This is a genomic window from Shimwellia pseudoproteus, assembly GCF_016415625.1.
Taxonomy (GTDB): Bacteria; Pseudomonadota; Gammaproteobacteria; order Enterobacterales; family Enterobacteriaceae; genus Shimwellia; species Shimwellia pseudoproteus.
In genome coordinates, this window is the sequence record NZ_WBXP01000003.1 from 1 (window position 1) to 57,671 (window position 57,671).

Genomic DNA, 57,671 nt, shown 5'->3' on the forward strand with positions numbered 1-57,671 from the left:
TGATTCGATGTGTTTGCGGGAAAAAAATCGGCCCAGATCCGCGAAATTTTAATCAGCGAGTCAGCTTGGGAAGAAATGACCTGCTTATTCGCACCTTCCATAGCAACGCCCCGGGGATCTCCTCCGGTGCGGCTGTCACTATGATAGCGTCAAATGGCGCCCGCGCCTTCCAGCCTTGCCAGCCATCACCGTGACGAGTTGAAACATTATGTAAATCCAGTTGTTTCAACCGACGGCGAGCGTGCCACTGCAGGCTTTTAATCCGCTCGACCGAGCAAACATGGTGCACCAAATGGGCGAGGATGGCGGTCTGGTACCCGGAACCGGTGCCAATCTCCAGCACCCGGGACTCCGGTGTCAGCCCGAGCAGCTCAGTCATCCGGGCCACCATATACGGCTGGGAGATAGTCTGGCCAGAGCCGATGGGCAGGGCGGTATTCTCCCAGGCTTTGTGTTCAAACGCTTCATCGACAAACTTTTCGCGCGGCACCTGGGCAATGGCCGCCAGCACCCGCTCATCGCGAATCCCCTGCGCACAGAGTTGGTTAATCAGCGTCTGTACACGGTTGGTTACCATTGGTCATTCACTCCTGACCGTTCAAGCCATTGGGTCAATACACTCTGGGCGCCGTAAGCGGTTAAATCCACCTGCAGCGGCGTAATCGACACATAGCCGTCATCGATAGCCGCAAAGTCAGTATCCGGGCCCGCGTCACACTTATCACCGGGCGGTCCTATCCACCACACGGTATTACCGCGCGGGTCCTGCTGAGGAATGGCCTGCTCCGCCGGATGGCGGGTGCCGCAACGGGTGATTTTAATTCCGCGGATCTCCCCAAGGGGTAAATCCGGGACGTTGATATTCAGGATCTTACCGGTGCGCAGGGGCTCACGCCCCAGACCGCGCAGAATATGGCAGGTAATGGCCGCCGCCGTATCGTAATAGCGATGGCCATTGAGTGATACCGCCAGGGCAGGAAAGCCGAGATGGCGCCCTTCCATGGCGGCGGCAACGGTCCCGGAGTAGATAACGTCATCCCCGAGGTTGGCCCCGGCATTAATACCGGATACCACAATATCTGGCCGGGGGCGCATCAGCGCATTCACCCCGAGATAAACACAATCGGTCGGGGTGCCCATTTGTACCGCGATATCCCCGTTGGGGAAGGCGAAAGTGCGCAGAGAAGATTCCAGTGTCAGTGAATTAGAAGCGCCACTCCGGTTACGATCCGGCGCGACAATTTGCACCTCGGCAAATTCCCGTAAGGCTTCCGCCAGCACCTGGATACCAGGCGCATGGACACCATCATCATTACTCAGCAATATCCGCATAATCACCCTGAATCGTTATTAGTTCCCTTACCACACTGGTGGCAAAGCTTCCGGCAGGGAGCCAGAAGCGTAGCTGGACGGTGACATCATCCCACCATTCCCACGTCAGATCCCGCGGGAACAACAGCATGGCGCGCCGGGCGGCTTCTACGCGCTCACGCACCAGCAGGTCCAGCAGTGCGGGCTCCTCGCCCATTATCTGCTGTTCAAACTGTAATGCATCCCGTTGTACACCAGGTTCACCGCTCCCGGCCAGTGCGGCGGTGATTAACAGTTCTCTGCTGTCCACCCGCCCCTGAAGGATTGGCCGTTCATCGGCGGTTGCCACAAACCAGCTCCCGCGACCCGCTAATTGTAGCGCATCCCCGTCAAGGACCTGATTGAAATCCGCTTTTTTCAGGCGCGCGCTGACGATGTGATTAAACAACGCACTGCGGGCCGCAGACAAGGCAAAACTGCGTTTATTACGATCGCGCAGCGGACGATTGTCTGCCGCCCAGCGCCGGGCCGCGCTCAGGTTGCTGCCCCCCAGCCCAAAACGCTGGAGGCCAAAGTAATTTGGCACCCCGTCGCGCAGGATAGCATTTAACCGCTGTGTCACCGCGTCGCGGTCAGACACTTCACGCAATACCAGGGTAAAGTCATTGCCGCGCAGCGCCCCGGTGCGCAATTTCCGGCGATGGCGGGCATATTCCAGCACCTCGCAGCCTTCAAGGGTGAAGCCGCTTAAATCAGGGTTTTCTTTGCCCGGCAGGCGGACACACAGCCACTGCTCCGTCACCGCGTGTTTGTCTTTCTGCCCGGCAAAGCTCACTTCCCGGGCATGAACCTTCAGAAATTTTGCCAGCGCATCCGCCACAAAGCGGGTGTTGCACCCTTCTTTACGGATGCGCACCAGCAGATGCTCGCCCTCACCGTCCGGGCCGAAGCCTAAATCTTCGATCACCACAAAATCTTCCGGGCTGGATTTAATCAGCCCCGTGGCCTGTGGCTTACCGTGCAGCCAGGTTGTGTTATGTACATCAATCATGCGTTTGCCTTGAGGATCAGCGCCACCGCTTCCACTGCAATCCCTTCCCCCCGGCCGGTAAACCCGAGCTTTTCAGTGGTGGTGGCTTTCACATTGACATCATCCATATGGCAGCCTAAATCTTCGGCGATAAATACCCGCATCTGCGGAATATGGGGGGCCATTTTCGGCGCCTGGGCAATAATCGTGACGTCCACATTCCCCAGCCGGTAGCCTTTGGCCTGAATACGGCGCCAGGCCTCGCGCAGCAGTTCGCGGCTGTCCGCGCCTTTAAATGCCGGATCGGTATCCGGGAAAAGTTTACCAATGTCCCCCAGGGCCGCGGCCCCCAGCAGCGCATCGGTTAAGGCATGGAGAACCACGTCGCCATCGGAGTGGGCCAGCAGCCCCTGAGTATAAGGAATGCGCACGCCACCCAGTACAATGGGGCCTTCGCCACCAAAGGCGTGTACGTCAAAACCGTGTCCAATCCGCATCTGCTGTTTCCTTTTATCGGCGTAGAGAGAGATAAAATGCCGCCAGATCCAAATCTTCTGGTCGGGTCACTTTAATATTATCGGCCCGGCCGCTCACCAGTTGCGGATGATACCCGCAATATTCCAGGGCGGAAGCCTCGTCGGTAATGGTGGCCCCTTCAGCCAGCGCGCGCTGTAAGCACGCCTGCAAGAGCGCCAGCGGAAATAACTGCGGTGTCAGCGCATGCCACAGCGATTCGCGATCCACCGTATGGGCGATGCAGTCGTTACCCGGCTCACCGCGTTTCATGGTATCGCGTACCGGTGCCGCCAGGATACCCCCGGTGCGGCTGGTGCGGGTCAGATCCAGCAGACGCGTTAAGTCGTCGGGGTGTAAACACGGACGGGCAGCGTCATGCACCAGCGCCCACTCAGCATCACCTGCGGCCAGCAGGCCCGCCATCACGGACTCTGCCCGCTGGCTACCGCCAGTCACTATCTGGACGCGGGGATCCGCGGCAAGGGGCAGTTGCCCAAACCAGTTATCGTCGGCGCTGATAGCAATGATAATACGACGGATAGCCGGGTGCGCAGTCAGGCACCCGATAGTGTGTTCGAGGATGGTTTTATCCCCGATAGTCAGATACTGCTTAGGACATTCCGTTTGCATCCGGCTGCCAATACCGGCAGCCGGCACCACGGCAACCACATCCGGGAGGGAAGAAGCCATGTTTTAAACCTGAAGATTATTTAGCGATTATTTTGCGCTGAATTATTGGCGGCGCGCCGTGAAGCATCCGGTACCAGGCGGTAGAATGTCTCCCCCGGTTTGGTCATGCTCAGTTCATTGCGGGCACGCTCTTCAATCGCTTCCTGGCCACCATTCAGATCGTCAATTTCCGCAAACAGCTGGTCATTGCGCGCTTTAAGTTTGGTGTTGGTTGCCTGCTGAGTCGCCACGTCCTGGTTTACGCGGGTATAATCGTGGACGCCATTTTTGCCGAACCACAATGAATACTGTAGCCAGACCAGCAACGCTAACAGCAACAGTGTCAGTTTGCCCATCTCGCCCCCTGCAACAAGATACTTCCCACTAACCACATCTCTGAGAAACCCCGGAACACGCTTATTCGAAAAAGTGCCGCAGAATGTAACACAGAATACGCCATCATGCGCACCTCATCCTGTCCGCTCATGCTTGTAAATAGTCTCTTACGGATTGTAATAGCTCTGCCCGTTATCCCAACAGCCACAAAAACAGGAGTCCGAACATGACGGCGACGGTCAACAGTGTCGCGATACAGCTATACAGCATACGTTGTGCCAGCAGAGAATGCATAGCGACACCGACCACGACCGCCACCGGCATCAGGGCGAGAAAAAAGGGCCAGGTGTAGAGGAAAAAAAACAGTGTATTGGAACCATAGACAGAGAACGGCAGCGCCAGGGCCAGCAGCCATGCGATAAAACCGACGATACCGCCGGGTAATGACCAGGTGGTATCGCCGTCTGCCGGGGGCTCGGTGGCCCGCGATAAATAAAGGTTACTGCTGTTGCGCATAACTATCCCGTGACGTGGCATCCCCGGAGGGAGATCCCCGGTACTGTCTCAGGATTTGATGATATCTTCATGGCGCAGCAGGTCTAACAATTGGGCGACTAAATTTGTTACTAATTGTTCGCCATCCAGATGAATTTCCGGGTTAACCGGTGCTTCATATACCCCATCAATACCGGTGAAATTGCGCAGTTCACCGGCCCGGGCTTTCTTATACAGCCCTTTCGGGTCCCGGTTTTCACAGATGCTGAGCGGTGTATCCACAAATACTTCAATAAACCGCCCCGCCGCCAGCCGCTCGCGGACCATCTGGCGCTCCGCCCGGTGAGGAGAGATAAACGCACTCAGCACCACCAGCCCGGCATCCACCATCAGGCGGGCCACTTCCCCCACCCGCCGGATATTCTCACGCCGGTCATCATCGCTAAACCCGAGGTCGCTACACAGCCCGTGGCGTACGTTGTCACCGTCCAGCAAGTAGGTGCTGACCCCAAGCCGGTGCAGGGCGCATTCCAGCGCCCCGGCCACGGTGGATTTGCCGGAGCCAGACAGCCCGGTAAACCACACCACCGCCCCCCGGTGACCGTGTAATTGCTCACGCTGTTCACCGGTAACCACATGCTGATGCCAGACGATATTGTCGTCGTGGGCCGCCATTAGCGCCCCTCCAGGTCACGCAAATCTTTTGCGTCCCAGTGGGGGAAGTGGCGGCGGATCAGGGCATTCAGCTCCCGTTCAAAGCTGCTGAACTCACCCGCCTGCTCGGTTTCCCCGGCGAGGGTTTCCGCCACCATGCCCGCGCCAACGGTGACATTGGTCAGACGGTCAATAAAGATAAGCCCTCCGGTCACCGGGTTATCCTGGTAGGGATCGATAACCAGCGGCTCGTCAAAGGTCAGCTCCACCAGGCCAATGCCGTTAAGCGGCAGGGTGTCCGTCTGGCGCTGGGCCAGGGTGTTGATATCCACCTGATAGCGAATAGCATCCACCCGGGCCCGGGTCTTTTTACCGGCAATTTTGATATCGTAGCTCTGCCCCGGAACCAGGGCCTGCTCCGCCATCCACACCAGGTTCACCGCCGCGCGCTGTGCCGCCGGGAGCACCGTCTCTGCCGCTACCAGCAGATCGCCACGGCTGATGTCAATTTCATCTGCCAGCACCAGGGTAACGGCTTCCCCTGCCCCGGCCTGCGCGAGATCGCCATCGAAGGTAACAATCCGCGCCAGGGTGGACTCCACCCCGGACGGCAGTACTTTGAGGCGCTGGCCCACGTTCAGCTGGCCTGAGGCAATGGTCCCGGCATAGCCCCGGAAATCCAGGTTCGGGCGGTTCACATACTGCACCGGGAAGCGCATCGGCTGCTGTTCAATGGCGTGGTTAATATCGACAGTTTCCAGCAGCTCCAGCAGTGTCGGGCCGCTGTACCAGGGCATATTGGTGCTCGGGTTGGCGACGTTATCCCCGTCCAGGGCCGACAGCGGCACAAAGCGGATATCCAGATTGCCGGTCAGTTGCCCGGCGAACGTCAGGTACTCTTGTTTGATAGCCTCAAAACGATCCTGGCTGAAGTCCACCAGATCCATTTTGTTGATAGCGACCACCAGATGCGTTATCCCCAACAGGGTGGAAATAAAACTGTGGCGCCGGGTTTGATCCAGCACCCCTTTACGGGCATCGATCAACAGGATCGCCAGATCACAAGTCGAGGCACCGGTGGCCATATTACGGGTGTACTGCTCGTGCCCCGGGGTGTCGGCGATAATAAATTTGCGTTTCTCGGTAGAGAAATAGCGGTACGCCACATCAATGGTTATCCCCTGCTCACGCTCCGCCTGTAAGCCATCAACCAGCAGGGCCAGATCCAGCTTGTCGCCCTGGGTGCCGTGGCGCTTGCTGTCGGTGTGCAGTGAGGAGAGCTGATCTTCATAGATCTGGCGTGTATCGTGCAGCAGGCGGCCAATCAGGGTGCTTTTGCCGTCATCGACGCTGCCGCAGGTCAGGAAGCGCAGCAGGCTTTTATGCTGCTGGGCGTGTAAATAGGCTTCTACGCCGCCCTGCTGGGCAATCTGTTGTGCAATTACATTATTCATCTGGCGGCTCCTTAGAAATAACCCTGGCGTTTCTTCAGCTCCATTGAGCCTGCCTGATCCCGGTCGATCATGCGCCCCTGGCGCTCACTGGTGGTGGACACCAGCATCTCTTCAATAATTTCCGGCAGCGTCCGGGCGTCAGACTCTACGGCCCCGGTGAGCGGCCAGCACCCCAGGGTGCGAAAGCGCACCATGCGCCGTTTGATCACTTCACCCGGTTGCAGATCGATACGATCGTCATCAATCATCATCAACATGCCATCGCGCTCCAGTACTGGGCGCTCTGCGGCCAGATACAGCGGCACAATCTCGATATTTTCCAGATAGATATATTGCCAGATATCCAGCTCGGTCCAGTTAGACAGCGGGAAGACGCGGATGCTTTCCCCTTTGTTCACCTGCCCGTTGTAGTTATGCCACAGTTCCGGGCGCTGGTTTTTCGGGTCCCAGCGATGAAAACGATCGCGGAAGGAGTAGATCCGCTCTTTGGCGCGGGATTTTTCTTCGTCACGGCGGGCGCCACCGAACGCCGCATCGAAGCCGTATTTATTCAGCGCCTGTTTCAGCCCTTCGGTCTTCATGATGTCGGTATGCTTCGCGCTGCCGTGGACAAACGGGTTGATCCCCATCGCCACCCCTTCCGGGTTGCGGTGCACCAGCAGCTCGCAGCCGTAGTTTTTCGCCGTACGGTCACGGAACTGGTACATCTCCTGAAATTTCCAGCCGGTATCAACGTGCAGCAGCGGGAAAGGCAACGTGCCCGGGAAAAACGCCTTACGCGCCAGATGGAGCATCACCGAGGAGTCTTTACCAATGGAATAAAGCATCACCGGGTTAGAAAATTCTGCGGCCACTTCGCGAATAATATGGATGCTTTCAGCCTCCAGTTGCCGCAGATGCGTGAGTCGTTTTTGGTCCATAACCGTTCCTTTGCGCCTTTATCGCCCGGATGTTGGGCGGGTACTGACAGGCAAGTTGTTAAAGCGAATGGTCCGACTATAAAGGGAGGTCTTATTCGATATGAAATTACCAATTGGAATGACTAGTTCCACAAAGGAATAACAATGTGGCAAAGCAACGATCTTATTGTGCTTAACACGCTATTTTCCTTGCATTTAGGAATGAAGGAATTGCACGCCAGGTGGTACAGTCAGATACTGCGACCGATAAAATTTACCCCGATTGAGTACCCAACTAAAGGATGCTTATTATGCTGCCCGCATTACGTCGCCTGGTATATCGCCTGGTGATTGGTGCCGCCTGCCTTTCCCCCTTACTTGCTCAGGCATCCGCTCCCGGTACGCTGGCGAGCGAACAAACCCGCTATATCGCGACCCAGTTTCCTGGCCGTATGGCCGGTAGCCCGGCAGAAATGCTCTCCGCCGAGTACCTGCGCCAGAAGTTTGCTGCCTGGGGTTACCAAAGCGATGTGCGGACCTTTAAAGGCCGTTATATTTACACTGCCCGCAGCGGTACCACCAGCTGGCATAACTATACCGGCAGCATGGTACTGGCCGCCCATGAAGGCAAAATGCCCCAGCAGATTATTGTGATGGCGCATCTGGATACCTACGCCCCGCAGAGTGATAAAGACACCAACGCCAATCTGGGCGGGCTGACGCTCCAGGGGGTGGACGATAATGCCGCCGGGGTGGGGGTAATGATGGAGCTGGCCGAGCGCCTGAAAGACATTAAGACCCAGTACAGCATCCGGTTTATCGCCACCAGCGCCGCCGATATCGGCCAGCGCGGGGCGGAAAATATTGTCGCGCGCATGAGCGAGGCCGAGCGCAAAAATACCCTGCTGGTGATTAACCTTAATCATCTGATTATTGGTCATAAGCTGTGGTTTAACAGCGGGCTATCCACACCGGCACCGATCCGCAAATTAACCCGGGATAAAGCGCTGTCCCTTGCTAAAACCCACGGTATTGCGGCGGGGACCAATCCAGGCCATAACCCGCAGTACCCGAAAGGCACCGGCTGCTGTAATGATGCCGCGGTATTTGATAACGCCGGTATCCCGGTACTGTCTGTGGAATCTCTGGACTGGGAACGCGGGCTGCAAGACAGCAATGGCACCGGCTATCCTGTCAGTGCGGTACTCCCTAAGGGCAGCAACGCCCACAGTACCAGCATCGACAACCAGCAATACCTCGATAGCCACCTGCCCGGGCGTATTGAAACACGCAGCCGGGATACCGTACGTATCCTGCTGCCGCTGCTCGAAAATCTGGCCAAAGCCCATCACTGACCACAAAAAAGCCCCACCGCAGGTTATCTGCCGGTGGGGCCAGTGATTCCGCGCCAGCGGCGGGGCTTACTGCTCGTGCAAACCACACTCGCGCTTGAGGCCGAAAAACCGCGTCTCTTCCTCGGCCATCCCCGGTTCCCACTTGCGGGTGGTATGGGTATCCCCCACTGACAGGTAGCCTTCATCCCATAGCGGGTGGTATTTCAGGCCGTGTTGCGTCAGGTACTGGTACACCGTGCGGTTATCCCAGTCGATAATCGGCAGCACTTTAAACACCCCGCGCTGGATAGCCAGCACCGGCAGGTCGGCCCGGCTGCCGGATTGCTCGCGGCGCAGGCCCGCAAACCAGGTGTGGGCGTTAAGTTCGCCCAGCGCGCGGTTCATGGGTTCAACCTTGTTGATCTGGTTGTACTGGGTAATGCCGTCAACCCCCTGCTCCCACAGCTTGCCGTAGCGCGCTTCCTGCCAGGCGGGGCTGTGCTCCGCCCGGTAGATCTTGAGATTGAGTTGCAGTTTATCAGCCAGCTCATCAATAAAACGGTAGGTTTCCGGGAACAGATAGCCGGTATCGGTGAGGATCACCGGAATATCCGGGCGCACCTGGCTCACCAGATGCAGCGACACCGCAGCCTGAATACCAAAGCTCGACGACAGTACAAATTCGCCGGGCAGGTTATCCAGCGCCCAGGCAACCCGCTGCTCTGCGCTCAGGGACTCCAGCCGGGCATTGGTTTGTGCCAGCGCCTGCTGCTGCTGCTCTTTAGACTGAGCATTCAGGGCATTAAGATCGAATAACGACATGGTTACCTCATTTGCGTTGCCCAGTGCCGCCAGGCGGCACTGGGCTGAATCGGTGAGCCGAAGGTTTATTCCCAGAAATCCCGGGCCGGATCGAGCACCGGGCGCACAATACCGCTGCGCACGGTAAAATCACCGAAGCCTTCGTCGTCCTGGCGTTCAACGGCCCAGCGGCCCACCAGTTCATCGATAACAGTCAGGATTTCGGCCTCGGTAATATTCTCCCGGTACATCCGCGGAATGCGGGTACCAATACGGTTACCGCCAACGTGCAGGTTATAGCGGCCGGGGGCTTTACCCACCAGCCCCAGCTCTGCCAGCAGGGCGCGGCCGCAGCCGTTCGGGCAGCCGGTTACCCGCAGGACAATATGTTCATGGCCGACACCGTGGTTCTCCATGATTGCCTCAACCTTATCCACAAACTGCGGCAGGAAGCGTTCTGCCTCCGCCATGGCCAGTGGGCAGGTGGGGAAGGCCACGCAGGCCATGGAGTTTTCCCGCTGGGGTGTCGCGGCGGCCATCAGACCGTGCTCCCGGGCCAGAGATTCAATCTGCGCTTTCTGGCTTTCCGGTACCCCGGCGACAATCAGGTTCTGGTTCGCGGTCAGCCGGAAATCACCCTGATGTATTTTGGCAATTTCCAGCAGGCCGGTTTTCAGCGGGCGCCCCGGATAGTCCAGGATACGGCCATTCTCAATAAACAGCGTCAGATGCCATTTATCATCAATCCCTTTTACCCAGCCAATACGGTCGCCGCGCCCGGTAAATTCGTAGGGGCGGATCGGGGCAAAGGTGATCCCCGCCCGGCGTTCCACTTCCGCCTTAAACACCTCCACCCCCACCCGCTCAAGGGTGTATTTGGTTTTGGCATTTTTACGATCAGTACGGTTACCCCAGTCCCGTTGGGTGGTGACCACCGCTTCGGCCACCGCCAGGGTGTGCTCCAGCGGAATATAGCCAAACTCGCTGGCGGTGCGGGCGTAGGTTTTTTTGTTGCCGTGGTCGATAGACAACCCACCGCCCACCAGCAGGTTAAAGCCCACCAGCTTGCCGTTTTCGGCAATGGCGATAAAGTTCATGTCGTTAGCGTGCAGATCCACATCGTTCTGCGGCGGTACCACCACCGTGGTCTTAAACTTACGCGGCAGATAGGTCGGCCCGAGGATCGGCTCTTCGTCCGTGGTGGCGACTTTTTTCTGATCCAGCCAGATCTCCGCATAGGCCCGGGTACGGGGCAGCAGATGCTCAGAAAGTTTCTTCGCCCATTCATAGGCTTCCGCATGGAGCCGTGACTCTACCGGGTTTGACGTACAGAGCACGTTACGGTTGACATCATTGGCGGTCGCCAGTGAATCCAGCCCAACCTCGTGCAGCCCCTGATGGGCAGATTTAAGATCTTTTTTGAGAATGCCGTGGTACTGAAAGGTCTGGCGGTTAGTCAGACGGATACTGCCATACAGGGTATGTTCACCGGCGAATTTATCAATCTGCTGCCACTGTTTAGTGGTCATCACGCCCCCCGGCAGGCGGCAGCGCAGCATCATGGCGTGGCGCGGCTCCAGCTTTTGCTCTGCCCGCTCGGCGCGGATGTCGCGGTCATCCTGCTGGTACATGCCGTGGAAACGGATCAGCAGGAAGTTATCCCCGCGAAAGCCGCCGGTCAGCCCGTCGTTTAAATCTTCGGCGATGGTGCCGCGCAGGAAATTGCTTTCCGCTTTCAGGCGCTCGGCGTCAGCCAGCTTACCTTCCACCACCAGAGGTCCTGGGTGTTTTTCGCTCATTAGTAGACATCTCGCTGATATCGGCGCTCAACGCGCAGCTCACTTAAAAATTCATCCGCCGCCTCAGCGTCCATCGCGCCCTGGTCGGCAATCACATCCAGTAAAGCCTGCTCAACGTCTTTCGCCATGCGACTGGCGTCTCCGCAGACATAAATATGGGCGCCGTCATTGATCCAGCGCCACAGCTCAGCCCCCTGCTCGCGCAGTTTGTCCTGTACATAGATTTTTTGTTGTTGATCCCGGGACCAGGCCAAATCGATACGGCTTAATGCGCCCTCTTTAACATAGCGCTGCCATTCCACCTGGTAGAGAAAATCCTCGGCAAAGTGCGGGTTGCCGAAGAACAGCCAGTTTTTCCCTTCTGCCCCTTCGGCGGCCCGCTGCTGCATAAACGCGCGGAACGGCGCAATCCCGGTTCCTGGGCCAATCATTATCACCGGGGTTTGCGGGTTGGACGGTAAACGGAAATTGTCATTGTGCTCAATAAACACCCGCACTTCGCCGTCTTCTTCCAGGCGATCCGCCAGATATCCCGAGGCCCCGCCAGTACGGGCACGCCCTTCGATGTCATAGCGCACCACCCCGACGGTAATATGGACTTCGCTCTCCACTTCCGCCTGGGAAGAGGCGATGGAGTACAGCCGCGGGGTCAGCGGGCGCAGCAGGCCAACCAGCGCCTGGGCATCCAGCTGTGCCGGGGCAAAACGCACCATGTCCACCAGCGGTGTCGCGGCGGCATACTGCTGTAGCTTCGCTTTGTCTCCCACCAGCTCCAGCAGCGCGGCATTTCGCGTCAGCGTGGCGTAGTTTTCCACGATATTGGGGGTGTTCACCGTCAGCTCAACATGCCATTGCAGCGCTTCACTTAGCGGCAGGCTTTGGCCGTTCAGGTCGACCGGCTCATCCCCTTTTAGCCAGGCCAGCTCAACCAGCTCCTGCACCAGGGCCGGGTCATTCTGGTACCACACGCCAAGCGCATCCCCGGGCTGGTAGTGCAGGCCGGACTCTCCGAGATCAATTTCCAGATGGCGCACGTCTTTTTGTGAATTACGCCCGGTGATTTTCTGGTTCACCGCCAGGGTCGCCGTCAGCGGTGACGCTTTGGTGTAAACCACCCCGGTACCGGCGCTGGCGGCGCTACCTGCTGCCGGTGCCGCAACCGGGGCGCGGCTGCCGGCCCGGGCTTTAAGCACTTCGGTAACCCGGGCGCGCCATTGCTCTGCGGCGGCCTGGAAATCCACATCCGCATCCACGCGATCCAGCAGGCGCTCGCCGCCCAGCTCCGCCAGCTTACTGTCGAAGTCTTTCCCGGACTGGCAGAAAAACGCATAGGAGGTATCGCCAAGGCCCAGCACCGCAAAAGCCGTGCCGTTGAGTTTAGGAGCCTTTTTGGAGAACAGATATTTGTGCAGCGCGACAGCTTCTTCCGGCGGCTCACCTTCCCCCTGGGTGGAGGTCACAACCAGCAGAAACGCCTCCTGGGCGATTTGTTTGAATTTATAATCCGCCGCGTTGACCAGGTTCACCACCAGCCCGGCCTGCTGTAAATCATCGCGCAGGGACTCGGACACCCGCCGGGCATTGCCGGTCTGGGAGGCGGAAATCACGGTAATGACCGGGGCCTCGACACTGGCGCTACTGGCAATGACCGGCGCAACGGCGCCAGCCTGCGGGCTGGCGATACCCCAGAAATAACCGGAGACCCAGGCCAGCTGTAAAGGTGAGAGATCGGCGGTTGCGCCTTGCAGCCGCGCCAGCTGTTCCGCACTCAGCGGTTGCAGCGATAATGGGGGAGCCTGTGTTGTCATGCGTTGTTGTGTTCCAGTAGCGAATCAATGCAATAAAAAAATAAAACTGAAAGTAAGGTTAACGGCGGGGATAATAACAATTAAAGAAGGGATAGAAATATTAAATAACCAAATGAACTAACCGCTTTTAACTATTGTTGTTATCTGAAAAACAGGTAAATCAACATAATGATTCTAAAAAGAAAATCCATATAACACTGGCTATTTCCCCGGGCCGGCGCTGCAATTTGCGGTAATTTACCCACGGGGTAATTTTCACCACGGCCACGGGCGGCTGCCGCCGGTAAATAGCGCCACACCCTAAACCCCGGAGCATATTGTTCACTGGCAGCACAGATGCCGGGTGCAAAAAAGCGCCATATCCTGTACTATGCGTCGGTTTTTTTTGTATGACTGAGAACCGTAAAATGGCAACAACCCTGTTTAAAGATTTCACCTTTGAAGCCGCTCACCGCCTGCCACACGTGCCGGAAGGCCATAAATGCGGTCGCCTTCATGGCCACTCTTTTATGGTTCGTCTTGAGATAACCGGCGAGGTAGACGCGCATACCGGCTGGGTAGTGGATTTTGCCGAGCTGAAAGCGGCATTCAAACCCACCCTGGATATGCTCGATCACTACTATCTGAACGATATCCCCGGCCTGGAAAACCCCACCAGCGAAGTATTGGCGAAATGGATCTGGGATCGTCTGAAACCCACCATGCCGTTGCTGAGCGCGGTGATGGTGAAAGAGACCTGCACCGCCGGCTGCGTCTATAAAGGCGAATAATCGCAAGAGGGTGCCCACCACCCTCTTGCTGCATTACCGGTTTTCCGTATCCTGTTTAGCCACCGATACCTTCCCGGAACCCGACAATGCACGCGTTCACCTCCCCCACAGCACACTGCCAGATCCGCTGGATGGATCTCCCCGGCAACGGTATACCGCTGGTGATGATCCACGGCCTCGGCTGCGCCGCCTCTTATGAATACCCGCCACTCGCCAGACTGAGCCCGTTACAGGGCCGCCGTATGATCCTGGTGGATTTGCCGGGCTATGGCTACAGCGATAAACCGGACGATTTTCCCTATACCACCACGGCCCAGGCGCAGGTAGTGACCGAACTGCTCACCCATCTACACCCCGGGCGCGTTGTGCTGTATGGCCACAGTATGGGGGGCAGCATCAGTATTGAAGTTGCCACGACCCTGGGGGAGCGGCTCGCCGGGCTGGTGGTGTCTGAGCCTAACTTCTACCCCGGCGGCGGTTTTTTCAGTAAACGGATTGCCGCCTTCAGCGAGCAGCAATATATCACCACCGTCCACCGGCGTATGATCCGCGACGAGCATAGCCCCTGGGCCGGTTGTATGGCGGCAGCGTCTCCGCGGGCGGTGTGGCGCAGTGCGCAGGGGCTGGTGAACAGCCAGGTTGACTGGCTGGCGCACTATTGCCGGCTCCCGGTGCCGACGCGATTGCTGTTTGGTGAGCATTCATTGCCGGACGCCGGTTTTGACACCTTACAGCGGCGCGGTAACGCGGTGCAGGTATTGCCCGGCTGTGGGCATTCAATGTCCTGGGAGGCCCCCGCCGCGCTGGCGCAGGCGCTGGGTGAGTTTTGCCAGCAGGTGGAGCGCCCCGTCACATAGTGCGCTCCCGGGAGTATGGCTCAGGCGATATTGAGGTATTTGTGTGTCTGCATAGACAGCCGCCAGTTACGGGCGATGCAGGTCTCAATGCACAGCCGGGTGGCGTCGTCTTTCTGGCTGATGGGCTGCAGGGCAATAATACGCTTTTTATCATCCGTCAGAATATCCAGCAGCTCATCCAGCGCTTCAATATCCCGCACCCGGCCCACCGGATGTTTTATCTCGTCGGCACGGTGCAGGGCCTGGGTCAGCACATCGTAGCCGCCGCGCATATTGACCTTCGGCGATACGGTTACCCAGGTCCCCGGCGTGCAGCGCACTTCGTGGGTACCGCTGGTTTCAATCTGGCAGCTAAAACCGTGCTGCTCCAGCAGCGCCGTGAGCGGGGTCAGATCGTGGATGCAGGGCTCACCGCCGGTGATCACCACGTGGCGGGCCGTCCAGCCCTGGCGGCCAATGATCGCCAGCAGATCTTCTTCGCTGGCATTGCCCCATTTGTCGCTTTCCCGGGTCTTTGCCAGGATACTGAACAGCGACACTTCCCGATCTTCAAGCTTGTCCCAGGTGTGCTTAGTGTCACACCACGCGCAGCCCACCGGGCATCCCTGTAAGCGAATAAAAATGGCCGGCACGCCGGTAAAATACCCCTCGCCTTGCAGGGTCTGGAACATCTCGTTTATCGGGTACTGCATAGTCTGCTCACGTAAGTTAAAAATGAATTATCGCAGATCTTGCCCACAAGATCATGCTCCGGGCTGAATCGCGCCACCGGGCTGTGAATAGGATCGGTCTGCGGTGACAAAATAAGCGCCGCTGAGCGGACAGCAATAAAAAAACCCGCCGCAGCGGGTTTTTTAGCAATCAGTTAAAACAGCCGTAAAAAATTACTGGCCTTTAACTTCTTTCAGACCGTTGAACGGTGCCGGGGTGCCCTGTGCAGCCAGCGCTTCTTCGATACGAATCAGCTGGTTGTATTTAGCAACACGGTCAGAACGGCTCATAGAACCGGTTTTGATCTGGCCCGCTGCAGTACCTACCGCCAGGTCAGCGATGGTCGCATCTTCGGTTTCGCCAGAACGGTGAGAGATGATAGCAGTGTAGCCAGCGTCTTTCGCCATTTTGATCGCAGCCAGCGTTTCGGTCAGAGAACCGATCTGGTTGAATTTGATCAGGATGGAGTTAACGATGCCTTTTTCGATACCTTCTTTCAGGATCTTGGTGTTGGTTACGAACAGGTCGTCACCAACCAGCTGGATTTTGTCGCCCAGAACTTTGGTCTGGTATGCGAAGCCCGCCCAGTCAGATTCGTCCAGACCGTCTTCGATAGACACGATCGGATACTGGTTGGTCAGGTTTTCCAGGAAGTGAGTGAATTCTTCAGCGGTAAAGGCTTTGTTGCCTTCGCCGGCCAGAACGTATTTACCGTCTTTGTAGAATTCAGATGCTGCACAGTCCATTGCCAGGGTAACGTCTTTACCCAGCTCGTAGCCTGCGGCTTTAACGGCTTCAGCAATAACGGCCAGCGCTTCAGCGTTGGAACCCAGGTTCGGCGCGTAGCCGCCTTCGTCACCAACAGCCGTGTTCATGCCTTTAGCTTTCAGCACTTTCGCCAGGTTGTGGAACACTTCAGAACCGATACGTACCGCTTCTTTCAGGGTTTTCGCGCCAACCGGCTGAATCATGAATTCCTGGATATCAACGTTGTTGTCAGCGTGTTCGCCACCATTGATGATGTTCATCATCGGCAGAGGCATAGAGTATTTGCCCGGGGTGCCGTTCAGTTCAGCGATATGAGCGTAAAGCGGCAGGCCTTTAGAGGCAGCGGCAGCTTTAGCAGCAGCCAGAGACACCGCCAGGATGGCGTTAGCGCCAAACTTGGATTTGTTCTCGGTACCGTCCAGGTCGATCATGATTTTATCGATGTTAGCCTGGTCTTTAGCGTCTTTGCCGATTACAGCGTCAGCGATCGGGCCGTTAACCGCAGCAACCGCTTTCAGTACGCCTTTGCCCATGAAACGGGATTTGTCGCCATCGCGCAGTTCCAGCGCTTCGCGGGAACCAGTAGAAGCACCTGACGGGGCTGCTGCCATACCAACAAAACCACCTTCCAGATGTACTTCGGCTTCAACAGTCGGGTTACCACGAGAATCGATGATTTCACGACCGATGACTTTAACGATTTTGGACATTAGGTTTTCCTCAAATCACTAGTTAAACTAAAAACTTCCTGACAAACAACGCCCCATGAGGGCGTTGCAGTTCTGACTTTTTTACTTCGCCTGGCGCTTCTGGTACTCACTGGCGGCTTTCACAAAGCCAGCAAACAGCGGGTGCCCATCACGCGGCGTTGACGTAAATTCCGGGTGGAACTGGCAAGCAACAAACCACGGGTGGTTCGGCACTTCGATTATCTCGACCAGTTGATCATCACCGGAACGGCCAGCAATACGCAGGCCAGCAGCTTCAATCGGTTTTAGCAGCATGTTGTTAACTTCATAACGGTGGCGGTGACGTTCAGTAATCACCGGCGCGTTGTACAGCTTGCGAACCAGGCTGTCGTCAGACAGCTGACACTGCTGAGCACCCAGACGCATTGTGCCACCGAGATCGCTCTTCTCAGAACGCACCTCAACATTGCCTTCTTCGTCACGCCATTCGGTAATCAGGGCCACGACCGGGTACTTACAGTCTGGCACAAATTCCGTAGAGTTCGCGTTTTCCATCCCGACGACATTGCGGGCAAACTCAATCAGCGCAACCTGCATACCCAGGCAAATACCCAGATACGGAATATTGTTTTCACGGGCATAGCGCGCAGTGGCAATCTTGCCTTCCACGCCACGGTAACCGAAGCCGCCCGGGATCAGGATGGCATCCAGACCCTTGAGGATTTCAACGCCGCGGGTTTCAACATCCTGCGAATCAATCAGCTTGATGTTGACCGTAACGCGGTTTTTCAGGCCACCGTGTTTCAGCGCTTCGATAACGGACTTATAGGCATCCGGCAATTCGATATACTTGCCGACCATACCGATAGTCACTTCCCCTGCCGGGTTTGCTTCTTCGTAGATAACCTGTTCCCATTCGGACAGGTCTGCTTCCGGGCAGTCGATGCTGAATCGTTTACAAATATAATCGTCCAGGCCCTGTGATTTCAACAGTGCCGGAATTTTATAAATGGAATCGACATCTTTCATGGAGATAACGGCCTTCTCCGGCACGTTACAGAACAGCGCGATCTTGGCGCGTTCGTTAGCCGGAACCGCGCGATCTGAACGGCAAATCAGGATATCTGGCTGAATACCGATGGACAGTAATTCTTTAACCGAGTGCTGCGTTGGTTTGGTTTTCACTTCACCGGAAGCGGCCAGATACGGCACCAGGGTCAGGTGCATGAACATGGTGTGTTCACGGCCCACTTCTACGGCCAGCTGGCGAATCGCTTCAAGGAACGGCAGTGATTCGATATCACCGACGGTACCGCCGATTTCAACCAGCACCACGTCGTGGCCTTCGGCACCGGCGATAACGCGTTCTTTAATCGCGTTAGTGATGTGAGGAATAACCTGTACCGTTGCGCCCAGATAGTCACCGCGGCGTTCTTTACGCAGAACGTCGGAATAAATACGGCCGGTAGTAAAGTTGTTACGACGGGTCATCCGGGTGCGGATGAAGCGTTCGTAGTGACCCAAGTCCAGGTCAGTTTCAGCGCCGTCTTCAGTAACGAACACTTCCCCATGTTGAATAGGGCTCATGGTGCCTGGATCGACGTTAATATACGGATCCAGTTTCATCATAGTTACGTTGAGGCCACGGGCTTCGAGAATAGCTGCGAGGGAGGCTGCGGCAATGCCTTTACCCAGAGAGGAAACGACCCCGCCGGTCACAAAAATATAGTTCGTTGTCATGCTGAACCTGAGAAGTTAGGTTTAAAAGACGATGGAATAACCAGGACGGGAAAGTAGTATACCCGAACAGGGTCGGGGCCACAAACTTTCCTTCGCGCGCTGCCATCAATCAGGGGGTATAAAACCAGGATAAATCCTGCGCTGCGGATTAATAACCACAATAAGATCATCATGATGATTCTTACCGCTTAACCCGCTTAATGCGGTTTCCCCACCCGAAGTCCACCAGACATTCATCTTGTGACCGGTACATCCCCGGCCTCAGGATGGAGAAAATAGCGGTTCGGCAGGAAATGTTTTTGACGCAAATCAACCACTTGTTAATTAGAAATGTGCCACAAAACCCACTTATCCAAAAATTTGTTTAAATATCATATTCCTGGCGTTTCACCTGCTGCCAGGCATCTTCCATCTGTTCGAGGGTCGCCCCAGGCATGGTCAGCCCCTGGCTGATGATGATTTGCTCGACCTGGCGGAAACGGCGCTCAAACTTCAGGTTGGCTTTTTGCAACGCCGTTTCCGCTTTGGTGCCCAGGTGGCGCGCCAGATTGACCGTGGCAAACAGCAGATCCCCCACTTCTTCCTCCAGTTTTGCCGGGTCCACCACCGCTTGCTGCGCCTCATGCATCACTTCATCAATCTCTTCATGGACTTTATCCAGCACCGGCCCCAGCGCGTCCCAGTCGAACCCGACCGCCGCCACCCGCTTCTGGATTTTATGGGCGCGCATCAGTGCAGGGAGCGCCTGGGGAATATCGTCCACCGCCGAATACTGGGCTTTCTCCGCCCGCTCGCTGGTTTTGATTTTTTCCCAGCGGGAGGCTACCTGTTCGCTGTTTTTCGCCTCAATTTCGCCAAAAACATGCGGGTGACGGCGCTCCAGTTTGTCGCTGATGGCCGCGCAGATATCACTGAAATTGAACCGCCCTTCTTCCTCGGCCATCCGGGCATAAAACACCACCTGGAACAGCAAATCCCCCAGCTCGCCGCGCAGATCGTCAAAATCCTCCCGGGCAATGGCGTCCAGCACTTCGTAGGTTTCTTCCAGGGTATAGGGCGCAATGGAGCTAAAAGTCTGCGCGGTGTCCCACGGGCAGCCGGTTTGCGGATCGCGCAGGCGGCGCATAATGCCAAGCAGGCGGTCAATCTGGTTCATCACTCTCTCAATACATCTCAGGGAAGGGAAATACCGGGCCGCCGGGGAAAGCCCCGGCGGACACCGGCTTAGCCGTGCAGACGGCGGGCGTCAATAATATCGGGGACCTGGTTCAGCTTCGCCAGTACCCGGCCCAGCACCTGCAGGTTATAGATTTCGATATTCATATCAATGGTCGCCAGCTGCTGTTTGGTATCGCTGCGGCTGGTCACCCCCAGAACGTTAACTTTCTCATTCGCCAGAATGGTGGTGATGTCGCGCAGCAGGCCGCTGCGATCGTTGGCGGTAACCCGTACCACCAGGGAGTACCCGGCGGAATACGTCTCCCCCCATACCGCATCGACAATACGCTCCGGCGCCACGTTGCGCAGCTCAGCGAGCTGATCGCAGTCCGCCCGGTGAATCGAAATCCCCCGGCCCTGGGTGATGAAGCCAATAATTTCATCCCCCGGGATCGGCTGGCAGCAGCGGGCAATATGGTGCATCAGGTTACCCACCCCTTCGACCACCACCCGGCCATTATCTTTACTGCGGTTCTGGACCGGCGGGGTGTAGGCTTTTTGCTTAAGCTGCTGTAACGCCTGGGCATCCTGTTCGGCAGCGCTGGGTTTGTTAAAGCGCGCCTGCAGGAAGTTCACCATCTGGTTGATACGAATATCGCCCCCGCCGATGGCGGCCAGCAGCTCGTCAACCTCGTTAAAGTTGTAGCGGGGCAGCAGGGATTTTTCAGCATCTTTCAGGCTGATCCCCAAATGCGCCAGCTCGTCATCGAGGATCTGGCGGCCGGCAAGGATGTTCTTATCCCGATCCTGTTTACGGAACCAGGCGTGGATTTTAGAGCGCCCGCGGCTGGTGGTGACGTACCCCAGGTTCGGGTTCAGCCAGTCCCGGCTCGGGTTCGGTTGCTTCTGGGTAATAATCTCTATCTGATCGCCCATCTGCAGTTGGTAGGTGAAGGGCACAATGCGGCCGCCGATTTTGGCGCCAATGCAGCGGTGCCCCACATCGCTGTGGATGTGGTAAGCAAAGTCCAGCGGCGTGGGGCCCGCCGGTAAATCCACCACGTCACCTTTCGGGGTAAAGACATACACCCGATCGTCAAACACCTGGCTGCGCACTTCGTCGAGCATTTCGCCGGAGTCCGCCATCTCTTCCTGCCAGGCAATCAGTTTACGCAGCCAGGCAATCCGGTCTTCGTAGCCGGTACGCGGCCCGGCAACGGTGCCCTCTTTGTATTTCCAGTGGGCGGCGACCCCCAGCTCGGCATCTTCGTGCATCTGTTTGGTGCGGATCTGGATCTCAACGGTTTTGCCCCCCGGCCCCAGCACCACCGTATGGATGGACTGGTAGCCGTTGGGTTTCGGGTTGGCGACGTAATCGTCGAACTCATCCGGCAGATGGCGGAAATGGGTATGGACAATCCCCAGCGCTGCGTAGCAGTCCTGCAAGCGCTCGGCGACAATACGCACCGCGCGCACGTCGAACAGCTCATCGAACGCCAGATGCTTTTTCTGCATCTTACGCCAGATGCTATAGATGTGTTTTGGCCGCCCGTAAACCTCGGCCTTGACGCCCTCTTCCTTAATGGACTGGCGCAATACCCCCACGAAATCGTTGATATAGTGTTCGCGGTCAATACGCCGCTCGTGGAGCAGTTTGGCAATGCGCTTATATTCAGTGGGGTGCAGGTAACGGAAGCAGTAATCTTCCAGTTCCCATTTTAACTGGCCGATCCCCAGCCGGTTGGCCAGCGGCGCATAGATATTGGTACATTCTTTGGCGGCCAGCACCCGTTCGTCTTCGCTGGCGTCTTTCACTTCCCGTAAATGGGCAATCCGTTCCGCCAGCTTGATAACCACGCAGCGGAAGTCATCCACCATCGCCAGCAGCATGCGCCGGACATTATCAACCTGCTCAGAAGAGACCGCATCCGCCCGGTGGGTTGCTTTAAGCTGGCGGATGGCCGCCATGTCGCGTACCCCGTGGATCAGCTGAACCACGGATTTGCCGACACTCTCTTGCAGCACCTCTTCACTCACTACCTGGGCGTCCACCAGCGGGAACAGCAGCGCCGCCCGCAGGGTGTCGAGGTCCATACTCAGGGTGGAGAGGATTTCGACCATTTCCACGCCGCGCCACAGTAGCAGCCCCGCATCACTGTGCCCGGCTACCTGCTTCTGACAATAGCGCCAGGTCTCGGCCAGAATGTCGCACGACTGCTGGTTGGCAATATGTAAACTCGTGACCCATTTCTCCAGGTCAAACTCACCAGCCGTATTAAGATGTGCACTTCTTACCGCAACCATTGTCCTCTCCCTCCCCGGACCTGACGCCAGCCACCCAGGCCAGCATAGCCAAAAAATTTAACGCCGCTCAAACAGTGCCATTGATTCCAGATGCCCGGTGTGCGGGAACATATCCAGCATCGCCAGTTGTGTTATGTGGAAGCCCGCCGCCAGCAATGGTTCACTGTCCCTTGCCAGCGTACTCGGATTACACGAGACATAAACCACCTTCTCAGGGGCCAGCCTGATGATATGCTGCATCACCCCAGCGGCACCCGCCCGGGCCGGGTCCAGCAATATCTTACTGAACCCCTGCGCCGCCCAGGGCTGTCTGGTCACATCTTCTTCCAGATTAGCACAAAAGAATGTTACATTTTTCAATGCATTAGACGCAGCATTGTGTTTGCCTTTCGCGACCAGCGCCGCCACACCTTCCACCCCAACCACGCTGGCAGCGCGGCGGGCCAGCGGCAGGGTAAAGTTGCCCATCCCGCAAAACAGATCCAGCACCCGATCCTCCGGCTGGATATCCAGCCAGCTTATGGCCTGCGCCACCATCTGCTGGTTAACGTCACGGTTTACCTGGATAAAGTCCCGCGGGCTAAACGATAAGCGTAGACCGTCTGAGGCATACCATGGCGACTCACCGCACACCTGTTCCAGTATCTCACTGTCCGGCGCCAGAAACAGTGCCAGCCGGTGGGAATGCGAAAACTGTTCCAGTTTTTGGCTATCTTCTGCCGGTAGCGGGGCCAAATGGCGTAAAACCATCAGCGGGCCGTTGTCCGCCAGCACCAGCTCTACGTGCCCGAGCTTACGGGCAGATTGCAGCCCCGCCAGACAGTGATAAAGCGGCACCAGTAATGCCTCAAGATCGGGCACCAAAACCGGGCACTGGCGGATATCCACCAGATCGTTGCTGCCGGACTGGCGAAAACCCATTTGTAACGCCGGGCCACGGGGGGCCCAGTTCAGCCCCAGCCGCGCCCGACGCCGGTATCCCCACGCCGGGCCGCTGATTATCTTGCCCACCTCGTGTTTCATCAGCCGGGACAGCGCCTGCGCTTTGCTGCTCTGCTGTAGCGCCACCGAAGCGTGCTGCTGCTGGCATCCTCCACAGACCCCATAGTGGGGGCAACGGGGGCTCACCCGGGCCGGGCTGTCGTTTAGGCGGCGTTTAACCTTAGCATGGGAAAAATGGCGTTTTTCATCGTGCAGCGTCGCCTCTACCTGTTCGCCAGGCAGCGCGCCGGGAATAAAAACCGTCTTACCGTTGTGTCTGGCAACGCCCTGGCCAAAAGGATCCAGCCCGTCGACCGTCACAGTTATGATCTGACGCGTCGTCACACGTCGTTTTGCAGAGTAGAATTGCGCCATTACAGATAATGTTCTCAACTTTCGATTCACTGATTGTCCCATACCTGGAACCTCATGACCAACTACAGCCTTCGGGCACGCATGATGATTTTGATTTTGGCACCGACGGTATTGATCGGCCTGCTGTTGAGTTTATTCTTCGTTATCCATCGCTATAACGATTTACAGCGTCAATTAGAAGATGCCGGTGCCAATATTATTGAGCCGCTGGCCGTCTCCAGTGAATATGGGATGAACTTCCATAATCGTGAATCCATTCGCCAATTAGTCAGTGTATTACACCGCCGCCATTCCGATATTGTGCGGGCTATTTCAGTCTATGACGAAAATAACCGGCTGTTTGTCACCTCTAATTCCCAGCAAGATCCCAGACGCCTGCAATTACCGCCGGGGGAGCCGATTCCGCCGGATCTGGAGGTGCACCGCAATGGCGATATGCTGATCATGCGCACCCCGATTATTTCGGAGTATTATTCGCCGGATGAGTCCGAAGTGGCAGACGCCAAAGCCGAAGGCAACACCCTCGGATATGTGGCCCTTGAGCTGGATTTGCAATCGGTACATCTGCAACAGTACCGGGAAATATTTACCGCCGGCCTGCTGTTGCTGCTGTGTGTCGGTATTTCAATGATTTTCTCCTGGCGGCTGATGCGCGATGTCACCAGCCCTATCCGCAATATGGTGAACACGGTAGACCGCATCCGCCGGGGGCAGCTGGATAGCCGGGTAGAAGGCTTTATGCTCGGGGAGCTGGATATGCTGAAAAACGGCATTAACTCCATGGCCATGTCCCTGACCGCCTACCACGAAGAGATGCAGCACAATGTTGACCAGGCCACGTCGGATTTACGCGAAACCCTGGAGCAAATGGAGATCCAGAACGTTGAGCTGGATCTGGCCAAAAAGCGCGCCCAGGAAGCGGCGCGCATCAAGTCAGAATTTCTCGCCAACATGTCCCATGAGCTGCGCACCCCGCTCAACGGGGTGATTGGCTTTACCCGTCTGACCTTAAAAACCACCTTAACGTCCACCCAGCGGGACCATCTTCACACCATTGAGCGTTCCGCCAATAACCTGCTGACCATTATTAACGACGTGCTGGACTTCTCGAAACTGGAAGCCGGGAAATTAATGCTCGAAAGCATTCCTTTCCTGCTGCGTAATACCATGGACGAAGTGATATCGCTGCTGGCGCACTCCGCCCATGATAAAGGGCTCGAGCTGACCCTGAATATTAAAAATGATGTCCCGGACAATGTCATTGGCGACCCGCTGCGCCTCCAGCAAATTATTACCAATCTGGTGGGCAACGCGATTAAGTTTACCGAAAGCGGCAATATCGACGTGCTGGTTGAGAAGCGCTCAATAGGCAATAACAAAGTCCAGTTAGAGATGCGCATCAGCGATACCGGCATCGGCATTCCGGAGCGCGATCAATCCCGGTTGTTCCAGGCATTCCGCCAGGCGGATACCAGTATTTCGCGCCGCCACGGCGGCACCGGCCTGGGGCTGGTGATTACCCAGCGGCTGGTCAACGAGATGGGCGGTGACATCACCTTCCACAGCCAGCCAAACCGGGGATCCACCTTCTGGTTCCACATCAATCTTGATTTAAACGCCAATGTGGTGGTGGACGGCCACGCCATGGACGCCCTGATCGGCAAGCGTCTGGCCTATGTGGAAGCCAACGAGGCCGCCGCTCAGGCAACCATGGACATGCTCTCTGCCACGCCGCTGCAACTGATTTACAGCGCCACTTTCACTGCCCTGCCGGAAGAGCGCTATGACATTTTACTGATTGGTATTCCGGTCACCTTCCGGGCCCCGCTTAATATGCAAAACGAACGGCTGGCAAAAGCCGCCGGGATGAGCGATTGCCTGATCCTCGCCTTGCCCTGCCAGGGCCAGGTGGAAGCAGAGAATCTGATGAAGTGCGGCGCCAACGCCTGTATCAGCAAGCCCATCACTACCACCCGGCTGATGCCGTTGCTGCAGGAGCATTGCAGCACCCATCCCCCGGAGTCCGGGGCTACCGGCGCCACCAGTAATGCCAAGCTACCGATCACCGTCATGGCGGTGGACGATAACCCCGCCAACCTGAAGCTTATCGGCGCCCTGCTGGAAGATGTCGTCCAGCACGTGGTGCTGTGCAGTAGTGGCCGCCAGGCGGTGGATTGCGCCAGCCAGATGAAGCTGGATGTGATCCTGATGGATATTCAGATGCCGGACATGGACGGTATCCGTGCCTGCGAACTGATCCGCCAGCTCCCGCACCAGCAGCAAACCCCGGTGGTGGCGGTTACCGCCCACGCCATGGCGGGCCAGAAGGAGAAACTGATCCACGCGGGCATGAATGACTACCTGGCCAAGCCGATTGAAGAGGATAAGCTGCACAGCTTATTACGCCGCCACCAGCCGGAGATCAGCGTAACGGCGCCTTTACCACCCGGCGACACGCCGCCTGCCATGCTCCCGGCCATACCGGGGCTACCGGCGCCGGCAATCCGGGATGTGACCCTCGACTGGGCGCTGGCCCTACAACAGGCCGCCAATAAAACCGACCTGGCCCGGGATATGCTGCATATGCTGCTGGATTTTATCCCGGAGGTACGTAACACCGTGGAAGAACAACTGGTGGGGGAACAGCCACAAGGGCTGGTGGATATCATTCACAAACTGCACGGCAGCTGCAGTTATAGCGGTGTTCCGCGGCTCAAGAATCTGTGTAAACTGCTGGAACAGCAGCTGCGCCGCGGTACGGTGGCCGAGGATCTGGAGCCGGAGCTGCTGGAGTTACTGGATGAAATGGATAACGTCACCCGGGAGGCCCATAAAATTCTTGGCTAATCCCGGGGACACATTTACGCCACGCCTTCACACCACATAAGCAAAACGCCCCTTTTCAGGGGCGTGTTATCCGGGCCATTTTATGGCTTACGGCGATTCGGGGTCGTTATTGCGCCGGTTGGCCAGCTGCATACCCACCTGCAACCCGGCAGCAATATTGCGCGCCGCCATACGGACATTATCCGCCGCCTGATTCAGGGCCTCATCAAGAGTGCAAATGCGATACAGCACGCTGAATACCGCCGCGATACCGTGCTCATATACCACCCCCACATCCGCGGTCATGCTCCCGGCAATGCCAATCACCGGCACCTGATGTCGCCGGGCAACCTGCGCCACCCCGCAAGGCACCTTACCGTGGATAGTCTGGCTGTCCATACGCCCCTCCCCGGTAATCACCAGATCCGCGTCGCGCACCTGGTCATCAAGATGCAGCGCATCTGTCACAATCTCAATGCCCGGGCGTAACCCGGCGCCACAAAAGGCAAACAGCGCCGCCCCCATACCGCCCGCCGCGCCGCCCCCGGCCAGTTGCCGTACATCGCAGCCGATATCCCGGGCGATAATCCCGGCAAAATGGGCTAAGCCGGCATCAAGCCGGGCCACCATGGCGGCATCCGCCCCTTTCTGGGGCCCGAAGACTGCCGACGCCCCCTCCGGCCCCACCAGGGGATTTGATACGTCACAGGCCACATCAATCTGGCACTGGCGTAGCCGGGCATCCATCTGGCGGGTATCAATGCGGTCCAGGCTGGCTAACGCCCCGCCACCGGCAGCAATCTGCTGCCCGCTGGCATCCAGTAACCGGGCCCCCAGGGCCTGGAGCATACCGGCCCCGCCATCGTTGGTGGCGCTACCGCCAATACCAATAATAATATGCGTCACCCCCTGGTCGAGGGCATGGCGTATCAGCTCGCCGGTCCCCCACGAGGTGGTCAGCAGCGGGTTACGGCGGGCGGGGGGCACCAGCTCCAGACCACTGGCGGCGGCCATCTCAATAATCGCCCGCCGATCGTCCCCACACAGGCCATAAAACGCGGCTACCGTCTCCCCCAGCGGGCCAGTGACGTCCACCCCGATGCGGCGCCCACCAGTGGCCGCCACCATCGCCTCCACGGTGCCTTCCCCACCGTCCGCCATCGGTAGCTTGATATACTGCGCCGCCGGAAATATCGCCCGGAAGCCCTGCTCGATACAGCTCGCCACCTCCAGCGCGCTCAGGCTCTCTTTATACGAATCTGGTGCGATTACTATCTTCATAGGTGATCCAGTGCCAGGTTGATACTGCGCATCCATTAACGCACCATACAAGGGCGCTTGTTATCGAACGTCCATCCCGGGATCAGGTACTGCATGGCCATCGCATCATCCCGGGCGCCAAGGCCGTGTTTCTGGTAAAGCGCATTGGCCTGCATTAGCCTATCCATATCCAGCTCTACCCCCAGCCCTGGCGCCTCCGGTACCTGAACCATCCCGCCTTTAATTTGTAGCGGTGCTTTGGTCAGTTGCTGGTTACCCTCCTGCCAGATCCAGTGGGTATCTATGGCGGTAATATTGCCCGGCGCGGCAGCGGCCACATGGGTAAACATCGCCAGCGAGATATCAAAGTGGTTATTGGAGTGAGAGCCCCATGTCAGGCCAAACTCATGGCACATCTGCGCCACCCTCACCGACCCTTGCATGGTCCAGAAGTGCGGGTCCGCCAGGGGAATATCCACGGACTGTAACGCCAGGGTATGGCCCATCTGGCGCCAGTCAGTGGCTATCATATTGGTGGCGGTGGGCAGGCCGGTGGCCCGGCGAAATTCCGCCATCACTTCACGGCCAGAATATCCCTGCTCCGCACCGCAGGGATCTTCCGCATAGGCCAGTACTCCTTTGAGTTGTTTGCCAATGCGGATCGCCTCATCCAGGGACCAGGCGCCATTCGGATCCAGCGTTATCCGGGCATCGGGGAACGCCTGCGCCAGCGCGGTAACGGCCTGGGCTTCTTGCTCGCAGCTCAGCACACCGCCCTTAAGTTTAAAATCGTTGAAGCCGTATTTCTCATAGGCCGCCGTGGCGAGGCGGACCACCGCTTGCGGGGTCATGGCGGCCTCATGGCGCAGGCGGTACCAGTCGCAGGCGTCATCGGGCTGGCTCTGGTAGGGCAGCGGCGTTTGCGTGCGATCGCCAATAAAGAACAGGTAGCCGAGCATTTCCACTGCGCTGCGCTGCTGCCCCTCCCCGAGTAACGACGCGACATTAACCCCTAAATGCTGGCCCAGCAGATCGAGCATCGCGGCCTCAATACCGGTAACCACATGAATGGTGGTGCGCAGATCAAAGGTTTGCAGCCCGCGCCCGCTGCTGTCGCGATCCGCAAAGCGACCGCGCACCAGATTGAGCAGGTTTTTATATTCACCGAGGGTTTTCCCCACCACCAGCGGGATGGCATCTTCCAGGGTCTGGCGGATCTTCTCACCGCCGGGAATTTCGCCGACCCCGGTATGCCCGGCATTGTCTTTAATAATGACGATATTGCGGGTAAAAAACGGCGCGTGAGCGCCGCTAAGGTTCATCAGCATACTGTCATGACCCGCCACCGGGATCACCTGCATAGCCGTCACGACGGGGGTAGCATTAAACGCGTTCATCCTGTTGTCCTTATTTACTCAACATGAAAATGGCGCCCCGGGGCCGGGCAGTTATGCGCACGCTGAACGCCGTGGCGACCATGATGTGTTACTTAATGAATGAAGTATAAGAAGGGCCAGGGCCGGGTTCACCGTGCATGCGCACAATATTGATATTATCAATTGGCTCTATTTAGGTCATACGACCAAAACAGTGGCGGGTCACTCACGAATCAGTCGAAATTTGTGATGTGAATAGGGCCAGCGGCGGTGCGCTGGCAACATTCAGGCCCGCCTGAACGACGGGCCGTGACGGGGATAGCGGTACGTTATTTAAGCAATGTGCCCCAGTGCTCAACCCAGGGGTTGGCAACGGTTTCGGGTTCCGGGTGTTCACCGGCATCGATGGTCAGCACCTCCCCGACGCGCTGGGCGCCCTGCTCCTGAAGCAGCGCATCAAACTGTTTCCCTCCGCCGCAAAACTGCGGGTAGCTACTGTCCCCGAGGGCAACCAGGCCGTAATGCAGCTCCGGCTGATATCCCAGTTTATCTTTTATGGCCTGAAACAGCGGGACAATGCTGTCCGGCAAATCCCCCTGGCCTGTGGTCGACGTGACCACCAGCGCATAGTGCTGCCGGTAATGCTGCCAGTCAGCCAATTCAGGATCTTCAAAAACCACCGCCTGATGTCCCTGCTCACTGAGTATGGCCTGGGCCTCTTCTGCCACCAACAGCGCATTCCCATACACAGTACCGACAAAAATACCCACCTCTGCCATCTTATTCACTCCGTGTCGTCGCCTGAAAATCATCCTGAGGCTTCGGGTCGTTAAACTCAACCCTTTCAATATCAGGGAGAAGCCCACACCACCCGAATTGTGATATCGCCTGCATCCAGACGCTATCCAGCCCGGCGGTGATGGTCAGCGGCTCCCCGGTGTAAGGGTGGGTCATGGATAACTGGCTGGCGTGCAGCATCAGGCGCTGGCAGCCAAAATGTTCTGCCGCCGCGCGGTTCTGGCGCAAATCGCCATGTTTACTGTCGCCGATAATCGGGTGGCGCAGGTGGGACATATGGCGGCGCAACTGGTGTTTACGCCCGGTTTCCGGGGAGAGTTCCACCAGGCTGTAGCGCACACTGTCATAGCGCCCGACCGCCACCGGCTGTTGCGTGGTTGCCAGCCCCCGATAGTGGCTTACGGCCTGCTGGGCTTCACGGGGCTCCCGGGAGAATTTATCCGCAATTTTGTCCAGCTCTTCGACCAGCGGATAATCGAGGGTGGCCTCGTCCTCCAGCCAGCCGCGCACAATGGCGTGGTAGCGTTTTTTTATCTGCCGGGCCTCAAATTGCTGCGCCAGCCGCCGTCCGGCATCGCTGGACAAGCCCATCAGCAGCACGCCGGACGTGGGGCGATCGATACGATGGGCGGTAAACACATGCTGGCCAATCTGGTCCCGCACGGTCTGCATCACCACCACTTTTTCGTCCCGGTCCAGCCAACTGCGGTGCACCAGCCAGCCAGATGGCTTATTCACCGCTACCAGCCACTCATCTTGATAAATAATCTCCAGCATCAGGCGTCTTCACCAGCAAACAGCGCATCCAGCGCCAGCAACTGGGCAAGGATGGCGTCCCGGCCTGGGTGGGGGGCGGCCACGGCCATCTCAAAATAGGGGGCAACGGCGAAGGTGTCCGGCAACGGCTGGCGGGCTTCACACAGGGCGACCATGCGCGGAATTAATACCCACTGTAACCACTGCGCCGGTTCCATAGTGTCCATGAAAAACGGCTGGGTACTGGTAAATACCCTTGCGTGGGGGGGCTGCTCCTGCCACTGCTGGTGGTCACGCAGGACCTGTTCCAGACGCACCAGTTGCTGGTGCACGGCGGTATGACGACTCATGCTAACCTCAATAATCAGGCATTCGGGGGGCGACAGGATACCACGGAAAAAAACCATAAAAAAAAGGAGCACTGTTTTCACAGTGCTCCCGATTCGTTTCGCAGCAATCCAGCTACTTTTGGTGCTCCCTGCTCATCCTTGACAACTTTTCCTTTGGTCTATCCTGACCTACATTCCTTTGTCGCGGCGTCCTGCATCCATCATCCTGATGGTGTTCCTTACGTCATCCTGACGTGTCATCCTTTGGTCTGTCCTGACCCACCTTCCGTCCCGTCCGGCTCTCTTTCTCCATCCTGGAGGTGTCCCTTACGCGTTCCTGCGTGATCCTTGCTTCTTCCTGAAGCCTTTCCCTGAAGCACCCTCCGGGTGTGTCCTGCTGGTGTTGAGCCATCATCCTGATGTTCTCTTCACCGTGCGACCTCCTGTCGACGGACATAGAATCGCGCAAAACCCACCGGCTTACAACCACGCCACGGGTGGATTATAGCAGTGGCGTACACCCAATATCGCCAGCGATATCCATTTAATGCGTTGTTATATAAGAAAAAGTGCTGTTAGCAGCGGTCTGAGGACTACGCAACTTTCGTCGGTTTTCCTACATGGCTTGTAAGAGATGTCTCACACGCGGGTAAGCCATATGCCATTATGCGGTCACGGGATCAAGCTGCTGGAGAAAGTCACTCAGCCCCCGGGCGAGGGTTGTACGGTGTGGGGTGCCGAGTTTTTCAAGAACCACTTCACCTGTCAAGTTACACAGCGAAATTATTGTGAGCTCATCATCGGTGGTCGCCAAAAATACCGTGGGGGATATTTTCAGCCGCCGCTGCATCACCAGATGGCCAATAATATTTTCCTGGGCACGCTGAAAGTCGCACTCGCTCCATGCCTGCAACAGGGTCAGAGGGTTGCCCTCCCGCCGGGCGGCCATATCGCCAGCGTACTGGGAACACCAGAACTGATGCGCATCAGGCTGGAGGGTTATCTCCAGCGCCCGTTCTACCGCAGATAAGTCTGTAGCAGGCTCACAGGGAACCGGGTGCCACTCAACCTGGTGGTCATCGCTGGTCACGATGCAGGGCGACGGCAGCCCAATCAGATCGCTGCTGACCGGGCCGTGGCCAGATTGCTGCTGCCAGCCCTGGCAATAACGCTGGGTAAACGCCATCAGGGCAGAACGCGTATCACTCACTTTCTCTCACTCCACTACTCAGGATAAACTAGCGGATTATTGTACCCGCTTTATTCTGGTGACACATGTCCTCTTATGAAAACCATCAGGCCCTGAGCAACCTGACCCTCGGGAAAAAGACTGCTTACAAAGATAACTACGATGCCAGCCTGTTGCAGCCTGTTCCGCGCAGCCTCAACCGGGACCCGCTGGGCCTGCATGCCGATGCGTTACCGTTTCACGGCCGCGATATCTGGACCCTGTATGAGCTTTCCTGGCTGAATGACAATGGCCTGCCCCAGGTGGCGCTGGGCCACGTGGCGCTGGATGCCAACAGCCTGAATCTGGTGGAATCAAAAAGTTTTAAGCTGTACCTCAACAGCTTTAACCAGACCCGCTTCCCCCACCGCGACGCGGTGAGAGAAACGCTACAGCGTGATTTGCAGCACTGCGCCCAGGGCGAGGTCAGTGTTGTGCTCTGCCCGCTGGAAGCGATTGAAGGCCAGCCCATCGCCACCTTTGCCGGTGAATGCATTGACGATCAGCCACAGCTGGTTATTGATAATTACACCTTCAGCGCCGATTACCTCCACGGGGCCGTCGGTGAGCAACAGGTAGAAGAGACCCTGGTCAGCCATCTGCTGAAATCGAACTGCCTGATCACCCACCAGCCGGACTGGGGATCAGTACAGATTCACTACCGGGGCGGCAAAATCGATCGCGAGAAGCTGCTGCGCTATCTGGTCTCCTTCCGCCACCACAATGAGTTTCATGAACAGTGTGTGGAGCGTATTTTTAACGATATTCAGCGCTTTTGCCAGCCGGAGGCCCTCAGCGTCTATGCCCGCTATACCCGGCGCGGCGGCCTGGATATTAACCCGTGGCGCAGCAACGAAGTATTTACCCCGGCAACCGGCCGCCTGGTCCGCCAGTAACGGGAAATAGCCCGCATTAACAAAGATTATTCATCTCGGCAGGTTGTGAAACAGAAGACCCCAGGGCTATTGTAATCAGGGGAGCGGCGATTTCGCTTCATAAGGAGTTAACTTGATTACACATATTAGCCCGCTAGGCTCAATGGATATGCTGTCGCAGCTGGAAGTGGACATGCTTAAACGCACGGCCAGCAGCGATTTGTACCAACTGTTTCGCAACTGCTCACTGGCCGTTCTTAACTCCGGTAGTCAAACCGATAACAGTAAGGAACTGCTCTCTCGTTTTGAAAACTTCGACATTAACGTCCTGCGCCGGGAGCGTGGCGTTAAGCTGGAGCTGATCAATCCGCCAGAAGACGCCTTTGTGGATGGCAGAATTATTCGCTCACTGCAGGCTAACCTGTTTGCCGTATTGCGCGACATCCTGTTTGTTAACGGTCAGCTGTCGGTAGCTGAACGCTTTCAGCATCTTAATCCGGAAAATTCAGCCCATATCACCAACCTGGTGTTTTCTATTCTGCGCAACGCCCGCGCCCTGCACGTGGGCGAAGCACCCAACATGGTGGTCTGCTGGGGCGGCCACGCCATCAATGAAAAAGAGTACCTGTATGCCCGCAGTGTCGGTAATCAGCTGGGGCTGCGCGAACTTAACATCTGCACCGGCTGCGGCCCGGGTGTGATGGAAGCCCCCATGAAAGGCGCCGCGGTGGGCCACGCCCAGCAGCGTTACAAAGAAGGCCGCTTTATTGGCCTGACCGAGCCGTCAATCATCGCGGCAGAGCCCCCTAACCCACTGGTCAACGAACTGATTATCATGCCGGACATTGAAAAACGCCTTGAGGCGTTTGTCCGCATTGCCCACGGGATTATTATCTTTCCTGGCGGGGTGGGCACCGCAGAAGAGTTACTCTATCTGCTCGGTATTCTGATGACGCCCCATAACCACGATCAGCTATTACCGCTGATTTTGACCGGCCCGAAAGAGAGCGCGGACTACTTCCGGGTACTGGATGACTTTATCGTCAGCACCCTGGGCGAAAAAGCCCGCCGCCACTACAAAATCATCATTGATGACCCGGTAGACGTCGCCCGCCAGATGAAAAAAGCGATGCCCCAGGTGAAAGAAAACCGCCGGGAAACCGGTGACGCCTATAGTTTTAACTGGTCCATCCGGATTGCTCAGGATCTGCAAATGCCCTTTGAGCCAAACCACGAGAATATGGCGAACCTCAACCTGCATATGGAGCAACCCGCAGAGCAACTGGCGGCGGCACTGCGCCGGGCGTTCTCCGGTATTGTGGCCGGTAACGTTAAAGAAGTGGGGATCCACGCCATTGAAAAATACGGCCCCTACAAAATCCACGGCGATGCCAGCATCATGAAACGCATGGATGAGCTGTTACAGGGATTTGTGGTGCAACACCGCATGAAACTGCCCGGCAGTGCGTATATCCCCTGTTACGAGATCTGCCGTTAATCCTCCGGGCGGCCTGCGGGCCGCCTGATGTTCACTTCTCATACGCCCCCCTTTCCAGAAACCGACAAAAAACACCCAATACCGCGCAAAAATACGCAGCAATCACTGCCAAATGTCTATTTTATAATCAGTTGCCCGGCGTAACTGCCAACATAATCTTATGTATCCACTGCATTTATTCCGTATTCCGCCATATATAAACAAGTAATTTTGCTGAACCAGCAGATAAAACTGCCATATTTCCTGTTCCAGGCTGAATGATGCAATTGGGATCATGATCACTGATACATTGAATGTATAAATGTATCTTTCTCAACCTAAATATGACGGGGAAAATTACGAAAATCCCGTCTTACACAGAATAACATTTTATCGTCTTTCGATTTTACGTCGTAATTGACTATAAACCCGGTAACTATCGTCCCCCTGGAGATGTTCATGGATACAACTCAAACCACTACACTGCCGCAGGCTGGAGCTACCAGTTCGTGGCGTAAGTCCGACACCATGTGGATGCTGGGCCTGTACGGCACGGCAATCGGTGCTGGCGTACTGTTCCTGCCGATCAATGCCGGTGTTGGTGGCATGATCCCGCTGATCATCATGGCCATCCTCGCCTTCCCGATGACGTTCTTCGCCCACCGCGGGCTGACTCGCTTTGTGCTCTCCGGTAAAAACCCGGGTGAAGATATTACTGAAGTAGTAGAAGAACACTTCGGTGTCGGCGCCGGTAAACTGATTACCCTGCTGTACTTCTTCGCAATCTACCCGATTCTGCTGGTCTACAGCGTGGCCATCACTAACACCGTGGACAGCTTCCTGACCCACCAGTTGGGTATGGTGTCCCCACCGCGCGCCATCCTGTCGCTGATCCTTATCATTGGTATGATGACCATCGTGCGCTTCGGCGAGAAGATGATCGTGAAAGCGATGAGTGTGCTGGTGTTCCCGTTTGTTGCCGCCCTGATGGTGCTGGCGTGCTACCTGATCCCACAGTGGAGCGGTGCGGCCCTGGAAACCCTCTCTCTGAGCAGCGCATCTACCACCGGTAACGGCCTGTGGATGACCCTGTGGCTGGCCATCCCGGTCATGGTGTTCTCTTTCAACCACTCCCCGATAATCTCTTCTTTCGCTGTTGCGAAACGCGAAGAGTACGGTGATGGCGCTGAGAAAAAATGCTCCCGTATCCTGGCTTGCGCTCACATCATGATGGTGCTGACCGTTATGTTCTTTGTCTTCAGCTGCGTACTGAGCCTGTCCCCGGCAGACCTGGCCGAAGCGAAAGCACAGAACATCTCGATTCTGTCTTACCTGGCTAACCACTTTAACGCCCCGGTGATTGCCTAGATGGCGCCGATTATCGCGATTATCGACATCACCAAATCCTTCCTCGGCCACTACCTGGGTGCCCGTGAAGGCTTCAACGGCATGGTTATCAAATCCCTGCGCGGTAAAGGTAAAACTATCGAAACCAGCCGCCTGAACAAAATCACTGCCCTGTTCATGCTGGTCACCACCTGGATTGTTGCCACCCTGAACCCGAGCATCCTCGGAATGATTGAAACCCTGGGTGGCCCGATTATCGCCTGCATCCTGTTCCTGATGCCGATGTATGCAATTCAGAAAGTCCCGGCAATGCGCAAATACAGCGGCCACATCAGCAACGTATTTGTCACCATCATGGGCCTGATTGCCATCTCCGCAATCGCCTACTCTCTGTTCAGCTAATACCCATTGCGCCACCGCCCCGGCGGTGGCGCCCTCAGCCACCCGGAGTCTATTCCCCTGGATGTGTCACCCCCGCATCTAACGGAATATATTCTTACTAACCCACGCAATGGACGCCATATGATTAGCGTATTCGATATTTTCAAAATCGGTATCGGGCCTTCCAGTTCCCATACGGTGGGGCCGATGAAAGCAGGTAAACACTTTACAGACGATCTGATAGCGCAAGGGAAATTGTTCGATACCACCCGTATCGTGGTGGACGTCTATGGCTCGCTGTCGTTAACCGGCAAGGGCCACCATACTGATATCGCCATTATCATGGGTCTGGCCGGTAATTTGCCGGATACCGTGGATATTGATGCCATCCCGCATTTTATTCAGGATGTAAATACCCACGGCCGCCTGATGCTCGCCCAGGGCCAGCACGAAGTGGACTTCCCGGTAGATACCAGCATGAATTTCCACGCGGATAATCTCTCGCTGCATGAGAACGGCATGCGTATTACCGCCCTGGCCGGGGACACTGTGCTCTACAGCCAGACCTACTACTCTATCGGCGGCGGTTTTATTGTTGATGAGGCCCATTTTGGCCAGCAGGATGAATCCCCGGTTGCGGTACCCTACCCATACCAGAGCGCGGCGGATCTGCGCCGTCACTGCCGGGAAACCGGCCTGTCGCTGTCTGGCCTGATAATGCAAAACGAATTAGCCCTGCACAGCAAAGAAGAACTCCAGGCCCACCTGCTGAACGTCTGGAACGTGATGCGCGCCGGGATCGAACGCGGCATCAATACCGAAGGGGTATTGCCGGGTAAAATGCGGGTTCCGCGCCGGGCCGCCGCACTGCGCCGGATGCTGGTCAGCAGCGATAAAATGACCACCGATCCGATGGCGGTAGTGGACTGGATCAACATGTTCGCCCTGGCGGTCAATGAAGAAAATGCCGCCGGTGGCCGGGTGGTTACCGCGCCGACCAACGGCGCCTGCGGGATTGTGCCGGCGGTGCTGGCGTACTACGACAAGTTTATTCGCGAAGTAAACACCAACTCGATTACCCGTTACCTGCTGGTGGCCAGCGCCATCGGCTCACTGTACAAGATGAACGCCTCGATTTCGGGTGCCGAAGTGGGCTGCCAGGGTGAAGTGGGCGTCGCCTGCTCCATGGCTGCGGCGGGCCTCGCCGAACTGCTGGGCGGCAGCCCGGACCAGGTATGTATTGCCGCAGAGATTGGTATGGAGCATAACCTCGGCCTGACCTGCGACCCGGTTGCCGGCCAGGTTCAGGTGCCCTGCATCGAGCGTAACGCGATTGCCTCGGTCAAGGCGGTCAACGCCGCCCGTATGGCGCTGCGCCGTACCAGCGAGCCCCGGGTCTGCCTGGATAAAGTTATCGAAACCATGTACGAAACCGGGAAAGATATGAATGCCAAATACCGCGAAACCTCCCGCGGCGGCCTGGCGATGAAAATTCTCGCCTGCGACTAAGTTGTCATCCCCCTACCGGCCAGCCATGGCCGGTATTCCCCTTTTCATGGTATGGTTGCCCCTCACCCACAAGCGACCCGTTGTCCATGACCGTTCATCTGCTGATTGTTGACGCCCTGAATTTAATCCGCCGTATTCATGCAGTACAGGGCTCCCCCTGCGCCACAACCTGCCTGCACGCCCTGGAACAATTGATTGTCCACAGCCAGCCCAGCCATGCGGTGGCGGTATTTGATGACGAAGCCCGCCGGGAAGGCTGGCGCCACCAGTTATTACCGGATTATAAAGCGGGACGCCCGCCGATGCCGGACACCCTGGCGGCGGAGCTACCGGCCCTGCGCGCGGCCTTTGAAGCCCGCGGAGTGCGCTGCTGGTTTTCTGCCGGTAACGAGGCTGACGATCTGGCGGCTACCCTGGCGGTAAAAGTGGCTAGCGCCGGGCATATGTCGACCATTGTCTCGACGGATAAAGGCTTCTGCCAGTTACTGGCGCCGGGGGTGCAGATCCGTGATTACTTCCAGAAACGCTGGCTGGATGCCCCGTTTATTGCCGCCGAGTATGGCGTTGCCCCGGCGCAATTGCCGAACTTCTGGGGGCTTGCGGGGATCAGCAGCAGTAAAATTCCCGGGGTCCCGGGCATTGGCCCGAAGAGCGCCGCCCAGTTAATTAGCCAGTTCGGCACGCTGGAGGCGTTATACCAGGGGCTGGATGGGGTGCCGGAGAAATGGCGTAAGAAGCTGAGTGAACATCAGCAGATGGCGTTAACCTGCCGCCAGGTGTCCCGGCTGCAAACCGATTTAACCCTCGACGGGAATCTCCAGCAGCTGCGGCTTCCGGCCGCCCGGCCCTGAACGACCAAAAAAAATGGCCCCGCAGGGCCATCATTACCGGTACTTAACGCTCATCGCGTCGGCCACCAACGGCGGCCCAGATACGCCGCACGTGAACACTGATCTCTTCGCGATCGTGGTATAGCTGGCGGGCCTGGATCTGGGCATTAATGCCGTTCTCTTCAAGGCGGGCCTGAATATTCGCCAGAATCCCGGACACTTCCTCATAGCGCTTTTTCATCGGCAATTTGAGGTTAAAAATGGTTTCCCGGCACCAGCCATTAACCAGCCATTCGGTCATCAGCGCGGCGACTTTGGCGGGCTTCTCCACCATGTCACACACCATCCACGAAATGTTGTTGCGGGTGGGGCGATAACGGAAGCCATCTTCACGCAGCCAGGTCACCTGGCCGGTATCCATCAGGCTCTGGGCCATGGGGCCGTTATCCACGGAGGAGACCCACATATTGCGCTTCACCAGCTGATAGGTCCAGCCGCCTGGGCAGGCCCCCAGATCCACCGCGTACATCCCGTTTGCCAGGCGCTCATCCCATTCATCGGCGGGAATAAACACGTGAAAGGCCTCTTCCAGCTTCAGGGTTGAACGGCTCGGCGCATCAGCCGGGAACTTGAGCCGCGGAATCCCCATATAGAAGGGCGAGTTGTTGTGGGTCAGCGAATAGCCGACATAGCAGCAGCCCGGGGTGATAAAAAACACATGTACCACCGGACGTTTCGGGGTTTCATAGTTCACCAGTACCCCGGTTTCGCGCAGCGCCGCGCGCAGCGGCACAGTCAACTTGCGGCAGAACTTCATCAGCTCTTTGCTTTCGTTGGTGTCGGCCACTTCAACCCGCAGCTCGCCGCCCTTCTCGACCATGCCCTGCAACATGCCGCTTATCGGGGTGATCCTATCCTCCGGCGGCAGATCTTTTAGCAGCTCACCCGCGACAAACATCTGGCGGGCAAAAATCAGCGACGCAAACGGCATATCGCGAATGATTTTTTCAGCATCATCTTGCTGATAACATTCAAAAATCACATAGCCGGAATTGTCTTTTACCCGGGCAAAGCCAAAGATATTCATCTGCCCGGCTTTATCGGTAATCTCCGCCGCGCACTCTTTTTCAAAGCCCGGACGGCAATACAGTACAACTTTATTCATGAACAACACCCCGGCGTTTCAGACGAATTGCGCCGATCAACATTAATACCCAACCCGCCAGAAAACTGACGCCCCCCACCGGGGTTACAAACGCCCAGAGCCGTAAATGGGACAGTGCCAGGCAGTAGAGGCTGCCGCTGAACAGTACGGTGCCCAGCGCCAGGAAAAGACTGCTCCAGTAAAACCAGATGCTAATACGGCGCTGCATGGCCACCGCTAAACCAAAAATAGCCAGGGTATGGAAAGCCTGATATTCGAGGCCGGTCTGGATCCAGCCCATCTCCACAACCCCTAAAGACTTACTCAGCACATGGGCGCCAAAAGCCCCCAGCGCGACAAAAATAAACCCGCTTATGGCGGCAAAAATCAGCATGAAACGGCTGGTCATGATCAAACCTTCAGGTCAGGCGCGCCACGGGGGCGCACAGTGATTATTGTTCGTAGCGAAAGCGAAATTTCTCTTGTTCACTGGCCGCTTTCGCCAGGATCCATTTTCGAAATGCGGCTATTTTACCCAGTTCTGCCTGACTGTCATGGCAAACCAGATAAAACGCATTTTTACTCACCAGCACATCATTAAACGGGCACACCAGGCGCCCGGCTTCGATTTCGGTCTGGGCCATCACGTTATTGGCCAGGGCCACCCCCTGGCCGTGAATGGCGGCCTGCAACACCATCGCGCTGTGGCTAAAGATAGGCCCCTGCTGCACATTGATCTGGTTTAGCCCCAACTGGCGGGTATAGGTTTGCCAGTCACGGCGCGACGCATCGTGCAGCAGCGTGTGTTTGGCAAGATCCGCGGGGGTTTTCAGCGGCTTGTCCCCGGTTAACAGCAGCGGCGAACAGACCGGCAGTAAATACTCCGCGTATAACTTCTCAACCCGCAACCCGGGCCAGTTACCCCGCCCATAGAAGATAGCCACATCAACATCATCTGCCAGTTTATCTTCCTGACGGTCAACCGCCTGAATACGTACGTCGATTCCCGGCCAGTCCTGGTTAAAACTGGTTAGCCGGGGCACCAGCCACTGAATGGCAAAGCTGGGCAGCATACTGACTGTCAGCGCCCCTTTGGCGCTGCGCGCCTGTAGTTTACGCGTCGCGTCGGTGAGTTGAGAAAAGATTTCCTTGATATCGAGGAAATAACTTTGCCCCTCTTCGGTTAGCAGCAGGGAACGATTCCGTCGCCGGAACAATTTTAGCCCAAGAAAGTCTTCCAGAGACTTAATCTGATGACTGACAGCCGCCTGGGTAACGAACAGCTCTTCCGCTGCCTTAGTAAAACTAAGGTGACGGGCGGCAGAGTCAAACGCTCGCAGTGCATTCAGTGGAGGTAATCGCTTTGACATGGTAACCGGATGTAATGTTAAAAAAATTCACAAAAAGACTAAAGGGTTAACCTATTAGTTTTTTTTATCTGAGCCATTATAATTTGTCCGTTGAGGATGCACCAGCAAATACCTATAGTGGCGCCACTTCCTGAGCCGGAACGAAAAGTTTTTTAGGATGGATATTCTGAAAGGCTTTTGGCTTACGGTTGTGATGTTGTGTTGTTGTGTTTGCAAATTGGTCTGCCATTCAGACCCCGGTAGCCACGCTACCATATTTCACTTCCTGTACATTTACCCTGTCTGTCCATAGTGATTAGTGTAGCACCGCCGATTGCGGTGCTTTTTTTTGCCGTTAATCAGGCAATTACACTAATTTCGCTGTTAGTCTTCCAGAGCGGTCATCTCTTTGACGTCGCTGCGGTTAATCTGCTGCTTATTACCCCAGGCATCTTTATAAGAGATCATACCGGTCTGGCTATCGGTCTGCGGCTTGCCCTCAGTGACAATGGTCCGCCCATCACTGGTGTGCATCAGGTAACTTTGCCCGGAACAGGCCGCCAGCGAAAGGGTCATTAAACACGCCGCGATCAGGGGGATAGTCTTATTCATACTGCTCCTCCATTAGCATTAAATGCTATTTTTTTAGTTAACAACCGGGTGAATGAAACGAACATTAAACAATATTTAGCATAACCAACAAAACCGATGCGTGCTAAAGATAGAGACCATTCTTAAGCGCCCGCGTGTCTTGTACTCCCCGGCTAAATAGTTCACCATCCTCCCGGTAAAGACGAGGACTCCCATGAAAGCATTTTCCCCGGCGCGCTTTCGCGAACAATTTCCCGCCCTGTCAGGGGCCGATATCTACCTGGACAGCGCTGCGACCACCCTCAAACCTGAGCCGGTGATCCGCGCGACACAGCAGTATTACAGCACCGCCTCAGGCAGTGTTCACCGCAGCCAGTCGCTACAGGCCCGCCAATTAACGGACCATTTTGAAGCGGCCAGGGGCCGCGTTGCCCGGCTGCTCAACGCCCCGGCGGCAGATAACATCGTCTGGACCCGGGGCACCACCGAGGCCATCAATATGGTGGCCCGCTGCTATGCGCAGCCCCGCTTAGCCCCCGGGGATGAGATTATCGTTAGCGAGGCCGAACACCACGCCAATCTGGTGCCCTGGCTGATGGTGGCACAGCAAACCGGTGCCCGGGTGGTCAAACTGCCGCTCAACCACCTGCGCCTGCCGGATCTTGACCAGCTCCCGACATTACTGACCCCCCGCACCCGCCTCCTGGCACTGGGGCAAATGTCCAATGTCACCGGCGGGGCCCCGGATCTGGCCCGGGCGATAAATATGGCTCATGCGAGCGGGGCGGTTGTGATGGTGGATGGCGCCCAGGGGATTGCCCACAGCCCCGTGGATGTTAACGCCCTGGACATCGACTTTTATGCTTTTTCGGCCCATAAGTTATATGGTCCTACCGGCATCGGCGCCCTGTATGGCCGCCGGGCACTGTTGCAGGAGATGTCCCCCTGGCTGGGGGGCGGAAAGATGGTAAAACAGGTCAGTTTTGACGGTTTTACGCGCCAGGATGTTCCCTGGGGGCTGGAAGCCGGCACCCCAAATATTGCCGGCGTTATCGGGCTCGATGCGGCGCTCACCTGGCTTGAGACTATCGATATGTCCCAGGCTGAGCACTATACCCGCGGCCTGGCCACGCAGGCCGAAGCGCTGCTGGCCAGGCGCCCCGGTTTTCACAGCTACCGCTGCCAGGATGCCAGCCTGCTGGCGTTTAATTTTGACGGGGTCCACTACGGGGATCTCGCGACCCTGCTGGCAGAGTCCGGCCTTACCCTGCGCGCCGGGCAGCACTGCGCCCAGCCCCTGCTGGCCGCCCTTGGGGTCACCGGGACTATCAGGGCCTCATTTGCCCCTTATAATAGCCCTGCCGATGTCACCCGCCTGGTGGAGAGTGTCGACCGGGCCCTCGACTTACTGATTGATTAAGCTGCTGGATAAATACCATGACCACCGCCCATCCCTTTGGTACCACGATTACCGTTGACCAGTTAACCGCGCAGTTTGCCGCCGCCCGCCAGTGGGAAGATAAATACCGCCTGCTGATCCAGTTAGGTAAAACGCTGCCGCCCCTGGCGGAGCAGTACAAAACGCCGGATATCGAAATTGCGGGATGTGAAAACCGGGTGTGGCTGGGGCATACCCGGCTCAGCGATGGCCGGCTGCACTTTTACGGCGAGAGTGAAGGCCGCATCGTTCGCGGCCTGCTGGCGGTACTGCTCACCGCCGTCGAAGGGAAAACGGCCCCGGCGTTGCGCCAGATGGACCCGGGGGCGCTGTTTGCCACCCTCGGATTACAACACCAGCTCAGCGCCTCCCGTGGCCAGGGGCTGGCGGCGCTGATTGCCGCCGTCAACCGGGCCGCACAAGACTGATCAGCCCGCCTGCCGGGCCGCCTTCGCCAGCATTTTCTTCAGCACATGGGAGACGGCCACAAAGCCGAAGCTGGCGGTCACCATCGTGGCGGCACCAAACCCGGAGGCGCAATCCATCCGTTTTGGCCCTTCTGCGGTACTCTTAGCCGCGCAAACGCTGCCATCGGTCTGGGGATAGACCAGCGCTTCAGTAGAAAATACGCAATCCACCCCCAGCTTCCCTTTACTGTTCTTCACCACGCCGAAGTCGTGTTTCAGGCGCTCACGCACTTTCGCGGCCAGCGGGTCCTGAATCGTTTTGGCCAGGTCCGCCACCTGGATCTGGGTGGGATCAATTTGCCCCCCGGCCCCGCCCGTGGTCACCAGCGGGACTTTATTGCGCCGGCACCAGGCAATCAGTGCCGCCTTCGGGCGCACACTGTCGATAGCGTCAATCACGTAGCTATATCCCTTGCCCATGTACTCCGCCACATTATCGACTGTCACGAAGTCATCGATAATGGTCACCGCACACTCCGGGTTGATGTCGCGGATACGGTCGGCCATCACCCCGGCCTTCGCCAGCCCGACATTCCCCCGCAGGGCGTGGATCTGGCGGTTAGTGTTGGTGACGCAGACATCATCCATATCGATCAAGGTAATCGCGCCAATACCGGTTCTGGCCAGCGCCTCTGCGGCCCAGGAGCCCACCCCGCCAATCCCGACCACACACACATGGGCCTGGGCAAAAAGGGGTAATGCGTCGGCACCGTATAACCGCGCCGTACCGCCGAAACGCTGCATCCAGCCGTCGGAGAGCACCACTGACATGGAAATTCCTCAGATAAACAGAATAAAAAACGGGCTGATTATACAGCCCGCTGTGACGGAAGTGGAGTGTCGGTGAGATTAACCGCTAAACACACTATTCCCGGTCCCCGGCGCTGCTTTCAGCACCCATACCCGGCCATAGTGGTTATACCAACCGGCCCGGTGACCGGCATCGGCGCCAATCCCCTGATAGATATCAAAGTGCTGGCCTTTAATCGCCCCACCGACGTCTAGCGCCACCATGACGCGCAGCTCGTACTGGCCGGTAAATTTACCGTTATTGTCCAGGAGCGGCACTTCAGTGAGCAGCGTGGTCCCGGCCGGGATAATGCTGCGGTCAGACGCCACGGAGGCCCGGCCAATCAGCGGCACCGCACTGGCCCCTTTCACCGGCGCATAGGATTGCGGTTTAAAGAACACGAAGGACGGGTTCTGTTCTAACAGTTCCTGGACCTGGGCTTCACTGTGGGTCTCCCCCCAGTGGCGGATAGCCTGCATCGACATATCTTCGCGTTTCACTTCACCGCGATCGATAAGCACCTTACCGATGCTGCGGTAAGCGTGGCCGTTTTTGCCGGAATAACTAAAGAAGTTAAGCGGAGAGCCATCACCGTAGTCGATATAGCCACTGCCCTGAACATCCATAATAAAGTTGTCCATGAGCGAGTTGCTGTACGCCAGCACATAACTGTCGCTCAGCGCACCGGCATAAATCTCTGCCCGGGACGGTAACCGTCCGCGTTTTGGCGGCATCCGATAAATAGGGTACTGGAACTCGCCCTGGCGGGTGTGGCGCGCCTGGATAACCGGGGTGTAGTAACCGGTAAACTGGACGTTGCCGTAGTTATCTGCCCCCTGCATCTGCCAGGCATCCAGACCATACTGGCGTAAGGTCCGGGTATCGCCACCGGCCCGCAGCCAGCTTTGTACGGCGTTATAGACATTACTCTGGTTATTGTACAAACGGGGAGATGCACCGCGAATCGCGCTGATCTGTTTTGAGAAGTCCCCGCCATTGATCGGTGCCCCAACGGCATCCGGCTGGTTAACCAGTGAGAACGGCTGCGTAAACTTACCGTCATCATATTGCTGACCGCGATCGGTCGGTTTTGAAGAGCAGGCAGCCAGAATTGCAATCATGGCACCTGTCAGGGTGAATTTGAGCCAACGTTTATTCATTACATCATGTCCTGGATTCATGCGTGCTGCCGGGCGAAGATAGCAAACCCCACCCACTAATAAAATCGCTTTAAAAAGAACGGGGGCCACAAATGCACAGAATCCCCTGGTAATGGCGATTAATTCAGCAAAAAATGTAAAAGATATCAATTTGTTTAAAAAAAAGGTTGTATCACAGCCGCAGCAGAGTATAGTGCGCTTCCACGGACGCGGGGTGGAGCAGCCTGGTAGCTCGTCGGGCTCATAACCCGAAGGTCGTCGGTTCAAATCCGGCCCCCGCAACCAATTACGCAGTATGCCGTAGTAATGTGTAAAGTAGCAGTTGTAGTAGCAGTAACATCGATAGCACGGACGCGGGGTGGAGCAGCCTGGTAGCTCGTCGGGCTCATAACCCGAAGGTCGTCGGTTCAAATCCGGCCCCCGCAACCAATATCGAACGCTGTGAAGATAGCACTGTGAAGATAATGCTGCGATAACATACTGTGAAAATGAAGTAGAGAGATACGGACGCGGGGTGGAGCAGCCTGGTAGCTCGTCGGGCTCATAACCCGAAGGTCGTCGGTTCAAATCCGGCCCCCGCAACCATTTTAAAGAACACCCTTACGGGTGTTTTTTTGTATCTGGCCCCGGCCAATATCCCCTCATCAATAATCTCCTGTTGCAAAGCAAACAAGCAAACGCGGTGTTACCCGCGTCGTGCCAGCGCCCCGTGCTCAGAAAAATAGGCTTTAATCCCTGCCAGAATCGATTCCGCCACCTGCTGCTGAAACGCCGCCGTACGCAGCCTACGCTCTTCATCGACATTACTGATAAACGCCGTCTCCACCAGGATTGACGGAATATCCGGCGCTTTCAGTACCGCAAAGCCCGCCTGATCCACCCGATTTTTATGCAGCTTATTGATGCGCCCCAAATGGCCCAGCACCGCTTTGCCGAATTTCAGACTGTCGTTAATCGTCAGGGACTGGACCATATCAAACATGGTGTGGTCGAGGTAGCGATCGCCGCTCTTGCTGACCCCACCTATCAAGTCCGCCGCGTTCTGGGTCTTCGCAAGGAACTTGGCCGCGGTACTGGTGGCCCCTTTAGTGGATAACGCAAACACCGACGAGCCCCGGGCAGAACGATCGGTAAAGGCATCGGCGTGAATCGACACAAACAGATCCGCCCGCTGCTTCTGGGCCTTGGCCACCCTCACCTTCAGCGGAATAAACACATCCTCGTTACGGGTCATATAGGCTTTCATATTGGGCTGGCGCTCAATCAAGGTGCGCAGCCGCCGGGCAATCTGTAACACCACGTCCTTCTCACGGGTGCGATGTTTGCCAATAGCCCCGGGATCTTCCCCGCCGTGGCCAGGATCCAGCATGATAACAATCGGCCGATCCCGCCCGGCTTTCCCCGGTTGCGGCCCCGGTGTGGGTACTTGCTTATCCAGTTGCCCGTTGTTGTAATCCTCCAGTAACGCCAGCAGCGGATCATGCTCGTTATTGGTGTTCGCCGGGTACAAATCCATGACGGTACGCTCTTTAAACCCCGCCACCGGCGCGAGGGCAAACATATGGGCGCTGACATTCTGCTTTAATTCAAACACCAGACGCACGGTTTGCGGATCAAACTGCCCGACCCTGGCAGACTGAATAAAGGGATCATCGCGGCGAATTTGGTTATCCAGCCCTTTAAGCACCGCGTTCAAATGTACACCTTCGAGATCCACCACCACCCGCTGCGGATGGCTAAGTGCAAACTGGCGATACTTCAACTGGCGGCTGGACTCCAGCGTGACCCGGGTATAGGTAGATGACGGCCATACGCGCACGGCGATGACCTGACCGCTGGCGGCATAACCAATATTACTCACGCTGAGCAACAACATAGCTCCTGCCCCCTGGAGCAACTGGCGACGCGTCATAGCTGAAGGGGTGTCTGACATACTTCTCCCTGAATACCGACCGGCAACAAAACAGATAAAAATAGAAAATTTAGTCAAAAACTTTAACCAAACCAACGGCCAGTGTCACCAGGAAAACAGTAAACAATCACATCCGGCCAGCATTCGTAACGACAAAATAATTGATCACGGCCTAAAAAATCACGCTTGCACTCAACCCAAAAACAGAATAAAAATACACTTTAATCGAATAAACATTCATTGAGGGTAATCAGCGTGGTGAAGGAGCGTAAGACCGAACTGGTACAGGGATTCCGCCATTCAGTCCCCTATATTAATGCCCATCGTGGCAAAACCTTCGTGATTATGCTGGGCGGAGAAGCCATCGGGCATGAAAACTTCGCGAATATTGTCAGCGACATCGGCCTGCTGCACAGCCTGGGGATCCGCCTGGTGGTGGTCTACGGCGCACGGCCGCAAATAGACGCCAATCTGGCGGCCCATCACCATGAGCCGCTTTATCACAAGCAGATCCGGGTAACGGATGCCACCACCCTGGATTTGGTAAAACAGGCGGCGGGCTTGCTCCAGCTGGATATCACGGCGCGGCTCTCCATGAGCCTGAATAATACCCCACTCCAGGGGGCGCATATTAACGTGGTGAGCGGAAACTTTATTATCGCCCAGCCCCTTGGGGTAGATGACGGGGTCGATTACTGCCACAGCGGCCGTATTCGCCGGATTGATGAAGACGCCATCCACCGCCAGCTGGACAACGGCGCTATTGTCTTGCTGGGGCCGGTGGCGGTATCGGTCACCGGAGAGAGCTTTAACCTGACCTCAGAAGAAGTGGCCACCCAACTGGCGGTGAAGCTGAAAGCCGAGAAGTTGATTGGCTTCTGCTCTGCCCAGGGGGTGGAGGACGACAACGGCAATATCCTGCCGGAGCTGTTCCCGGGGGAAGCCCAGGCCAAAATTGAAGCCCTGGAAGCCCAGGGTGACTATAACTCCGGCACGGTGCGCTTCCTGCGCGGGGCAGTGAAAGCCTGCCGCAGCGGCGTGCGCCGCAGCCATCTACTGAGCTACCAGGACGATGGCGCCCTGGTGCAGGAGCTCTTCTCCCGGGACGGGATCGGCACCCAGATAGTGATGGAAAGTGCCGAGCAAGTGCGCCGGGCGACCATTAATGATATTGGCGGTATCCTCGAGTTGATCCGCCCGCTGGAGCAGCAAGGTATTCTGGTGCGCCGCTCCCGGGAGCAGCTGGAGATGGAAATCGATAAATTCACTATCATTCAGCGCGATAACACCACCATTGCCTGTGCCGCGCTCTATCCGTTCCCGGAAGAGAAAATTGGCGAAATGGCCTGCGTGGCGGTTCACCCTGACTATCGCAGCTCCTCCCGGGGGGAACTGCTGCTAGAGCGCATTGCCAACCAGGCTAAACAGTCCGGGCTGGATAAGCTGTTTGTGCTCACCACCCGCAGCATTCACTGGTTCCAGGAGCGTGGCTTCACCCCGGTGGATATTGAGCTACTGCCGGAAAGCAAAAAACAGATGTACAACTATCAGCGGCGATCCAAAGTGCTGATGGCCGATCTGCGCTGATCCGCTCACGGCCAGCCTGGCTGGCCGTTACGCTGCCGGATCGGTGGCCTGAAACCACGCCCCTAACCCGCTGCGCCGCTCAGTACTGGACTGGATCGCCCGGATCAACAGGCGCGGGTCGCTATACAGGGACAACAGCCCTTTTGCCCGGGTGATCGCAGTGTATACCAGCTCCCGGCTGACCACCGGTACTGGCCTATCCGGCAATACCAGCGCCGCATGATCAAACTCCGATCCCTGAGATTTATGCACTGTCATGGCCCAGGCGGTTTCATGGTCCGGCAACCGCCCCGGTAATACCGACTTAATCGCGCCGTCCGGCATCCGGAACCACACCCGCAACCCGGACTCACCGGCCAGGGTAATACCAATATCGCCGTTAAACAGCCCGAGGGCGCTGTCGTTGCGGCTGATCATAATTGGCCGGCCGTGATACCAGCGGCCGCCCGCCGCAGGGCTACGCAGCAACTGGCGGCGGAATAAGGCCTGTTCGAGGCGCTCATTCAGCCCGCTGACCCCAAAGGGGCCATCACGCAAGGCGCACAGCAGCCGGAACTGGCCAAATGCCGCCAGCACCGCATCCGGGTGCGCCCCGGCGGACAGGCACTCAAGGAAGTGCTGATACCCCTCCACCGCCTGCTGGATAATCTGCTGGTAATCGGCGCTTTCCTGTAGCGGCCAGTGGCGAATATCCGGGTAATCCCCGGCCAGCACCTGGCGCACCCCGGCGCTATCGCTCTGGTTCACCGCACTGGCCAGGCGCCCAATCCCTGAGTCACTACCAAAACGATAGCTCTGGCGCAGCAGGCACAAACAGTCGCGCAGGGCGGCCCCCTGCTCCCCGTCACCGGCCGCCAGCGGGTAACCGGTAATAGCGGCCAACTCCGCCGCGCGTTCGGCGGTGTAGCCCGCCGCGCCCCAGGCACAAATATCCCCCAGCACCGCCCCGGCTTCCACAGAGGCCAGCTGATCCCGGTCACCAAGGAAAATCACCCGGGCATGGTCCGGCAGGGCGGCAATCAATTTGGCCATCATCGGGAGATCCACCATAGAGGCTTCATCCACCACCAGCACATCCAGATGCAGCGGGTTACTCTCATGATAACGAAAGCGCTGGCTGCCCGGCTGGGCCCCCAGGAGCCGGTGTAGCGTGCTTGCCTCACTGGGCAGGCTGGCTTTTTGGGCCTCACTCAGGGGTAACTGGCGCAGTGCCCCCCCCAGGGACTCCGTTAAGCGGGCCGCGGCCTTACCGGTGGGCGCCGCCAGCCGGATACGCAATGGATCTGTCGTCAGCTGTACCATCGCCGCCAGCAGCTTTGCCACGGTGGTGGTTTTACCGGTGCCCGGCCCCCCGGAAATCACCGCAATACGCCGGGTGAGGGCCACGGCGGCCGCCACTTTTTGCCAGTCAGTGGTGGCCTGCCGGGGGAACAGCGTATCCAGCACCTCCCCCAGCGCCCCGGCATCTACCGGTAATGGCCGGTTGCCGTCCCGGAAGAAGTGCGCCACGCTGCGCTCATACTGCCACATGCGGTTAAGGTATAGCCGCCCGGCGTGCAGTTTCAGGGGGGTGGCTTCCTCCCCCTGGCTGACCGCCGGCGATGCCAGCAGCAGTTGCTGCCAGTCCACCGGCGGGTCCGCCACCTCAAACAACGCTGCCGCCAGCGGATCAGCGGGGTGCGGCTCATCCGGTGAAACGGGCAAACGCCCCAGCGGCACACAGACATGCCCTTCCCCGGCATCGCGGCTGACCAGCGCGGCGGCCAGCATCAGAGCGGGTTGCTGCTCACCGGCAATCATCATGGCAAATTGCGCATCCAGGGCCCGTAACCCGCGAGAGGCAACCGCCTCCTGCAACCGATCCATCATGGTCATAGTGCCTCCTCCCCGGGGGTAAACTCACCGGCAAACAGCCCGTCTAACGCCTCAATCAGCGCCAGAGGAGGCCGGGTGGTATAGATCCCTTGCCCTGCCGTGCCGGGCTCTACCCCGCGTAAAAACAGATAAATCACCCCACCGACGTGCTGCTGATAGTCATAATCCGCGATGCGGTGGCGTAAAAAACGGTGCAGCGCCAGGGTATACAGCTGGTATTGCAGATCGTAGCGGTGCTCCTGCATGGCGGCGGCCATGGCCCCGGGGGTATAGGCACTGGCATCTTCCCCCAGCCAGTTAGACTTGTAATCCAGCAGGTAGTAACGCCCGTTCCAGCGGAAAACCAGATCGATAAAGCCTTTGAGCATCCCCTGTACCTGGCGGAAATCCAGCGGCGGGCAGCCCGCAGAGAGCGAGTCATGGTGGCGAATAACCTGATCCAGCTGCGCGGCCTGCAACGGGGAGGCAATTGGTAAATAGAACGCCAGCTCGACCTGTTTATCCCCCGGCGCCAGCTGGCCAAGGCTAAGACCGGGCTCACCTAACGGGGCCGCCAGTAGCTGTTGGAGCCACGCGACCAGTACCGGGTGCCACTGGTTGTCAAACCCCGCCTCCCGCAACTGCTCCGCCACCCATTCCGGGTCAACCGGCTGGGTAAAATCGAGGTTTTCCATCAGCCCGTGGAGGAAGGTCCCCGGGGAGGCCCCCCGGGGGAAGCCGTGGATAGTCAGTGACGGACTGATGTCCATCGCCCCTTCCCCTACGGCATCCACATCGAGGCGCGGCACCCAGTCAGCCGCCGCACGGCGGCCGTGCTGCTGCAACCCCGAGTAGCTGGTCACCCGCCAGTTATCCACCACCTGGCGTTGCGGCACTTTCGCCGCCAGAGCCAGGCGCTCAGCCTGAGGGGGCTGCCAGGGGGTGTCTGCGTCTTCCCGGGCCTGGCGCAGCGCAATATGGTCCCCGGCCAGTGCCGATAACGCCCCCGCCAGCCCGCTGGCTTCCATGGCCTGACCTTGCTGGATCAGTAAGCCAATGGCGCTGTGGTGAAGATCGGTCGGCCCTTTTTTACTGCGGCTACCGCGAAACAGCGGCGCAATGCCCAGGCTGCAATGCCATACCGAACGGGTCAGCGCCACATACAGCAGGCGTAAGTCTTCTGCCAGCCGTTCTTCCTCGGCCAGCTCCAGGCTGTGGGCGTCATCCCCCAGGTCGAGCAGGGTTTCAAAGGTGTGCCGGTCGTGATACAGCCCCCGGGACTCCTGGCGGTAATTGGCAATAAACGGCAGCCACACCAGGGGATATTCCAGCCCTTTGGATTTGTGAATGGTCACCACCTGCACCAGGTGTTTATCGCTTTCGAGGCGTAATTGCTGGCTGGCCGCATTGGTATCGGGCTCTTCGATTCGCTGGGCCAGCCAGCGCACCAGGGCGTGTTCGCTGTCCGCCTGAGCGGCGGCCTCCTGGAGCAGTTCGCTGATGTGCAGAATATCGGTTAACCGCCGCTCACCGCCCGGAGTGGCGAGGATGTTCTCTGCTACCGCGCGCCGGGCTATCAGGGTGCGCATCATCGGCATCACCCCGCGTTTTAGCCAAATCTGCCGGTATTCACTGAACTCTTCCACCAGCACATCCCATAAGGTTTCCTGCTGGCTCAGGCTATCAATGGCCACGGCGTCCAGCCCGATAATGCTGGTGGCCATGGCGCTACGCAGCCCCCGCTCATGTTCCGGGGCCAGAACCGCCTGGAGTATCCAGAGGATCTCCCGGGCTTCCGGGGCAAGGAAGACGCTATCGCGGTTAGATAAATAAACGGACTGGATATTCAAGGCGCCGAGCGCCTCACGCACGATGGCGGCCTCATTGCGGCTGCGCACCAGAATCGTGATATCCGATGCCTGAACCGGGCGTGAGTGCTCACTCTCCCACAACAGTGCCTCTCCACGGATGCCGGCACTCAGCCAGTCGCGGATCTGCCGGGCACATAACCGGGCCATCACCTGCTGGTAATCGTTAACCCCGCAGCCCTCACCGTCGATATTCCACAGGGTCATGGCGGCAACGGGTTTGCCTTTCAGGGTAAAGCGGTGGCGCTGGTTTTTGGCCGCCGCGTTAACCGACAGAAACGGGATCTGGCGGAATAAAAACGGGTTTTCCAGCTGGCTAAACAGCCGGTTTACGCTGTCGACCATTCCCGGGGCCGAGCGCCAGTTAGTATCCAGCGTGTAGTGAGCGGTCACTTCGCTACGGGCTTTCATATAAGTAAAAATATCCGCCCCGCGGAAGGCGTAAATCGCCTGCTTCGGATCACCGATCAGCAGCAGCGCGGCCTCTGGATGATTCAGCCATATATGGCGAAAAATACGGTATTGCTGGGGGTCGGTATCCTGAAATTCATCAATCATGGCGGCCGGAAAGCGCTGGCGAATCGCCGCGGCCAGCGCATCACCGGCGGGCTGGCGGAGCGCCTCGTCAAGCCGGCTGAGCATATCGTCGAACCCCAGTTCCCCCCGGCGGCGCTTTTCCCGGGCCACGGTGTAGCGGATCTCAGCCATCGCCCTGGCGATCACCAGATCGCGCAGGGTCAGCGGTTGTTTCAGGAACCGGTCAATGGCGCGAAATAGCGCATGTTGCGGGGGCGCCCCTTTTTTGGTTTTCTCATCAAGAAATGACTGGGCAAACTTGCCCAGCGCCTCTGGCACCACATAGTCCGTGGTCTGCTGGTCCACCCAGTCCGCCACTTTATTCAGCCAGTTAGGCAGATTTCGGCTGCTGAAGCTGCGTTTATCCACCCCGGACTCACTGATAATCCCGGCAATCTCCGCGGCCGCATCGCGCCACTGTTGTTTGATGGCCTCAATGGCGGCAATGATCGTATCGTGCCGCTGCTGAAGCGTTTCATCTTCCGCAGGCGCCTGGCGCAGACGGGGGGCCTCCCCCTGCAAATAACGGTTAATATCGCGCAACAGGGCTTCCGGGCCGGACCACTCACTGCTGATGGCCTGGGCGACGGGTTTGGTGAGCGGGTAGCAGTGGCGGCGCCAGAAGTCCGCACAGGCCTGATAGCGCAGCTGGCGTTCATCCTCCAGCAGGTGCTGTTCAAACAGCATGCCGGATTCAAAGGCATTGAGATTCAGCATCCGCTGGCAGAAGCCGTGGATGGTGAAAATGGCGGCTTCGTCCATCTGGCGCTCTGCCAGCAGCAGGGTTTTGGCTGCCGCCTGATGATCCGGGATCTCCGCCAGTAGCCGCTCAAACAGCGGGTTGTCTGATTTTCTCCGCAGGCAGGCAATGCGCAGCGCGTGGATATTACCGCGAATACGGCTGCGTAACTCTTCGGTAGCGGCCTCAGTAAAGGTGACCACCAGTAGCTCCTCTACCCCCAGCGGACGGGGGTAGGCCGCGTTGCCGCCCAGCCCCAGCAGCAATCGTAGGTAGAGGGCGGCGATGGTATAGGTTTTCCCGGTACCGGCAGACGCCTCGATAAGCCGTGCTCCTGTGAGCGGTAATACTAGCGGATCAAGGGGTTGCGCGGTTTCATCGGTCATTGGGTCTCTCTTACCAGGGACATAGATTGTTGAAGTTTGCCAACATCCTCTGCCTTTTCCCATCCGCCGGGCGGTACATATTGCGGCTTGCCGTTGTGGCTACCGGACACCTGAGAAAGTACCGTCATACCCTGCTGTGCAATCACTGCCTGATGGAAAAAGTCCGCCACGTTGGCCGGGGTTAGCTGTTTGATTTGGGCGATAACTTTATCACGGGAATCAAAGCGCAGGTTAGCCCGGTCGAAATCCTTACTGTATTGGATAGCTTCCTCCGCCAGAGTTTGCGGCGGTTGCAGCATCTGGTTAATCACCGACTGCTGGATCTGGGCGAAGGTTTGCGCATCCATGGCCCGTAAACGCTGTTCTACCGTCGGGAAAAAGGCCTGATAGCGTTGCCACAGGTAGGCGGGTTGTTTATCGCTACTTTGCAGCAGGAAACCCAGCCCCCACTGGCGGCCCAGCACCATCGGGAAGGCAAATACCGCATAGCCTAACTGCTCCTGAGTGCGCAGTTGAGTATAAAACCACGGCTGAATAATCTGCCCCAGCAGCGCGGTATAGGCATTACTGGTGTTCTCATCATAACCGGTCGGCACAAACACCGCCGCCAGGGCAGAATCTGTGCTGCTACCGGCCCGGGTGAAGAGAACCTTGCGCGGCGTGTCCACCAGAATGTCTTTATTGCGGCACCACTCGGTCCCCTCAGTGCCCAGTTCCGTTTTGATCTGCTCCGCCATCGCCTTCACCTGCCCGGGGGCCATGTTGCCAATCACCAGCAACTCCGGTTTGGCCTGCACTTTCAGTTTTTCCCGGTAGGCCAGCAGTTCCGGTAATGTGATGTCAGGCAACAGCGCACGCCGCGCCGGGCGGGAATAATACGGTACCTGGGACAGCATCTGCACCGGCATGATGGCCTGGTCGTAGGCTTTGCCTTTTTCAGCAGAGTCCAGCATCTGCCGGTACCATGACTTGGCCTGTTCCAGCTGCGCCTCGCTGGGGGTGAAGGAGAAATAGCCCTTCAGCAGGCTGGATAACAGATCCGGTAAATGCTGGGTATAGCCGTTAGCGTTGATCATCAGACCGCTGTTGGCATTGGAGGAGAACGAAATCCCCGCCACGGCGGCCTGGCTGCTTAATTCATCCAGCGCCAGCCCGGCCAGGTAATCATTCAGGGCGAACAGGACCTGATTTTTAGCGCTGTTCATCGCCTGGGGGTTACGCAGCACCACCGTCACATCGGCCTTCGGCTCGCTGGCAAAGCGGCCTCCAGGCATATACAGCACTCGCAGCCCCTGCGCTTTCACCAGCAGTTCCGGGTGGGCGTAAGGTTTATCCGGGGTGTAGAGTGAGAAATCGTCAGGAATGTACGGGTTGAGCACCGGCAGTTGCAGCTGGATTTGCCGGGACATCTGCTGCCATGTCGCCAGGGTGGCCGCCGGGATTTTTTGCATGGCATAAGGCGCATCTACAAAATAGGCGGTTTTATTGTGGGGCTCATCCGGGCTGATGTACCAGATGCGCGCATTCTGTGGGGTCATCATCGCCAGGCGCTCAGCCACTGCGTGGCTGTCATACTGATCGGCAATGTTTACCACGTCGAGGGTGTGGGCCACCGGCACCCGGATCATGGTGTCTGCCAGCCACTCCACGTAGCTCATATCCCGGGTAATCGACGGGTAGCGAAAATCAAGGTCCAGCACGTGGGCCAGCTCATCAAAATACTGTTTATCAATGCCTTTTTCACGCAGCATCGCCAGATAGCTGAAGACCGCCGCCACCACTTTGTCACGTTCGGCCAGCCCTTTGTCGGTCAGCGACACTGAAATCGCCATTACCCCGCTGTTACCGGTGACCGCAGGATCAGAGTCCGCTCTGACACTGTCCGCCAGCCCCTGTTTTTGCAGCCAGTCCGAAAGGGTATTTTTACTGCGGTTGCCTATCATGTAATTAATCAGCTCATCCGTTTTGCTGCGGAACTTGTCGCTGTTGTTAGCAATACGGAACTCAACCCGCACCATTTTACGCGGCAGAGCCGGTACGTAATGGATCAGAATGCCTTTTTGGGCGTCGGTAACCACCGGGGTATCAATCACCGGGCGCTGAATATGTTTATTGGGGATGCGCCCGTAAGTGCTGGCGGCAATTTTTGCCAGGGCGTCCAGCGGTTGGTTGCTGTAAATCACCGCTTTCATCAGGCCCGCGGAATAATAGGTGTCGTGGAAGGCCACCAGCGCATCATGCAGTTTACTGCCGGGTTTATCGCGCAAGGTGTCGAGGTTCCCCCCGGAGAAACGAGACGCCGGGTGCGCCGGGTTGAGGGTTTCGGCACTCACCTGGGCCATACGCATCCCGTCCCGGGCGCGCGCCAGGGTCAATTCGGCGTTCACCGCATTGCGCTCACGCTCGGCGTATTCCAGGGAGAGCGCCGGTTCGGCAATGGCATCCGCCAGGCGGTCTACCGCCGGGGCCAGCGCGTCGTTTTCGACTTCCAGATAAAAGGCCGTACGGTAAGGTGCGGTACTGGCATTGTGGCTACCGCCATGCAGTTTAAGGAACTCGGCCAGGCTGTCTGGCTCCGGATAGTGCCGGGAGCCCATCAGGGTCATATGCTCCAGGTAATGGGCCAGCCCCAGATGGTTATCGGGATCTTCCAGTGAACCGACCGCCACCACCAGCGCCGAGAGGGATTTTACCGCATCGGGGTCGCTGACCAGCAGCACCACCATACCGTTATCCAGCCGGATCGCCTGATACTGGCGATTGTCTTTATCACTTTTGTGGATTGTGTCCTGAATGGGGGTCCAGGAGGTGTCTGCCTGACTTAATGGTGCCCACAGGGCGGCTAACAAGAAAAGCGACTTCAACCAGGTGCTGCATTTGGGCATTAATAAACCTCATCAGAACGACTGTAACGCTAACATCATCACGGCTTGATCCGGCCCCGGGAGGGCCATCACTTACTTTCCTACCAACCCTGGTTATCGGCGCATCATAAAGGGAGTTGCCAAAATGCGCAAATTTTGCACAACACCCTTTTTGTTTCTATGGGTAACAATATCATTGTTCACGGCGGCATTGATCGTGGCGGAACAGGGGTAACAAATACCGCTCCGCGTTACGGATAATGGCATCGTAGTATTCCGGCTCCAGTGTACGCCACAGGCGCTGGCGCCAGATATCAGCCCCTTCTCCGTCAACCATTTGGTTGCCTTCCCAGCACTGTAGCAGCTTACTGCGGGCTTTACGCTGGGTGTCGTCATCCCACAGGATAACGTCCTGTTGGGCATCATAGCACGCCTCTATCCAGGCCCCGCCACTGGCGGGCAATAACACCAGCGGCTGGTTCATGCCGTCCCGGA

Annotated in this window: 46 protein-coding genes, 3 tRNA genes and 3 pseudogenes (1 of these 52 running past the window's edge); 16 read left to right on the forward strand and 36 right to left on the reverse strand. The window is 57.4% G+C overall.

Annotated elements, in window-relative coordinates:
* Positions 1–194: pseudogene (locus F9C28_RS20365) on the forward strand (hypothetical protein); the annotation flags it as partial.
* On the opposite strand, the pseudogene F9C28_RS02235 reads toward F9C28_RS20365, so the two are convergent.
* The 10 genes and pseudogenes from F9C28_RS02235 to cysD all read right to left on the reverse strand — a co-directional run.
* Positions 101–577, reverse strand: a pseudogene (locus F9C28_RS02235) (protein-L-isoaspartate(D-aspartate) O-methyltransferase); the annotation flags it as partial. The pseudogenes F9C28_RS20365 and F9C28_RS02235 overlap by 94 nt on opposite strands.
* On the reverse strand, positions 571–1,332 hold the full coding sequence (gene surE / locus F9C28_RS02240) for a 5'/3'-nucleotidase SurE (RefSeq protein ID WP_199013482.1): 762 nt from the start codon (positions 1,330–1,332) through the stop codon (positions 571–573). The pseudogene F9C28_RS02235 and the gene surE, both read right to left, overlap by 7 nt.
* Positions 1,313–2,362 (reverse strand): tRNA pseudouridine(13) synthase TruD, encoded by a 1,050-nt coding sequence (gene truD, locus F9C28_RS02245; RefSeq protein WP_199013484.1) that lies wholly within the window; start codon positions 2,360–2,362, stop codon positions 1,313–1,315. Before truD ends, surE begins: the two co-directional genes overlap by 20 nt.
* Positions 2,359–2,838, reverse strand: a complete 480-nt coding sequence (ispF, locus tag F9C28_RS02250; RefSeq protein WP_199013485.1) for a 2-C-methyl-D-erythritol 2,4-cyclodiphosphate synthase — start codon at positions 2,836–2,838, stop codon at positions 2,359–2,361. The genes truD and ispF overlap by 4 nt, the downstream gene beginning before the upstream one ends.
* 13 nt (positions 2,839–2,851) lie before the next feature.
* Positions 2,852–3,547, reverse strand: coding sequence for a 2-C-methyl-D-erythritol 4-phosphate cytidylyltransferase (gene ispD, locus F9C28_RS02255; protein WP_199013487.1), 696 nt, complete (start codon positions 3,545–3,547; stop codon positions 2,852–2,854).
* A 20-nt stretch (positions 3,548–3,567) separates the two neighbouring features.
* Positions 3,568–3,882, reverse strand: coding sequence for a cell division protein FtsB (gene ftsB / locus F9C28_RS02260; RefSeq protein ID WP_199013490.1), 315 nt, complete (start codon positions 3,880–3,882; stop codon positions 3,568–3,570).
* A gap of 172 nt (positions 3,883–4,054) precedes the next feature.
* Positions 4,055–4,378: a DUF3561 family protein gene (locus F9C28_RS02265; RefSeq protein WP_199013491.1), complete on the reverse strand. Its 324-nt coding sequence runs from the start codon at positions 4,376–4,378 to the stop codon at positions 4,055–4,057.
* Positions 4,379–4,426: 48 nt separating this feature from the next.
* A complete protein-coding gene (cysC, locus tag F9C28_RS02270; protein WP_199013492.1) occupies positions 4,427–5,032 on the reverse strand; it encodes an adenylyl-sulfate kinase in 606 nt (201 codons plus the stop codon).
* Positions 5,032–6,465 (reverse strand): sulfate adenylyltransferase subunit CysN, encoded by a 1,434-nt coding sequence (cysN, locus tag F9C28_RS02275; RefSeq protein ID WP_199013493.1) that lies wholly within the window; start codon positions 6,463–6,465, stop codon positions 5,032–5,034. Before cysN ends, cysC begins: the two co-directional genes overlap by 1 nt.
* A gap of 11 nt (positions 6,466–6,476) precedes the next feature.
* Positions 6,477–7,385 (reverse strand): sulfate adenylyltransferase subunit CysD, encoded by a 909-nt coding sequence (gene cysD / locus F9C28_RS02280; RefSeq protein WP_199013494.1) that lies wholly within the window; start codon positions 7,383–7,385, stop codon positions 6,477–6,479.
* A gap of 290 nt (positions 7,386–7,675) precedes the next feature.
* Here cysD and F9C28_RS02285 point away from each other — a divergent pair, with 290 nt between their 5' ends.
* A complete protein-coding gene (locus F9C28_RS02285; RefSeq protein WP_199013495.1) occupies positions 7,676–8,719 on the forward strand; it encodes an aminopeptidase in 1,044 nt (347 codons plus the stop codon).
* A gap of 66 nt (positions 8,720–8,785) precedes the next feature.
* Here the strand turns inward: F9C28_RS02285 and cysH are convergent, their stop codons facing one another.
* From cysH to cysJ, 3 genes are all read right to left on the reverse strand, one after another.
* A complete protein-coding gene (gene cysH, locus F9C28_RS02290) occupies positions 8,786–9,520 on the reverse strand; it encodes a phosphoadenosine phosphosulfate reductase (protein WP_199013500.1) in 735 nt (244 codons plus the stop codon).
* A 65-nt stretch (positions 9,521–9,585) separates the two neighbouring features.
* A complete protein-coding gene (gene cysI, locus F9C28_RS02295; RefSeq protein WP_199013508.1) occupies positions 9,586–11,298 on the reverse strand; it encodes an assimilatory sulfite reductase (NADPH) hemoprotein subunit in 1,713 nt (570 codons plus the stop codon).
* Positions 11,298–13,106, reverse strand: coding sequence for an NADPH-dependent assimilatory sulfite reductase flavoprotein subunit (gene cysJ / locus F9C28_RS02300; RefSeq protein ID WP_199013510.1), 1,809 nt, complete (start codon positions 13,104–13,106; stop codon positions 11,298–11,300). The genes cysI and cysJ overlap by 1 nt, the downstream gene beginning before the upstream one ends.
* Positions 13,107–13,513: 407 nt before the next feature.
* Here cysJ and queD point away from each other — a divergent pair, with 407 nt between their 5' ends.
* Both queD and F9C28_RS02310 read left to right on the forward strand, forming a co-directional pair.
* Positions 13,514–13,876 (forward strand): 6-carboxytetrahydropterin synthase QueD, encoded by a 363-nt coding sequence (gene queD / locus F9C28_RS02305; RefSeq protein WP_199013512.1) that lies wholly within the window; start codon positions 13,514–13,516, stop codon positions 13,874–13,876.
* An 86-nt stretch (positions 13,877–13,962) separates the two neighbouring features.
* Positions 13,963–14,733 (forward strand): alpha/beta fold hydrolase, encoded by a 771-nt coding sequence (locus F9C28_RS02310; protein WP_199013514.1) that lies wholly within the window; start codon positions 13,963–13,965, stop codon positions 14,731–14,733.
* A gap of 20 nt (positions 14,734–14,753) precedes the next feature.
* Here the strand turns inward: F9C28_RS02310 and queE are convergent, their stop codons facing one another.
* From queE to rlmD, 6 genes are all read right to left on the reverse strand, one after another.
* Positions 14,754–15,425, reverse strand: a complete 672-nt coding sequence (queE, locus tag F9C28_RS02315; protein WP_199013515.1) for a 7-carboxy-7-deazaguanine synthase QueE — start codon at positions 15,423–15,425, stop codon at positions 14,754–14,756.
* Between the two features lie 192 nt (positions 15,426–15,617).
* Complete coding sequence (gene eno / locus F9C28_RS02320; RefSeq protein WP_199013517.1) at positions 15,618–16,922, reverse strand: phosphopyruvate hydratase; 1,305 nt, start codon at positions 16,920–16,922, stop codon at positions 15,618–15,620.
* An 81-nt stretch (positions 16,923–17,003) separates the two neighbouring features.
* Positions 17,004–18,641: a glutamine hydrolyzing CTP synthase gene (pyrG, locus tag F9C28_RS02325; protein WP_199013519.1), complete on the reverse strand. Its 1,638-nt coding sequence runs from the start codon at positions 18,639–18,641 to the stop codon at positions 17,004–17,006.
* A gap of 364 nt (positions 18,642–19,005) precedes the next feature.
* Positions 19,006–19,797, reverse strand: a complete 792-nt coding sequence (gene mazG, locus F9C28_RS02330) for a nucleoside triphosphate pyrophosphohydrolase (RefSeq protein WP_199013520.1) — start codon at positions 19,795–19,797, stop codon at positions 19,006–19,008.
* A 68-nt stretch (positions 19,798–19,865) separates the two neighbouring features.
* Positions 19,866–22,103 (reverse strand): GTP diphosphokinase, encoded by a 2,238-nt coding sequence (relA, locus tag F9C28_RS02335; RefSeq protein WP_199013522.1) that lies wholly within the window; start codon positions 22,101–22,103, stop codon positions 19,866–19,868.
* A gap of 57 nt (positions 22,104–22,160) precedes the next feature.
* Entirely contained in the window at positions 22,161–23,459 is a 1,299-nt protein-coding gene (gene rlmD, locus F9C28_RS02340; protein WP_199013523.1) for a 23S rRNA (uracil(1939)-C(5))-methyltransferase RlmD, read from the reverse strand.
* Positions 23,460–23,513: 54 nt separating this feature from the next.
* Here rlmD and barA point away from each other — a divergent pair, with 54 nt between their 5' ends.
* A complete protein-coding gene (gene barA, locus F9C28_RS02345) occupies positions 23,514–26,306 on the forward strand; it encodes a two-component sensor histidine kinase BarA (RefSeq protein ID WP_199013525.1) in 2,793 nt (930 codons plus the stop codon).
* Between the two features lie 87 nt (positions 26,307–26,393).
* On the opposite strand, the gene F9C28_RS02350 is transcribed toward barA, so the two are convergent.
* The 6 genes from F9C28_RS02350 to syd form a co-directional block, all read right to left on the reverse strand.
* Positions 26,394–27,566: a glycerate kinase gene (locus F9C28_RS02350; RefSeq protein WP_199013526.1), complete on the reverse strand. Its 1,173-nt coding sequence runs from the start codon at positions 27,564–27,566 to the stop codon at positions 26,394–26,396.
* Between the two features lie 35 nt (positions 27,567–27,601).
* Positions 27,602–28,942 (reverse strand): glucarate dehydratase, encoded by a 1,341-nt coding sequence (gene gudD / locus F9C28_RS02355; RefSeq protein WP_199013528.1) that lies wholly within the window; start codon positions 28,940–28,942, stop codon positions 27,602–27,604.
* A gap of 308 nt (positions 28,943–29,250) precedes the next feature.
* Entirely contained in the window at positions 29,251–29,700 is a 450-nt protein-coding gene (locus F9C28_RS02360; RefSeq protein ID WP_199013711.1) for a flavodoxin, read from the reverse strand.
* A 1-nt stretch (position 29,701) separates the two neighbouring features.
* Entirely contained in the window at positions 29,702–30,496 is a 795-nt protein-coding gene (gene truC, locus F9C28_RS02365) for a tRNA pseudouridine(65) synthase TruC (RefSeq protein ID WP_199013530.1), read from the reverse strand.
* Positions 30,496–30,825, reverse strand: coding sequence for a YqcC family protein (locus F9C28_RS02370; protein WP_199013532.1), 330 nt, complete (start codon positions 30,823–30,825; stop codon positions 30,496–30,498). The genes truC and F9C28_RS02370 overlap by 1 nt, the downstream gene beginning before the upstream one ends.
* A gap of 643 nt (positions 30,826–31,468) precedes the next feature.
* Positions 31,469–32,014, reverse strand: a complete 546-nt coding sequence (gene syd / locus F9C28_RS02375) for a SecY-interacting protein (RefSeq protein ID WP_199013534.1) — start codon at positions 32,012–32,014, stop codon at positions 31,469–31,471.
* A gap of 65 nt (positions 32,015–32,079) precedes the next feature.
* Between syd and queF the strand changes: the two genes are divergently transcribed.
* From queF to xni, 5 genes and pseudogenes are all read left to right on the forward strand, one after another.
* Entirely contained in the window at positions 32,080–32,928 is an 849-nt protein-coding gene (gene queF, locus F9C28_RS02380; protein ID WP_199013536.1) for an NADPH-dependent 7-cyano-7-deazaguanine reductase QueF, read from the forward strand.
* Positions 32,929–33,040: 112 nt separating this feature from the next.
* Positions 33,041–34,405, forward strand: coding sequence for a nucleotide 5'-monophosphate nucleosidase PpnN (ppnN, locus tag F9C28_RS02385; RefSeq protein WP_199013537.1), 1,365 nt, complete (start codon positions 33,041–33,043; stop codon positions 34,403–34,405).
* Positions 34,406–34,843: 438 nt separating this feature from the next.
* Positions 34,844–36,133, forward strand: a pseudogene (locus F9C28_RS02390) (HAAAP family serine/threonine permease).
* Positions 36,134–36,253: 120 nt separating this feature from the next.
* Positions 36,254–37,621 carry an L-serine ammonia-lyase gene (locus F9C28_RS02395; protein ID WP_199013539.1) on the forward strand — a complete coding sequence of 456 codons (1,368 nt, stop codon included), beginning with the start codon at positions 36,254–36,256 and terminating at the stop codon, positions 37,619–37,621.
* A gap of 86 nt (positions 37,622–37,707) precedes the next feature.
* The gene (gene xni / locus F9C28_RS02400; protein ID WP_199013541.1) at positions 37,708–38,472 is read left to right on the forward strand and encodes a flap endonuclease Xni; all 765 of its coding nucleotides are present in this window, start codon (positions 37,708–37,710) and stop codon (positions 38,470–38,472) included.
* A 43-nt stretch (positions 38,473–38,515) separates the two neighbouring features.
* Here the strand turns inward: xni and rlmM are convergent, their stop codons facing one another.
* From rlmM to F9C28_RS02420, 4 genes are all read right to left on the reverse strand, one after another.
* A complete protein-coding gene (gene rlmM, locus F9C28_RS02405) occupies positions 38,516–39,616 on the reverse strand; it encodes a 23S rRNA (cytidine(2498)-2'-O)-methyltransferase RlmM (protein WP_199013544.1) in 1,101 nt (366 codons plus the stop codon).
* A complete protein-coding gene (locus F9C28_RS02410; RefSeq protein WP_199013547.1) occupies positions 39,609–40,004 on the reverse strand; it encodes a DUF423 domain-containing protein in 396 nt (131 codons plus the stop codon). Before F9C28_RS02410 ends, rlmM begins: the two co-directional genes overlap by 8 nt.
* 43 nt (positions 40,005–40,047) lie before the next feature.
* Entirely contained in the window at positions 40,048–40,965 is a 918-nt protein-coding gene (gene gcvA / locus F9C28_RS02415; RefSeq protein WP_199013548.1) for a glycine cleavage system transcriptional regulator GcvA, read from the reverse strand.
* Between the two features lie 363 nt (positions 40,966–41,328).
* Positions 41,329–41,556, reverse strand: coding sequence for a YgdI/YgdR family lipoprotein (locus F9C28_RS02420; protein WP_199013549.1), 228 nt, complete (start codon positions 41,554–41,556; stop codon positions 41,329–41,331).
* A gap of 193 nt (positions 41,557–41,749) precedes the next feature.
* Between F9C28_RS02420 and csdA the strand changes: the two genes are divergently transcribed.
* A complete protein-coding gene (csdA, locus tag F9C28_RS02425; RefSeq protein ID WP_199013551.1) occupies positions 41,750–42,955 on the forward strand; it encodes a cysteine desulfurase CsdA in 1,206 nt (401 codons plus the stop codon).
* 17 nt (positions 42,956–42,972) lie between these two features.
* Positions 42,973–43,401 (forward strand): cysteine desulfurase sulfur acceptor subunit CsdE, encoded by a 429-nt coding sequence (csdE, locus tag F9C28_RS02430; RefSeq protein WP_199013553.1) that lies wholly within the window; start codon positions 42,973–42,975, stop codon positions 43,399–43,401.
* Here the strand turns inward: csdE and tcdA are convergent, their stop codons facing one another.
* Together tcdA and mltA are read right to left on the reverse strand one after the other, a co-directional pair.
* Positions 43,402–44,211, reverse strand: coding sequence for a tRNA cyclic N6-threonylcarbamoyladenosine(37) synthase TcdA (gene tcdA / locus F9C28_RS02435; RefSeq protein ID WP_199013554.1), 810 nt, complete (start codon positions 44,209–44,211; stop codon positions 43,402–43,404).
* A gap of 78 nt (positions 44,212–44,289) precedes the next feature.
* A complete protein-coding gene (mltA, locus tag F9C28_RS02440; protein WP_199013556.1) occupies positions 44,290–45,390 on the reverse strand; it encodes a murein transglycosylase A in 1,101 nt (366 codons plus the stop codon).
* Between the two features lie 208 nt (positions 45,391–45,598).
* On the opposite strand from mltA, the gene F9C28_RS02445 reads away from it, so the two are divergent.
* From F9C28_RS02445 to F9C28_RS02455, 3 genes are all read left to right on the forward strand, one after another.
* Positions 45,599–45,675: transfer RNA gene (locus F9C28_RS02445), tRNA-Met, on the forward strand.
* A 67-nt stretch (positions 45,676–45,742) separates the two neighbouring features.
* A tRNA-Met gene (locus F9C28_RS02450) sits at positions 45,743–45,819 on the forward strand.
* Between the two features lie 79 nt (positions 45,820–45,898).
* Positions 45,899–45,975, forward strand: a tRNA-Met gene (locus tag F9C28_RS02455).
* A 100-nt stretch (positions 45,976–46,075) separates the two neighbouring features.
* Here the strand turns inward: F9C28_RS02455 and amiC are convergent.
* Positions 46,076–47,323, reverse strand: coding sequence for an N-acetylmuramoyl-L-alanine amidase AmiC (gene amiC / locus F9C28_RS02460; protein ID WP_199013557.1), 1,248 nt, complete (start codon positions 47,321–47,323; stop codon positions 46,076–46,078).
* Between the two features lie 234 nt (positions 47,324–47,557).
* Between amiC and argA the strand changes: the two genes are divergently transcribed.
* Positions 47,558–48,889, forward strand: coding sequence for an amino-acid N-acetyltransferase (gene argA / locus F9C28_RS02465; RefSeq protein ID WP_199013559.1), 1,332 nt, complete (start codon positions 47,558–47,560; stop codon positions 48,887–48,889).
* A gap of 27 nt (positions 48,890–48,916) precedes the next feature.
* On the opposite strand, the gene recD is transcribed toward argA, so the two are convergent.
* The 4 genes from recD to recC all read right to left on the reverse strand — a co-directional run.
* Positions 48,917–50,764: an exodeoxyribonuclease V subunit alpha gene (recD, locus tag F9C28_RS02470; RefSeq protein WP_199013561.1), complete on the reverse strand. Its 1,848-nt coding sequence runs from the start codon at positions 50,762–50,764 to the stop codon at positions 48,917–48,919.
* On the reverse strand, positions 50,761–54,312 hold the full coding sequence (recB, locus tag F9C28_RS02475; protein WP_199013563.1) for an exodeoxyribonuclease V subunit beta: 3,552 nt from the start codon (positions 54,310–54,312) through the stop codon (positions 50,761–50,763). Before recB ends, recD begins: the two co-directional genes overlap by 4 nt.
* Positions 54,309–57,197 (reverse strand): pitrilysin, encoded by a 2,889-nt coding sequence (gene ptrA, locus F9C28_RS02480; RefSeq protein ID WP_199013564.1) that lies wholly within the window; start codon positions 57,195–57,197, stop codon positions 54,309–54,311. Before ptrA ends, recB begins: the two co-directional genes overlap by 4 nt.
* A gap of 172 nt (positions 57,198–57,369) precedes the next feature.
* Positions 57,370–57,671: the 3' portion of an exodeoxyribonuclease V subunit gamma gene (gene recC / locus F9C28_RS02485; protein WP_199013565.1), read on the reverse strand. It continues 3,082 nt past the right edge of the window; 302 of the gene's 3,384 nt are visible here — the last part of the coding sequence; its start codon lies off the right edge, out of view; it ends in the stop codon at positions 57,370–57,372.

Bases quoted from the DNA above. Each gene is read 5' to 3' on its own strand.
- surE (WP_199013482.1), bottom strand. From the start codon at position 1,332: ATGCGGATATTGCTGAGTAATGATGATGGTGTCCATGCGCCTGGTATC.
- truD (WP_199013484.1), bottom strand. From the start codon at position 2,362: ATGATTGATGTACATAACACAACCTGGCTGCACGGTAAGCCACAGGCC.
- ispF (WP_199013485.1), bottom strand. From the start codon at position 2,838: ATGCGGATTGGACACGGTTTTGACGTACACGCCTTTGGTGGCGAAGGC.
- ispD (WP_199013487.1), bottom strand. From the start codon at position 3,547: ATGGCTTCTTCCCTCCCGGATGTGGTTGCCGTGGTGCCGGCTGCCGGT.
- ftsB (WP_199013490.1), bottom strand. From the start codon at position 3,882: ATGGGCAAACTGACACTGTTGCTGTTAGCGTTGCTGGTCTGGCTACAG.
- F9C28_RS02265 (WP_199013491.1), bottom strand. From the start codon at position 4,378: ATGCGCAACAGCAGTAACCTTTATTTATCGCGGGCCACCGAGCCCCCG.
- cysC (WP_199013492.1), bottom strand. From the start codon at position 5,032: ATGGCGGCCCACGACGACAATATCGTCTGGCATCAGCATGTGGTTACC.
- cysN (WP_199013493.1), bottom strand. From the start codon at position 6,465: ATGAATAATGTAATTGCACAACAGATTGCCCAGCAGGGCGGCGTAGAA.
- cysD (WP_199013494.1), bottom strand. From the start codon at position 7,385: ATGGACCAAAAACGACTCACGCATCTGCGGCAACTGGAGGCTGAAAGC.
- F9C28_RS02285 (WP_199013495.1), top strand. From the start codon at position 7,676: ATGCTGCCCGCATTACGTCGCCTGGTATATCGCCTGGTGATTGGTGCC.
- cysH (WP_199013500.1), bottom strand. From the start codon at position 9,520: ATGTCGTTATTCGATCTTAATGCCCTGAATGCTCAGTCTAAAGAGCAG.
- cysI (WP_199013508.1), bottom strand. From the start codon at position 11,298: ATGAGCGAAAAACACCCAGGACCTCTGGTGGTGGAAGGTAAGCTGGCT.
- cysJ (WP_199013510.1), bottom strand. From the start codon at position 13,106: ATGACAACACAGGCTCCCCCATTATCGCTGCAACCGCTGAGTGCGGAA.
- queD (WP_199013512.1), top strand. From the start codon at position 13,514: ATGGCAACAACCCTGTTTAAAGATTTCACCTTTGAAGCCGCTCACCGC.
- F9C28_RS02310 (WP_199013514.1), top strand. From the start codon at position 13,963: ATGCACGCGTTCACCTCCCCCACAGCACACTGCCAGATCCGCTGGATG.
- queE (WP_199013515.1), bottom strand. From the start codon at position 15,425: ATGCAGTACCCGATAAACGAGATGTTCCAGACCCTGCAAGGCGAGGGG.
- eno (WP_199013517.1), bottom strand. From the start codon at position 16,922: ATGTCCAAAATCGTTAAAGTCATCGGTCGTGAAATCATCGATTCTCGT.
- pyrG (WP_199013519.1), bottom strand. From the start codon at position 18,641: ATGACAACGAACTATATTTTTGTGACCGGCGGGGTCGTTTCCTCTCTG.
- mazG (WP_199013520.1), bottom strand. From the start codon at position 19,797: ATGAACCAGATTGACCGCCTGCTTGGCATTATGCGCCGCCTGCGCGAT.
- relA (WP_199013522.1), bottom strand. From the start codon at position 22,103: ATGGTTGCGGTAAGAAGTGCACATCTTAATACGGCTGGTGAGTTTGAC.
- rlmD (WP_199013523.1), bottom strand. From the start codon at position 23,459: ATGGCGCAATTCTACTCTGCAAAACGACGTGTGACGACGCGTCAGATC.
- barA (WP_199013525.1), top strand. From the start codon at position 23,514: ATGACCAACTACAGCCTTCGGGCACGCATGATGATTTTGATTTTGGCA.
- F9C28_RS02350 (WP_199013526.1), bottom strand. From the start codon at position 27,566: ATGAAGATAGTAATCGCACCAGATTCGTATAAAGAGAGCCTGAGCGCG.
- gudD (WP_199013528.1), bottom strand. From the start codon at position 28,942: ATGAACGCGTTTAATGCTACCCCCGTCGTGACGGCTATGCAGGTGATC.
- F9C28_RS02360 (WP_199013711.1), bottom strand. From the start codon at position 29,700: ATGGCAGAGGTGGGTATTTTTGTCGGTACTGTGTATGGGAATGCGCTG.
- truC (WP_199013530.1), bottom strand. From the start codon at position 30,496: ATGCTGGAGATTATTTATCAAGATGAGTGGCTGGTAGCGGTGAATAAG.
- F9C28_RS02370 (WP_199013532.1), bottom strand. From the start codon at position 30,825: ATGAGTCGTCATACCGCCGTGCACCAGCAACTGGTGCGTCTGGAACAG.
- queF (WP_199013536.1), top strand. From the start codon at position 32,080: ATGTCCTCTTATGAAAACCATCAGGCCCTGAGCAACCTGACCCTCGGG.
- F9C28_RS02395 (WP_199013539.1), top strand. From the start codon at position 36,254: ATGATTAGCGTATTCGATATTTTCAAAATCGGTATCGGGCCTTCCAGT.
- xni (WP_199013541.1), top strand. From the start codon at position 37,708: ATGACCGTTCATCTGCTGATTGTTGACGCCCTGAATTTAATCCGCCGT.
- rlmM (WP_199013544.1), bottom strand. From the start codon at position 39,616: ATGAATAAAGTTGTACTGTATTGCCGTCCGGGCTTTGAAAAAGAGTGC.
- F9C28_RS02410 (WP_199013547.1), bottom strand. From the start codon at position 40,004: ATGACCAGCCGTTTCATGCTGATTTTTGCCGCCATAAGCGGGTTTATT.
- gcvA (WP_199013548.1), bottom strand. From the start codon at position 40,965: ATGTCAAAGCGATTACCTCCACTGAATGCACTGCGAGCGTTTGACTCT.
- F9C28_RS02420 (WP_199013549.1), bottom strand. From the start codon at position 41,556: ATGAATAAGACTATCCCCCTGATCGCGGCGTGTTTAATGACCCTTTCG.
- csdA (WP_199013551.1), top strand. From the start codon at position 41,750: ATGAAAGCATTTTCCCCGGCGCGCTTTCGCGAACAATTTCCCGCCCTG.
- csdE (WP_199013553.1), top strand. From the start codon at position 42,973: ATGACCACCGCCCATCCCTTTGGTACCACGATTACCGTTGACCAGTTA.
- tcdA (WP_199013554.1), bottom strand. From the start codon at position 44,211: ATGTCAGTGGTGCTCTCCGACGGCTGGATGCAGCGTTTCGGCGGTACG.
- mltA (WP_199013556.1), bottom strand. From the start codon at position 45,390: ATGAATAAACGTTGGCTCAAATTCACCCTGACAGGTGCCATGATTGCA.
- amiC (WP_199013557.1), bottom strand. From the start codon at position 47,323: ATGTCAGACACCCCTTCAGCTATGACGCGTCGCCAGTTGCTCCAGGGG.
- recD (WP_199013561.1), bottom strand. From the start codon at position 50,764: ATGACCATGATGGATCGGTTGCAGGAGGCGGTTGCCTCTCGCGGGTTA.
- recB (WP_199013563.1), bottom strand. From the start codon at position 54,312: ATGACCGATGAAACCGCGCAACCCCTTGATCCGCTAGTATTACCGCTC.
- ptrA (WP_199013564.1), bottom strand. From the start codon at position 57,197: ATGCCCAAATGCAGCACCTGGTTGAAGTCGCTTTTCTTGTTAGCCGCC.